Origin of the sequence: Cupriavidus sp. D39 (genome assembly GCF_026627925.1) — a bacterium.
GTDB classification, from domain to species: Bacteria; Pseudomonadota; Gammaproteobacteria; order Burkholderiales; family Burkholderiaceae; genus Cupriavidus; species Cupriavidus ulmosensis.
The window spans coordinates 3085006-3142676 of record NZ_JAPNLE010000009.1; the positions used below are offsets into that span (position 1 = coordinate 3085006).

Annotated in this window: 52 protein-coding genes, 1 tRNA gene and 3 pseudogenes (2 of these 56 only partly in view); 21 read left to right on the forward strand and 35 right to left on the reverse strand. The window is 62.7% G+C overall.

Going from position 1 to position 57671, the window contains the following annotated elements; all coding sequences use genetic code 11:
* Positions 1 to 546, reverse strand: partial view of an HD domain-containing protein gene (locus tag OMK73_RS26565; protein ID WP_267604618.1) — the 5' portion only. Its footprint begins 69 nt before the window's first position; the window shows 546 of its 615 coding nt (coding positions 1-546); its start codon is at positions 544 to 546; the stop codon falls past the left edge of the window.
* Between the two features lie 127 nt (positions 547 to 673).
* On the opposite strand from OMK73_RS26565, the gene OMK73_RS26570 reads away from it, so the two are divergent.
* The 4 genes from OMK73_RS26570 (at position 674) to OMK73_RS26585 (ending at position 4336) form a co-directional block, all read left to right on the forward strand.
* Positions 674 to 1093, forward strand: coding sequence for a GNAT family acetyltransferase (locus tag OMK73_RS26570; RefSeq protein WP_267604619.1), 420 nt, complete (start codon positions 674 to 676; stop codon positions 1091 to 1093).
* A gap of 27 nt (positions 1094 to 1120) precedes the next feature.
* Positions 1121 to 1534, forward strand: coding sequence for a VOC family protein (locus OMK73_RS26575; protein ID WP_267604620.1), 414 nt, complete (start codon positions 1121 to 1123; stop codon positions 1532 to 1534).
* Positions 1535 to 1585: 51 nt separating this feature from the next.
* A complete protein-coding gene (locus tag OMK73_RS26580) occupies positions 1586 to 2938 on the forward strand; it encodes an MFS transporter (protein WP_324291826.1) in 1353 nt (450 codons plus the stop codon).
* Between the two features lie 276 nt (positions 2939 to 3214).
* Positions 3215 to 4336 (forward strand): MFS transporter, encoded by a 1122-nt coding sequence (locus OMK73_RS26585; protein WP_324291827.1) that lies wholly within the window; start codon positions 3215 to 3217, stop codon positions 4334 to 4336.
* A 13-nt stretch (positions 4337 to 4349) separates the two neighbouring features.
* On the opposite strand, the gene OMK73_RS26590 is transcribed toward OMK73_RS26585, so the two are convergent.
* Positions 4350 to 5243, reverse strand: a complete 894-nt coding sequence (locus OMK73_RS26590) for a DODA-type extradiol aromatic ring-opening family dioxygenase (protein ID WP_267604625.1) — start codon at positions 5241 to 5243, stop codon at positions 4350 to 4352.
* Between the two features lie 338 nt (positions 5244 to 5581).
* On the opposite strand from OMK73_RS26590, the gene OMK73_RS26595 reads away from it, so the two are divergent.
* Both OMK73_RS26595 and OMK73_RS26600 read left to right on the forward strand, forming a co-directional pair.
* Positions 5582 to 6040 (forward strand): hypothetical protein, encoded by a 459-nt coding sequence (locus OMK73_RS26595; protein WP_324291767.1) that lies wholly within the window; start codon positions 5582 to 5584, stop codon positions 6038 to 6040.
* A gap of 86 nt (positions 6041 to 6126) precedes the next feature.
* On the forward strand, positions 6127 to 7443 hold the full coding sequence (locus OMK73_RS26600) for an MFS transporter (protein ID WP_267604626.1): 1317 nt from the start codon (positions 6127 to 6129) through the stop codon (positions 7441 to 7443).
* 62 nt (positions 7444 to 7505) lie between these two features.
* Here the strand turns inward: OMK73_RS26600 and OMK73_RS26605 are convergent, their stop codons facing one another.
* The 3 genes and pseudogenes from OMK73_RS26605 to OMK73_RS26615 form a co-directional block, all read right to left on the reverse strand.
* Positions 7506 to 8858 (reverse strand): DUF3999 domain-containing protein, encoded by a 1353-nt coding sequence (locus tag OMK73_RS26605; protein ID WP_267606520.1) that lies wholly within the window; start codon positions 8856 to 8858, stop codon positions 7506 to 7508.
* Positions 8858 to 11674: pseudogene (locus tag OMK73_RS26610) on the reverse strand (DUF2339 domain-containing protein). Before OMK73_RS26610 ends, OMK73_RS26605 begins: the two are co-directional and overlap by 1 nt.
* Before the next feature lie 159 nt (positions 11675 to 11833).
* Positions 11834 to 12187: a DUF2314 domain-containing protein gene (locus tag OMK73_RS26615; RefSeq protein WP_267604627.1), complete on the reverse strand. Its 354-nt coding sequence runs from the start codon at positions 12185 to 12187 to the stop codon at positions 11834 to 11836.
* A 122-nt stretch (positions 12188 to 12309) separates the two neighbouring features.
* Here OMK73_RS26615 and OMK73_RS26620 point away from each other — a divergent pair, with 122 nt between their 5' ends.
* From OMK73_RS26620 to OMK73_RS26630, 3 genes are all read left to right on the forward strand, one after another.
* Complete coding sequence (locus tag OMK73_RS26620) at positions 12310 to 13023, forward strand: DNA-3-methyladenine glycosylase I (RefSeq protein ID WP_267604629.1); 714 nt, start codon at positions 12310 to 12312, stop codon at positions 13021 to 13023.
* Between the two features lie 564 nt (positions 13024 to 13587).
* Entirely contained in the window at positions 13588 to 15282 is a 1695-nt protein-coding gene (locus tag OMK73_RS26625) for an IS1634 family transposase (protein WP_267603879.1), read from the forward strand.
* Between the two features lie 297 nt (positions 15283 to 15579).
* Positions 15580 to 15966, forward strand: a complete 387-nt coding sequence (locus tag OMK73_RS26630) for a hypothetical protein (protein WP_324291768.1) — start codon at positions 15580 to 15582, stop codon at positions 15964 to 15966.
* A gap of 198 nt (positions 15967 to 16164) precedes the next feature.
* On the opposite strand, the gene OMK73_RS26635 is transcribed toward OMK73_RS26630, so the two are convergent.
* The 4 genes and pseudogenes from OMK73_RS26635 to OMK73_RS26650 form a co-directional block, all read right to left on the reverse strand.
* Complete coding sequence (locus OMK73_RS26635; protein ID WP_420715577.1) at positions 16165 to 17478, reverse strand: serine hydrolase domain-containing protein; 1314 nt, start codon at positions 17476 to 17478, stop codon at positions 16165 to 16167.
* Positions 17479 to 17524: 46 nt separating this feature from the next.
* Positions 17525 to 19002: pseudogene (locus OMK73_RS26640) on the reverse strand (M81 family metallopeptidase).
* Between the two features lie 170 nt (positions 19003 to 19172).
* Positions 19173 to 19655, reverse strand: coding sequence for a MarR family winged helix-turn-helix transcriptional regulator (locus OMK73_RS26645; RefSeq protein ID WP_267604631.1), 483 nt, complete (start codon positions 19653 to 19655; stop codon positions 19173 to 19175).
* A gap of 894 nt (positions 19656 to 20549) precedes the next feature.
* A complete protein-coding gene (locus OMK73_RS26650) occupies positions 20550 to 20945 on the reverse strand; it encodes a very short patch repair endonuclease (RefSeq protein ID WP_267604633.1) in 396 nt (131 codons plus the stop codon).
* 131 nt (positions 20946 to 21076) lie between these two features.
* Here OMK73_RS26650 and OMK73_RS26655 point away from each other — a divergent pair, with 131 nt between their 5' ends.
* The 10 genes from OMK73_RS26655 to OMK73_RS26695 all read left to right on the forward strand — a co-directional run bounded on the left by OMK73_RS26655 (position 21077) and on the right by OMK73_RS26695 (position 35708).
* A complete protein-coding gene (locus OMK73_RS26655) occupies positions 21077 to 22255 on the forward strand; it encodes a DNA cytosine methyltransferase (RefSeq protein ID WP_267604634.1) in 1179 nt (392 codons plus the stop codon).
* Positions 22256 to 22486: 231 nt separating this feature from the next.
* Positions 22487 to 24823 (forward strand): hypothetical protein, encoded by a 2337-nt coding sequence (locus OMK73_RS26660; RefSeq protein ID WP_267604636.1) that lies wholly within the window; start codon positions 22487 to 22489, stop codon positions 24821 to 24823.
* Positions 24824 to 24848: 25 nt separating this feature from the next.
* On the forward strand, positions 24849 to 26972 hold the full coding sequence (locus OMK73_RS26665; protein WP_267604638.1) for a hypothetical protein: 2124 nt from the start codon (positions 24849 to 24851) through the stop codon (positions 26970 to 26972).
* Between the two features lie 342 nt (positions 26973 to 27314).
* The gene (locus OMK73_RS39390) at positions 27315 to 27692 is read left to right on the forward strand and encodes a DEAD/DEAH box helicase (protein WP_420715578.1); all 378 of its coding nucleotides are present in this window, start codon (positions 27315 to 27317) and stop codon (positions 27690 to 27692) included.
* An 86-nt stretch (positions 27693 to 27778) separates the two neighbouring features.
* Positions 27779 to 28360 carry a hypothetical protein gene (locus tag OMK73_RS26670; protein ID WP_267604639.1) on the forward strand — a complete coding sequence of 194 codons (582 nt, stop codon included), beginning with the start codon at positions 27779 to 27781 and terminating at the stop codon, positions 28358 to 28360.
* Between the two features lie 41 nt (positions 28361 to 28401).
* Entirely contained in the window at positions 28402 to 32034 is a 3633-nt protein-coding gene (locus OMK73_RS38435) for a helicase-related protein (protein ID WP_324291769.1), read from the forward strand.
* Positions 32035 to 32573: 539 nt separating this feature from the next.
* On the forward strand, positions 32574 to 32834 hold the full coding sequence (locus OMK73_RS26680; RefSeq protein WP_267604641.1) for a hypothetical protein: 261 nt from the start codon (positions 32574 to 32576) through the stop codon (positions 32832 to 32834).
* Positions 32835 to 33095: 261 nt separating this feature from the next.
* A complete protein-coding gene (locus OMK73_RS26685; protein ID WP_267604642.1) occupies positions 33096 to 33698 on the forward strand; it encodes a recombinase family protein in 603 nt (200 codons plus the stop codon).
* On the forward strand, positions 33691 to 34065 hold the full coding sequence (locus OMK73_RS26690; protein ID WP_267604643.1) for a hypothetical protein: 375 nt from the start codon (positions 33691 to 33693) through the stop codon (positions 34063 to 34065). The genes OMK73_RS26685 and OMK73_RS26690 overlap by 8 nt, the downstream gene beginning before the upstream one ends.
* 311 nt (positions 34066 to 34376) lie before the next feature.
* Positions 34377 to 35708, forward strand: coding sequence for a tyrosine-type recombinase/integrase (locus OMK73_RS26695; RefSeq protein WP_267604644.1), 1332 nt, complete (start codon positions 34377 to 34379; stop codon positions 35706 to 35708).
* 17 nt (positions 35709 to 35725) lie between these two features.
* Here the strand turns inward: OMK73_RS26695 and OMK73_RS26700 are convergent, their stop codons facing one another.
* The 4 genes from OMK73_RS26700 to OMK73_RS26715 all read right to left on the reverse strand — a co-directional run bounded on the left by OMK73_RS26700 (position 35726) and on the right by OMK73_RS26715 (position 38215).
* Positions 35726 to 35884, reverse strand: coding sequence for a hypothetical protein (locus tag OMK73_RS26700; protein WP_267604645.1), 159 nt, complete (start codon positions 35882 to 35884; stop codon positions 35726 to 35728).
* 47 nt (positions 35885 to 35931) lie between these two features.
* Entirely contained in the window at positions 35932 to 36459 is a 528-nt protein-coding gene (locus OMK73_RS26705) for a hypothetical protein (protein WP_267604646.1), read from the reverse strand.
* 320 nt (positions 36460 to 36779) lie between these two features.
* On the reverse strand, positions 36780 to 37061 hold the full coding sequence (locus OMK73_RS26710; protein ID WP_267604647.1) for a type II toxin-antitoxin system Phd/YefM family antitoxin: 282 nt from the start codon (positions 37059 to 37061) through the stop codon (positions 36780 to 36782).
* A 962-nt stretch (positions 37062 to 38023) separates the two neighbouring features.
* Entirely contained in the window at positions 38024 to 38215 is a 192-nt protein-coding gene (locus tag OMK73_RS26715) for a hypothetical protein (RefSeq protein WP_267604648.1), read from the reverse strand.
* Positions 38216 to 38360: 145 nt separating this feature from the next.
* On the opposite strand from OMK73_RS26715, the gene OMK73_RS26720 reads away from it, so the two are divergent.
* Positions 38361 to 38492, forward strand: a complete 132-nt coding sequence (locus OMK73_RS26720) for a hypothetical protein (RefSeq protein WP_267604649.1) — start codon at positions 38361 to 38363, stop codon at positions 38490 to 38492.
* Between the two features lie 494 nt (positions 38493 to 38986).
* Here OMK73_RS26720 and OMK73_RS26725 read toward each other — a convergent pair whose 3' ends face one another.
* From OMK73_RS26725 to OMK73_RS26755, 7 genes are all read right to left on the reverse strand, one after another.
* Entirely contained in the window at positions 38987 to 39406 is a 420-nt protein-coding gene (locus OMK73_RS26725) for a type II toxin-antitoxin system VapC family toxin (RefSeq protein ID WP_267604650.1), read from the reverse strand.
* A gap of 2 nt (positions 39407 to 39408) precedes the next feature.
* Positions 39409 to 39996 carry a hypothetical protein gene (locus tag OMK73_RS26730; protein ID WP_267604652.1) on the reverse strand — a complete coding sequence of 196 codons (588 nt, stop codon included), beginning with the start codon at positions 39994 to 39996 and terminating at the stop codon, positions 39409 to 39411.
* Positions 39997 to 40540: 544 nt separating this feature from the next.
* On the reverse strand, positions 40541 to 41101 hold the full coding sequence (locus tag OMK73_RS26735) for a ParB/RepB/Spo0J family partition protein (protein WP_267604653.1): 561 nt from the start codon (positions 41099 to 41101) through the stop codon (positions 40541 to 40543).
* Positions 41102 to 41502: 401 nt separating this feature from the next.
* Positions 41503 to 42093 carry a hypothetical protein gene (locus tag OMK73_RS26740; RefSeq protein WP_267604654.1) on the reverse strand — a complete coding sequence of 197 codons (591 nt, stop codon included), beginning with the start codon at positions 42091 to 42093 and terminating at the stop codon, positions 41503 to 41505.
* Positions 42094 to 42295: 202 nt separating this feature from the next.
* Positions 42296 to 43729 (reverse strand): McrC family protein, encoded by a 1434-nt coding sequence (locus tag OMK73_RS26745; protein ID WP_267604655.1) that lies wholly within the window; start codon positions 43727 to 43729, stop codon positions 42296 to 42298.
* A gap of 16 nt (positions 43730 to 43745) precedes the next feature.
* Entirely contained in the window at positions 43746 to 44675 is a 930-nt protein-coding gene (locus OMK73_RS26750) for an AAA family ATPase (RefSeq protein WP_267604656.1), read from the reverse strand.
* Complete coding sequence (locus OMK73_RS26755; RefSeq protein ID WP_267604657.1) at positions 44657 to 45823, reverse strand: hypothetical protein; 1167 nt, start codon at positions 45821 to 45823, stop codon at positions 44657 to 44659. The genes OMK73_RS26750 and OMK73_RS26755 overlap by 19 nt, the downstream gene beginning before the upstream one ends.
* Positions 45824 to 46175: 352 nt before the next feature.
* Here OMK73_RS26755 and OMK73_RS26760 point away from each other — a divergent pair, with 352 nt between their 5' ends.
* Positions 46176 to 47096, forward strand: coding sequence for a PIN domain-containing protein (locus tag OMK73_RS26760; protein ID WP_267604658.1), 921 nt, complete (start codon positions 46176 to 46178; stop codon positions 47094 to 47096).
* 376 nt (positions 47097 to 47472) lie between these two features.
* Here the strand turns inward: OMK73_RS26760 and OMK73_RS26765 are convergent, their stop codons facing one another.
* From OMK73_RS26765 to soxB, 15 genes and pseudogenes are all read right to left on the reverse strand, one after another.
* Complete coding sequence (locus tag OMK73_RS26765) at positions 47473 to 48765, reverse strand: hypothetical protein (protein WP_267604659.1); 1293 nt, start codon at positions 48763 to 48765, stop codon at positions 47473 to 47475.
* Positions 48766 to 49027: 262 nt separating this feature from the next.
* The gene (locus OMK73_RS26770; protein ID WP_267604661.1) at positions 49028 to 49507 is read right to left on the reverse strand and encodes a hypothetical protein; all 480 of its coding nucleotides are present in this window, start codon (positions 49505 to 49507) and stop codon (positions 49028 to 49030) included.
* A gap of 47 nt (positions 49508 to 49554) precedes the next feature.
* The gene (locus tag OMK73_RS26775; RefSeq protein WP_267604662.1) at positions 49555 to 49797 is read right to left on the reverse strand and encodes a hypothetical protein; all 243 of its coding nucleotides are present in this window, start codon (positions 49795 to 49797) and stop codon (positions 49555 to 49557) included.
* A 223-nt stretch (positions 49798 to 50020) separates the two neighbouring features.
* Positions 50021 to 50257 (reverse strand): helix-turn-helix transcriptional regulator, encoded by a 237-nt coding sequence (locus OMK73_RS39395; protein WP_420715579.1) that lies wholly within the window; start codon positions 50255 to 50257, stop codon positions 50021 to 50023.
* Positions 50226 to 50489 carry a hypothetical protein gene (locus OMK73_RS26780; RefSeq protein WP_267604663.1) on the reverse strand — a complete coding sequence of 88 codons (264 nt, stop codon included), beginning with the start codon at positions 50487 to 50489 and terminating at the stop codon, positions 50226 to 50228. Before OMK73_RS26780 ends, OMK73_RS39395 begins: the two co-directional genes overlap by 32 nt.
* Before the next feature lie 591 nt (positions 50490 to 51080).
* Positions 51081 to 51341: a type II toxin-antitoxin system RelB/DinJ family antitoxin gene (locus OMK73_RS26785; protein ID WP_267604664.1), complete on the reverse strand. Its 261-nt coding sequence runs from the start codon at positions 51339 to 51341 to the stop codon at positions 51081 to 51083.
* Between the two features lie 35 nt (positions 51342 to 51376).
* Complete coding sequence (locus tag OMK73_RS26790) at positions 51377 to 51715, reverse strand: hypothetical protein (RefSeq protein WP_267604665.1); 339 nt, start codon at positions 51713 to 51715, stop codon at positions 51377 to 51379.
* An 87-nt stretch (positions 51716 to 51802) separates the two neighbouring features.
* On the reverse strand, positions 51803 to 52996 hold the full coding sequence (locus OMK73_RS26795) for a DUF1376 domain-containing protein (RefSeq protein WP_267604666.1): 1194 nt from the start codon (positions 52994 to 52996) through the stop codon (positions 51803 to 51805).
* Positions 52993 to 53373, reverse strand: a complete 381-nt coding sequence (locus tag OMK73_RS26800) for a hypothetical protein (protein ID WP_267604667.1) — start codon at positions 53371 to 53373, stop codon at positions 52993 to 52995. Before OMK73_RS26800 ends, OMK73_RS26795 begins: the two co-directional genes overlap by 4 nt.
* A 353-nt stretch (positions 53374 to 53726) precedes the next feature.
* Positions 53727 to 54554: a phage antirepressor KilAC domain-containing protein gene (locus tag OMK73_RS26805; protein ID WP_324291770.1), complete on the reverse strand. Its 828-nt coding sequence runs from the start codon at positions 54552 to 54554 to the stop codon at positions 53727 to 53729.
* Positions 54475 to 54690 (reverse strand): helix-turn-helix transcriptional regulator, encoded by a 216-nt coding sequence (locus tag OMK73_RS26810; protein ID WP_267604669.1) that lies wholly within the window; start codon positions 54688 to 54690, stop codon positions 54475 to 54477. The genes OMK73_RS26805 and OMK73_RS26810 overlap by 80 nt, the downstream gene beginning before the upstream one ends.
* A gap of 318 nt (positions 54691 to 55008) precedes the next feature.
* Positions 55009 to 55815 (reverse strand): hypothetical protein, encoded by an 807-nt coding sequence (locus OMK73_RS26815; protein ID WP_267604670.1) that lies wholly within the window; start codon positions 55813 to 55815, stop codon positions 55009 to 55011.
* Positions 55816 to 55924: 109 nt separating this feature from the next.
* A pseudogene (locus OMK73_RS26820) lies at positions 55925 to 57138 on the reverse strand (tyrosine-type recombinase/integrase).
* 164 nt (positions 57139 to 57302) lie between these two features.
* Positions 57303 to 57378 (reverse strand) — tRNA-Ala (locus OMK73_RS26825).
* A gap of 40 nt (positions 57379 to 57418) precedes the next feature.
* On the reverse strand, positions 57419 to 57671 hold the final stretch of the coding sequence (gene soxB / locus OMK73_RS26830; RefSeq protein ID WP_267604671.1) for a thiosulfohydrolase SoxB. It continues 1469 nt past the right edge of the window; the window shows 253 of its 1722 coding nt (coding positions 1470-1722); its start codon lies off the right edge, out of view — the gene reads right to left on this strand; its stop codon occupies positions 57419 to 57421.

A 57671-nucleotide genomic window follows, 5' to 3' on the forward strand; every position in this document is an offset into this window, starting at 1 on the left:
GCGCCGCACCATCGGCTCGAAGAAGGACAGCGGCAGCGTGTCGTAGTCCTGCATGAAGGCCGCGCCGTCGTACTTGGCGCAGAACTCCGCGGTGCGATCGAACAGCTCGGGCTGGTCGCGGAATTGCTCGCGCAGGTTGCGGTCCAGCCCCAGGTGATGGAAGAAATAGTAGCCTTGGAACACGCCATGCTTCTCCACCATCCACAGGTTCTCAGGACTGACGAAGGGCTTGAGGATGGCGGCGGCGATGTCCGGATGGTTGAAGCTGCCAAGCGTGTCGCCGATATCGTGCAACAGGGCGCACACCACGTACTCCTCGTCGCGCCCGTCGCGGTGGGCGAGCGTGGCGGTCTGCAGGCAGTGGGTCAGGCGGTCGATGGGAAAGCCGCCGCAGTCGCCGTCGAGCAGCCGGAGGTGATCGAGCACGCGGTCTGCCAGCGCCTGCGCGAAGGGCATGAACTCGGCGGATATCGCCGCCCAGTCCTCGCGCGTGCCTTGTTCCATGTGGCTGAATGTGGCGCGGGCGTGCGTGGTCGTTTCGCTCATCGTGGGTCTCCGTGCAGGGTGAGCCTGCTTGTTTTGATGGGGATGAGCGGCGATTCTGGCACAGGTTTCACGGCTACACTGTCAAGGACTTAACATTGCCGCCGCATGCCGCGGCGCATCAATCCGCATGCAGATCCGCCCTTACCTGGCCGCCGACGAGGCCGCCATCATCGACCTCTGGCAAGCCTGCGGCCTGACCCGGCCGTGGAACGACCCGAAGAAAGACATTGCCCGCAAGCTGACCGAGCAGCCCGAGCTGTTCCTGGTGGGCGAAGTGGATGGCCGCCCCGTGGCATCGGCCATGGTCGGCTTTGACGGCCATCGCGGCTGGGTCTACTACCTGGCGGTGCATCCCGAGCACCAGCGCCGCGATCACGGCCGCCGCCTGATGGCGCACGCCGAGCAGTTGCTGATCGAGCGCGGCTGCCCCAAGATCAACCTGCTGGTGCGCACCGGCAACAGTAAGGTCATCGATTTCTACCGCAGCCTCGGGTACGCTCAGGACGAGGTGGTCAGCCTGGGCAAGCGGCTGATTCCGGATATCTGAGCGCTGGAAGCGCTGGGAGTTATGGCCATGTTCCGCATCCTCGGCATCGATCACCTCGTCCTGCGTACCGGCAACGTGACGGCACTCATGCGTTTCTATGTGGACGTGCTTGGCTGCAGCGTCGAACGGGTACAGGCGGAATTCGGCCTGATCCAGTTGCGCGCGGGCAGCGGGCTGATCGACCTGGTAGCGCTGGACGGCCCGCTGGGCCGCGCCGGCGGCGCTGGGCCGGGCAGGGAAGGCCGCAACCTCGATCACTTCTGCCTGCGCCTAGATCCTTTCGATGCCGATGCGATCGGCGCCCACTTGCTCGCGCACGGCGCGGAGCCGGGCCCGGTGGAGATGCGCTTCGGCGCCGAAGGCAAAGGCCCGTCGATCTACGTGCACGACCCGGACGGCAATATGGTGGAGCTGAAAGGGCCGCCCACGGGCAAGGGATAGCGGCCAATATGGATAGCGGCCAAACCATGTGACGCAAGGTGGGCATTCCGCCTGGATGCCCGCTACAATTCCCGCTCAGCCCCTCGCCGCCAATCGCGCCATCCGCCTCCTCACGGCGGCCATTGCGCGGCGGTACATACCGCGTCCAGGCGCGCCATGACACGACAAGACGCCCCACCCGGCCCACGCGCCATCTCGCCACACCAGCTGGTCTGGACCCTTGGCGTCACCGAGACGATTTCCTGGGGCACGCTGTACTTCGCCTTCACCGTGTTCATCGGGCCGATGAGCGCGACGCTGGGCTACTCCAAACCCTTTCTTGCCGGCGGCTATTCGCTCGGGCTGCTGGTCTGGGCGATGTGCTCGTTCGCGGTGGGCCGCCTGCTCGACCGCGTGCCGGCGCGCGTCGTGATGTGCACGGGCTCCGTGCTGGCCGGCTCCGGCCTGCTGCTGTGGGCGTGGAGCCCGAACCAGGCCACTTTCCTGCTGATGTGGATACCGATCGGGCTGGCCATGGCGACCACGTTGTACGAGCCGGCCTTCGTCGTGCTGCGCCAGACCTTTGGCGATGGCTACCAGAAGTCCATCGTCACGGTGACCCTGATGGCGGGCTTTGCCAGCACCATCTTCGTGCCGCTGGCGCAATGGCTGGTGCTGCACCTGGGCTGGCGCGAGACGCTGCTGTGCTTTGCGGCGCTCAACCTTTTCGTTTGCGCGCCCTTGCACGCCCGCCTGCGCTATGTGGCGCATGCCACATACGCGGCCGCGCCGGCGCCAACCCCGCTGGCGGATGCCGCGCAGCCCGGCATCGCCCAGCTCGCCTTGCGCCAGCCGGTGTTCTGGGCGGTGGTGCTGGCCTTCACCGCGCTGGCGGTGATCGCCTCGCTGCTGGGCGCCCACCTGATCCCGATGCTGACCGAAAAGGGCTTGCCGCTGGGCGAGCAACTGGTGGTGGCGGCGCTGATCGGCCCGGCACAGGTGGTCGGCCGCCTGGTGATGATGCGTTTTCCCGTGCGCCATCCGCTGCGGCTGTCGCTGCCGGTGTATGTGGTGATGAGCTTGGGCCTGCTGTGCTTTGCGCTCGGCTATGGCAAATGGCTGATGCTGGCGGCGGTGCTGTACGGCTGCGCCAACGGCATCAACACCATGCTGCGGGCCATGGCCATGCCGGAGCTGATCTCGCGCCACCACTACGCCACCCTCAACGGCCTGATGATGACGCCGGTGCTGTTGATGCAGGCCGCCGCGCCCTGGCTGGGCGCATTGCTGTGGCGCGCCGCGGGCGGCTACTGGCTGATGCTGTGGGTGATGGTGGTGCTGGCGCTGACGGCGCTGGCGGCCTTCGGCTTTGCCCTGCACCGGCGCGGGTTGCTGCGCCCGGCCAGCCACGCCGCGGTGGCGTAGCCGGACTCGCGCGACCGGCCACATCAGTGGCCGGCATGGCCGCCGGTCATGCGCGCGACGCACCGATGTGCGACGATGCCGGGCTCGATTACCCTGCAGCGCCCGCCAGGGCACACCCCGCGCCGCCAGGCGCGGCCGGCCGTGCCCGCCGCCAATATGCCCGATTCCGCCTCCAGCAACCTGACCCAGCCGCCCTCCCCCTCCTCCTCCTCCTCCGCCCCCGCCGCCGCCGCGCCAGTCAGCGCGCGGCGCGTGGAGCACGCCGCGCGCGCCACCATGGCGCTGTTTTTCGTCAACGGCGCCACCTTTGCGACCTGGGGCGTGCACATCCCGACCATCAAGGCGCGCTTCGGATTGTCGGATGCGGTGCTGTCGCTGGCCATGCTGGCGGTGGCCGGGGGCGCCATCGCGGCCATGGGGCCGGTGGGGCGCTGGGTGGGGCGCGTGGGCAGCGCGGCCGCTTGCCGGCACAGCGGGCTGGTCTACGCGCTGGCCACCGTCGCCATCCTGGCCATGCCGCAGTTCGCCTTGCTGATCCCGGCGCTGATCGCCTTCGGCATGGCCAACGCGGCGTTCGACGTAGGCATGAATGCGCAGGCCGCCACGGTGGAGGCCAGCCGCGCACGGCCCATTATGTCCGCTTTGCACGGCATGTTCAGCCTGGGCGGCATGGCAGGCGCGGCGGTTGGCGGCGTGCTGCTGGGCCTGGGCGTGCCGCCGCTGGCGCACGCCTTGGGCATGGCGGTGCTGACCGCGGCGATCACGGCGGGCGTGGCGCCCTGGCTGCTGGATGACCATCCCGTGCAACCGCCCTGCGCCCACCACCGCGCGCATGCGGTGCGCGCGCTCTGGCTGCTGGGCCTGATGGCGTTCCTGGGGCTGGTTGGCGAGGGCGCGATGTATGACTGGTCGAGCGTCTACATGCGCGAGGTGGCGCTGGCGCCGCACGCCTGGATCAGCGCCGGCTATGCCGCCTTCTCCGGTGGCATGGCCTGCGGCCGCTTTGGCGGCGACCGCCTGCGCGCGCGCTGGTCGGACGCGCGCACGCTCGGCGGCAGCGCCTGGGTGGCATTCGCGGGGATCCTGCTGGCACTGTTGTGGCCCGCGCCGGCGGCGACGCTGGTCGGCTTCACGCTGATGGGCCTGGGCGCGGCGAACATGGTGCCGATCTTCTTCGTGGCGGCGTCGCGTCTGCCGGGCGTGGCGCCGGCGGAGGCCATCTCGCGCGTGGCGCGGTTTGCCTATATCGGCTTGCTGATGGGGCCGGTGATGATTGGCGGCGTGGCCCATGCCTCCAGCCTGCAATACGGCCTGGGCGTGGTTGCCCTCACCATGGGCTGGATTGCCGTGGCGGGCGCGCGCTTGGCGCGCCCTTACCTTTCGGCCCGCAAGGCATGACGCCCGGGCCGGCTCAGGCCGCCTCGCTCAATGCCGGGGCATGGTGCGTGCCGCCCCCTTCGAACACGAACGTATCCATCGCCAGCACGCCGTAAGTGACCTCATCGGCCACGCGTGCCACGCGGGCCGGCGCCCGCTCGGTGGGCACGCCTTCGCGCGGACCCAGCGCCGCGCCCAGCGCCACGAAGAACGGCAACAAATGCTCGTCGGCGGGATGGGCGCGGCGCGCGTACGGCGCCTGCGCACGATAGTCCGCGATGCGCGCGGTGTCGCCCGTGGCAAGCGCCTCGTCCAGCGCCTGGATCATCCAGCCACGGAACGCCTCCACATAGGGCTCGACGGCCGAGCCGTGCTGCTCGCGCCGGCCACCGACGCCGAAGACTTCCTGCAGGTTGTGGGTAAAGCTGCCCGAGCCCAGCACCAGCACGCCCTCGTCGCGCAGCGGCGCCAGCGCCCGGCCGATCTCGATCTGCGCCGCCGGCGGCAGATACGGGTTCAAGGCCAGCTGCACCACAGGAACGTCGGCATCCGGGAAGAAATGCCGCATCGGTATCCAGGCGCCGTGGTCCAGCGGGCGCTCATCATCTTGCAGCACCACCGCGGCGCCGGGGACTTGTGCGGCCTCGACCAGCACCTTGACGCGATCGGCCAGCGCCGGCGAGCCCGGGGCGTCGTAGCGCAGTTCGTACAGCGCGCGCGGGAAGCCGCCGAAGTCGTGCCAGGCCTCCTGCCGCTCGCGGGTGCCAACCACCAGGGTGCTATAGATCCAGTGCGCCGAGACGATCAGCACGGCGCGTGGCTTGCGCGCCCGCAGCACTTCGCCAAGCGCGTCGAAGGCGGCGCCGCTCGGGCCCGGTTCGAGGGCAAGCATGGGGGAACCGTGGGAGATGTAGATGGCGGGAAGCATGATGGCGGCCTTCAAATCCTTTTGATAGCGGTGTTCAGTTTGACAAAACTACCCAGCCCCGGCGCCACCCATTTGCGGATACCTCCATCAAAAAACTTGAATTCACGCCACGCCACCACACTTGCCGTCACCGCATGCGTATGCCGCCCGCCGTGCGAGCGTGGGGTGCACCACACAACGCTTTAAAGATTCGGACACACAGCGGGCAATCGGCTTATGATTCCAGCACGGGGTCCAGTCCAGCTTTGCGCGGCGCAATGCGTCGTCCGCGCGGGCCCGGGCAAACCCCGCATGACTGGATACGACGCGCCATGAAGCGTGTCAGGTTGGAGAACACCGTGGTCAAGCGCACAGCCCACAGGCCCTTGCTGCCCCATGCAAACTGGTGGCAGCCAGGCGTGTATGCAAGCGGACCGGCTGTGCTCCTATGGATCGCCGCCCGCCTTCCCGCCCCCTTTCTGGCCGATGCATTCAACGCGCCAGGCGCCCCGGCGCTGCTCGACCATGTCGGCGATTCCGTCTTCGTGGCTGGCTGGGTCGGCAGCGCCCTATGGCTCTGGCTCACACGCCAGCGCCCGGATGCGCCTGAACCGCAACAAGAAGCCGGCACGGACGATACTCCCGACGCCCGCAGCGCGCCCAGCATCACGCCAGCCAGCCCTAGCTTCCCGCTATCGCGCCCCCAGGACGCCGGGCTCGCGCATGGGTGCTTCACGTGGAACATACCGCGGGACGGTGGCCGCCCAGTCGACCATGCGGATCTGACGCCACACGCCGCCATCCTGCTGGCTAGTTAAAGAATCGCTTACTATTCTGCCTTTCAGAGCGCATGCCCGGTTTCGGGGCAGGCCTCCCGTCGATTTCTCACCGCATCAGACGCCACATGCAAGCCAACGCTGCAATACCTCAAGTCCACGAAATATCCCAAGCCCAGCGACGAAAGGCCATCCTCGCCGCCACCATCGGCAACGGCCTGGAGTGGTTCGACTTCACCGTCTACAGCTTCTTCGCGCTGATCATTGCCAAGCTGTTCTTCCCCACCGGCAATGACCTCACGTCCTTCCTGCTGACCGTCGCCACCTTCGGCGTGGGCTTCTTCATGCGCCCGGTCGGCGCCATCGTGCTCGGTGTCTACGCCGACCGCGTCGGCCGCAAGGCGGCGCTGACCCTCACCATCCTGATGATGGCGCTCGGCACCGCCATCATCGGCCTGGCGCCCACTTATTCGTCAATCGGCCTGTGGGCACCGGCGCTGATCGTGGTGGCCCGCCTGATCCAGGGCTTCTCGGCCGGCGGCGAGGTTGGCGGCGCCACCGCCTTCCTGATCGAGCACGCGCCCGACGAGGAGCGCGGCGCCTACGCTAGCTGGCAGCAGGCCAGCCAGGGTATTTCCTTCATGCTGGGCGCCGCCATGGGTGCGCTGGTGATCAACGGCCTGGAGCCGGAGCAGATCGACGCCTGGGGCTGGCGCATCCCGTTCCTGTTCGGCCTGCTGATCGGCCCGGTCGGGATGTATATCCGCTCGCATCTGGAAGAGCCACCCGCCTTTGAAGCCCGCCGCGCCGAACGCGCGGCCAGCAAGGTCAAGTTCTCGCCGCTGACGCAGGTGCTGCGCGACCATCCGCGCGAAGTGCTGGCCGGCCTGGGCGTGACCATCCTGTGGACGGTCTGCACCTATGTGCTGGTGTTCTACATGCCGTCGTACGCCAAGCAGCAGCTCGGCCTGCCGCTGGGCGCCACCTTCCAGTCGACCGCCCTGTGCGGCGCCATCATCCTGGTGTTGTGCCCGCTGATGGGCATGCTGTCCGACCGCGTAGGCCGCAAGCGCATGCTGGGCACCGTGGCGCTGATCATCGGCGTGCTGGCCTATCCGCTGTTCCACTGGCTGAACGTCTCGCCGACCACCCAGACCCTGCTAATGGTCCAGGTGATCCTGGGCATCCTGCTGGCGGCCTTCACCGGCCCGGCGCCGGCCGTGCTGGCCGAGCAGTTCCCCACCGAGGTCCGCTCGACCGGCCTGTCGCTGGCCTACAACTTCGCCGTGACCATCTTCGGCGGCTTTGCCCCGCTGATCGTGACCTGGCTGATCGCCACCAGCGGCAGCAAGCTGGCGCCGGCCTACTACGTGATTGCCGCGGCCGCGATCAGCTTTGTGGCGCTGCTGTTCATGCACGACCGGACCGGCAAACCGCTGCAGTAACACGGCAATACGACGCTTTGGAATGGACAAGGCCAACCGGGAGGTTGGCCTTTGTCTTTACGTCAGTCCGGCGGCGGGGACGGCGCGCCCAGCACCCGCAGCAGCCGCCGGGCCATCAGGCCCAGCACGCCCACCGCCAGCAGCAGCGCGCCCCACAAAATGAAGCGCCGGTTGCGCTGGGCGTCTGAAGGCACGGCGGCCTGCGGCGAGGCCGTCATGCCGGCAATCCGCGCGTCGGCGATCACCGGTGCGGGCCCGGCCAGCAACTCAGCCCGCGCGACCGCCCCGGGCTCCTGCGCCGCACCCGACGGCTCGCCTACCGCCAGCGAGAACGGCGGCGCCCCGCGCGCGATAAAGGTCACCACGGCGGGGCGCCAGCCGAGCGCCAGCACCGGCATGCCAGCGCCAAGCCCGCCGGCGCGGGCATCCACGCTCAGGCGCCACAGGCGATCCGTGTTGCGCCCGATCGCCATCTGCGCGCTTTCCTGCTCGGTGCCTGCCGCGCCGGAAAGACGGTAGAGCTGTCCGCTGCTGACAATGCGCCAGGACGCTTGCGCATCGGGCCGGGACCACAGCGTGGCCTGCACCACCGTGTTGGCCTGCGGCAGGCGAATGCGCACGCGCTCGGCCGGAAAGCGGCCGCCGCTGTCGAACAGGTAATCGCCACCGGGCTGCGCCTGCGTGGCGACGATCCCGTCGTGCCATTGCAGCACCAGCGGCGAAGGCGTGCTGGCCGCCACCGTCTCCACCTGCACGCGCGCCGGCGCGGGCGGCGCGCCCTGCCACTGCAGCCGCAGGTAACGCGCCCGCAAGCGCCCCAGCGCAATGCGGTCCTGGCTCAGCGTGCTGCCCTCGCGGCTCAGCCGCAACAGCTGCGCGCCGCCCGCGGCCTGCCAGTGCTGCAGGTCGTCGCTGCTGGCAACGTCCACCCTGCCCTGGTAATCGCCATCCGGCAGGCCGATCACCACCGCGCTGGCGTCGGCTCGCAACTGGCTCAGGTCGAGCAGCCATGCCCCGGCGGTGCCGGCCGCGGGCGGGGTGCTGGCGGCGCGCAGCGCGCCGTCGGTGCCGATCACCACGCCCATGGGCGCGGCCTGGCGCGACTGCGCGGCCGGCAGCGCGAACCACGGCACATCGCGCAACGAGCGCACCTCGGCCGCCGGCTCGGGCGGCAGGTCCAGCGCGTACGGCAGCAATTCGCCTGTTGCGTTGCGCACGCGCAGATCGCCCAGCCCGGGGCGCGTGCTACGGGTGTAGACATCGGCGTCCAGGGTCACGGTGTAGTACGCCGCGTCGCGTTCGGTGACCAGCGCGAGCCGCTCAGCCCGCGCGGGCAGCGGCAGCAACAGCGATGGCAACAGCGCGGCCACCAGCATCGGGAGCGCCCGCCCGCCCGCGGTTCGGAAAACCGGCATCACGTCGCCTCCTCTTCCTTCGGCGGCAGGGGCGAGAAGTAGCCGATCAAGAGCAGCAGCACGCCCACGCCGATAAACGAGATGATCCGCTCGATGCCCTTGACGAAGGACAGGTCGAACAAGAACAGCTTGACCACCGTCACCCCCAGCAGCGCGCCACCGGCAAACCACAGCGCGCGCGCGCCGCGACGGGTGGCTGCCATCATGGTGATCAGCGCCAGCACGGTCCAGAATACCGACAGCGACGCTTGTACCAGCGTGGAGCCGCCCATGGCCTGCAGCGTGTAGGGCACGCCGGTCCAGTGGTGCAGCGTGCGCAGCAGCACGGCGTTGAACCACAGCAACACCGTGCCCATCGCGGCATACTCGAGCGCGCGCGGGCGCGTGGCCAGGCCCTCGGCGGCAAGCCGGTGCTGCCACAGCGCCACCGCCAGCATGGCAAGCAGCTGGGCGACATCGAGCGGGTTGAGCAGCGGCAGGTAGAAAAGCGGCGCGGCGTCGCCGTCGCTGGCCACGCTGGCAATGCTCCACAGCCACAGCAACGCCACCAGCGGCAGCGCACCCCATAGCAGGTAGGCCTTCGAGAAGCGCGCCACCGGCCAGCGCAGGCGCCAGCCCCAGGCCGAGAGCAGCGCCAGCAGCCCGCCATAGCCATAGGCCCAGGCGCTCCAGCTCCAGGCGCCCTCCGGCACATAGGCGCGCAGGCGCCAGTAAGCCTCGGTGGAGAGCAGTACGCACACGGTCCAGAACAACAGGGCGTGCATGGGCGCCAGCAAGGCATCGCGTTCATCGTCCTGCTGCCGCCACAGCAGCAGGTAGGCCGCGCCAAACACGGCCAGCCAGGCGAGCGCGCCGAAGCCCACCAATGGCGACGCCGACTGCACGATGCTGCTGAGCACGGCCAGGACCGCCAGCAGCGGCGCCATGGCCTGCGCCGGCACGCTGGCCAGCGGCCACGCCAGGACGCGCCGCGCCAGGTGGGCCAGCCATGCGCTCAGCACCACGAACAACGCTAGCATTTCGAGCAGCGCGCGCACCTGCCAGCCCCGCACGCCGTACCAGTGCTGGATCTCGACCACGCCGCCGCCCAGCCACCACAGCAGCCCCCACAACGCCGCGCCCAGGCCGAGCGGCGCGCATGGCGCGGACCAGGCGCGCGCCTCGGGCCGCCCGTGCAGGCGCCAGCCGCTGAAGATGCCGGCCACCGCCAGCAGCAACGTGCCCACGTAGCGGCTGTTCAGCACCGGCCACGCCAGCTGCGTGCCCTCGAACAGGCTGCCAGCGGCAAACGCCACGCCGGCCGCCAGCTGCAGCAGCAGCCCGGTGGCCAGCGCAAGGCGCCGCTGCTGCCGCACCCCCACCCACACCACGGCGGCGCCTTCCACGGCCCATACAGCGCTTGTGGTACGCCCGTCGAACGCCAGCGGCACCGCCAGCGATGCAAAGATGACGCCCAGCGCCAGCACGGCTTCAAACAGCAGCCCCAAGCGATCGCGGCGCGCCGCCAGCCACGCCGCAAGGCCGAGATAGAACGCCGCGAGCGCCACCGCGCTCCATGCCATGGCAATTGGAATATCGCGCACCAGTGCGGCCTGCAGCCCCATGGCCAGCAGCGGCGTGCCGAACACCAGAGTGCCGTCCACGTAGTCCTTCAGGCTGACCTGCCGGCGCAGCGCATAGCGCAGCGCAATGCCCGTACTACATCAAGAAGAACAGGATCAGGAACGGCTCCGTGGTGGCGAGCAGCTCGGGCCGGTAGTTCAGCGCGCCCCAGGCCGTGCCGATGCCGAAGGTAAACGCAAAGCCGAGCAGGTTGAGCTGGCGCCAGGCCCGGAACCAGGCAATGGCAAAGATGCCAGCATTGAGCAGCGCGTAGTAGCTGAACAGCATCACATGGCTGCCGCCGCCTGTTGCGATCAGCACCGGGGCGAGGAAACCGCCGGCGCTGCCGGTAAATGCCAGCACGGGCGCGTTCTGCAGCACCGCGAGGCCGCCGGCGAGCGCGCAGATGGCCACCATCAGCGGGAACGCGGCCGCGGCCGGCAGCAGCCCATAGAGCTTGGTGGCAGCGAAGACGGTGAGATACAGCACGCCCACGCCACCGCCCTGCAGCACCAGCGCATAAGCCGCGCGCCGCTCGCGCAGGCGCCAGCCCGCCAGCAGCAGCAGCACCGCGCTGGCCGCCACGCCCGCCAGCCGGAACTCGACTGGCAGCATGGCATTGTCGGAGGCGTACTTGAGCAGGAACGCCACGCCGAAGAACAGGATCAGGATGCCGACCCGCACCACGCTGTTGCCGCCAAGCAGCCAGCCGCGCGCGGCGGATATCGCGCGCTCGACGAAATCGGGCTCGCGTGGCCCGAGCGCGGACGAAAGCGGGGTTCCACGTAGCGCGCTGGGGCAGGCGCTAGTGCGGGAGCAGGCGTGGAGATGGAGGCTGGCGGCGCCTCGACCGGGATTGGCATCGGGATCGCCGGGGTTGGTTCGGGGACGCTGGCAGCCGGAGCAGATGACGGAAATTCGCCTGCTGCAGCCGTACCCGGCGCTGCGGGGGCCGATGGGATCGCCACGGTCTCGCCGCGCAGACTCGCCATCTCGCGCTTCAGCGTGGACAGCTCCTGCTCGAGCCGCAGCACGCGGGCTTCGAGCGGATCCACCGGGGCGCCCTGCGCCTCGCCGTCGCCGGGAGGCCGGGTGGGCCGGTCGCTGACCATCCAGCCAAAACCGAAACCCAGGACCGCGCCCGTCAGCGCACCGCCAAACCCGGCCACCACCATGCCGAGCACCAAGCCAATCACCCCGAATATCCAGCGCATCAGATGAGGTTTCGCCTAAGAAGGTTGGGGAAGGCGGCGGCCGCTGGCGCGGATACTGCGTTCGCCGGCACCGGTGGCCGCCTGCATCATGCGCGCCCAGTGTAACGCCAGGCCGACATTTTCAGGCGATACGCGCCGATCAGGCGCTCAACCGGGTGGTTATTCTTCGTCGCCCTCTTTATGGATATTGATCACATGCCGCGCTTCGAACCAGAGCGGCATGCCGGGCGCCATTTCCTCCGTGCAATAGGGCTGGTTGTCGAGCTCGCCGCTGTAGAGATCGCCCTCGCGTCCGGTCACGATCACCCACATGCGTTCCACGTGCTGCTCCTCGCGATCCTGCTCGTCGGCGGTGACGATGCGAAAGATCAGCTTCACCAGCTGGCCGGCCTGCAGCGCCTGCCGCTGCGCCAGCGCCGGCACCCAGAACGTCTCGGGGTGCGCCTCGCCGATGACCTCGCCGTCGTCGAGCTGCCAGCCGTCTTCTTCGATGGTCGCCAGTCGTTTGTCCATGTCAGTCCTCTTGGAAATTCGTCCTTCACGGGCGGCATCGTAGCAAATGCGTCATGAGGCCGCGCGGGCGGGACATGCCGCGCGAGTCGCTTTAAGATGGCAGATCGAAGGAGAACACACCCATGGCAGCAGACAGCAAAGCCGCGAAAGAGGCCGCAAACGAAACCGCGAAGAAGGTAGCGAAAAAGGTCTCGCCCAAAGCGGCACAGCCCGTGGCGAACACGGTGGCAGACACGGAACGCGAGCGCTGCAGCTGGTGCGGCACGCTGGAAGACTACTGCCACTACCACGACAACGAATGGGGCTTTCCCGTCGGCGACGACCGGCGCCTGTTCGAAAAGCTATGCCTGGAGGGATTCCAGGCCGGCTTGAGCTGGCTCACCATCCTGCGCAAGCGCGAGGCGTTTCGCCGCGCCTTTGCCAACTTCGAGATTGAAAAGGTGGCCCGCTTTGGCGAGCGCGATATCCAGCGGCTGCTGGGCGACGCCGGCATCGTGCGGCACCGCGGCAAGATCGAGGCGGCCATCAACAATGCGCAGCGCGCCCGCGAACTGCTGGAGACGGAGCCATCGCTGGCCGCGTACTTTTGGCGCTTCGAGCCCGATCCGGCCAGCCGGCCCACGCTGCTGACGCCGGAAGCGCTGCGCACCATGGCCATCTCGCCGGAATCCATCGCGCTGTCCAAGGACCTGAAGAAGCGCGGCTGGCGCTTTGTCGGCCCCACCACGATGTACGCGCTGATGCAGGCGATGGGCCTGGTCAACGATCACCGGGAGGGCTGCGCGACGCGCGAGGAGGCCTTGCTGGCAAGGAAAGCATTCAAGGTGCCGCGCTGAGGTGAGTAAACGTCGGGCGAGCGGTATACGCGGCGGCCGGGACGCCAGCGCAGGATTGCGTGCGAAGCGCTGCGCCAAATGCAGGCAACGCGTATACGTCTGCCGCAATGGTGGCCTTATGTCTTTCTTTATTGTTTACGTATACCAATATAGTAGTAGTAGGTAAACGCCCCTTTTCCCGTGGATAAGCCGGTTTTTCCCTTTCGGCTCAACGACTTGCGAACAAGATAAGTCCCAGGGAATATCCTGGTCCCGCGGGATATCTGGTGGACGTATACGTGGCGCGCGAAAACCGCCCCGAAGTTGTTCGTATACGCCCCACAACCCACCCCCAGCCGGGACACAGCTTTCCTGCCTGCTTATCCCCAGGGTTTTGCCAAGTTATCCACAGCACGGCCGGGGCACCCGAGTTCGACAGTTTGAGCCCGATTTTCGCCATTTCTGACCGTCGCCCCTAGCACTGGCGCGGCTTCCCGGGTCGTGAGCGTCAAACTCTTGTAGTGGCACGTTTGTAACGACGAAGCCTATATTTGACAAGGCATTCAATGCCTGTACAGTAACGGCATGTTCGTCAAAGTCACCTCCTCTGGTTCTCGCCGCTACGTGCAGTTGGTCGAGTCCTATCGCGATGACAACGGTCAGCCTAAGCAGCGCACCGTTGCCACCTTGGGCCGTCTTGATCAACTTGGCGACAGCATGGAAGGCGTGATCAATGGGCTGTTGCGAGTCACCGGCCGCCCCACACTTGAGGCAGCCGCCGAGCCCGCGGTGACGTTCGAATCGGCCCGTGCGCTCGGCGACGTGTGGGCGCTCTCCGAACTGTGGCACGAGCTCGGCTTCGACGGCTTGCGCCGCGTGTTCCGACGCACCCGCCATGCCATCGATGTCGAAGCGCTCGTGCGCATCATGGTCTTCAATCGCCTGTGTGACCCGGAATCTAAACTGGGCGTGCTGCGCTGGCTGGAAACGGTTGGCCTGCCAGGGTTATCTATCGAAGCCGTCGACCACCAACATCTGCTGCGTGCAATGGACGCGCTGGTCACGCATCAGGCAGAAGTAGACGCCGTGTTGGCGGGGCTGTTGCGTCCGCTGGTCGATCAAACCTTATCGGTGGTGTTCTACGACATGACGACCATTCGTGCCGAGGGTCTGTCGCAGCAAGAAGATGATGTGCGCCAGTACGGCATGGCCAAGGAAGGCGTCATTGCCCGGCAGTTCATGTTGGGGGTCGTGCAGACGGCAGAAGGATTGCCGCTCTATCACGAGGTGTTTGACGGCAATACCGCGGAAGTCACGACGTTGAAGCCAACCCTCGAGAAGGTGCTGAGCCGGTTCCCCGTCAAGCGCGTCATCGTCGTCGCCGATCGGGGACTGCTCTCGATCGACAACCTGGCAGAGCTGCAGACGATGACCTTGCCAGACGGTGCGCCGCTGGAATTTATCCTGGCGGTGCCGGGCCGTCGCTACAACGATGTGGTCGATTCATTGGAAGGCCTCCACGCACAGCAATGCCTGCCGGCCCGTGAAGAAGTCCTGGGCGAAGTGCCATGGAACGGCTTACGCCTGATCGTGGCGCACGATCCCGTGGTTGCGCAGGAGAAAGGCGCGCAACGCGATGCACAGATTGCGCACCTGGAGCAGCTTGCCGCGCAGTGGGTGGGCAAGCTTGATGCGCAAGACACCGGTCATCGCAGTCGTGGCAAAAAGCTCTCCGATGGCGGTGCCCGTGCACGGTTCTACCATGCGGTTTGCGAGGCCCATCTGGCTCGTATCATCCAAGTCGATCTGAAGAGCGAGCGCTTCTGCTACGCCGTCGATGAGCGAGCCTTGCATCATGCCCGCATGATGGATGGCAAGCTGCTGCTGGTCACCAATGCCGCGGATCTCTCACCACGTGAAGTCGTCGACCGCTACAAGTCATTGGCGGATATCGAACGCGGGTTTCGTGTGCTCAAGTCCGAGATCGAGATTGGTCCGGTCTATCACCGCTTGCCAGACCGTATCCGCGCCCATGCGGCGATCTGCTTCATGGCACTGATTCTGTATCGGGTGATGCGGATGCGCTTGCAGGCCGCCAACAGCGAGTTGTCGCCCGCGCGAGCCCTTACCATGCTCAATCGCATTCAGCACCACCGCATCGTCTTCGACCAAACCAAGTCCGTGGCAGGGCTCTCGACCATCAGTCAGGAGCAGGCCCGGGTTTTCTCCGCATTGAAGGTTCGCAAACCAGTCAAAACGAGCCAACTGACTCTCTTGTAGTGGAGCGTTTTGCAGTCGGCTCCAATCAAATCAAAGACTTACGCTTCTAACTGTCGAACTCGGGGGGCAGTCGCCCCTCGCCTCCATCGATCGCATGTTGCGTGCCGCCCAACCGCGGCCAGCATGCGTGTCTGCAGTTCTCCAACAGGTTTTACCCGGAAAAGTGGCGGCGCATCCGCTATTGGCGGCCCCATGCGGATGGCATGGTCCATGCGATTAAGGGTTCAGAGCCCGGCGCCGATGCTCGTTTTCTTCCCACCTCCCCACCCGGAGCCATCGCTCCATTGGAGAACCGTCATGAAGATCAACCGTTATGAACCACGAGAGAGTCGGCCCCGTTCGCGTTTGCAGGAAGCGATACGCATGCTGCAGCGAGGTGTCCTGTTGATGCGCGTGCTCGCGATGTGCGCGAACAGCATCGCCTATGCCCAACCCGTCGCGCCGGCCCAGTCATTGGTCGCGCCCGAGCAGACGTTCGCGCCGGGCTACCTGGAGGCCGTCTCCACCGGTTATGACAACGGCCAGGCGCTGCAAGGATCAGAGGGCATGGCGCCGGTGCGCTTGCCGCATTCACCCGCCACGCAGATCCGTCCGTCCCCCGCGCCGTCCACACCGGCCCCGGCTGCTGCAAATCCGGCGGTGGTTCCGGTTTCGCAAAAGTCGCGCCGCGAGCAGCCGCAGTGAGCTGTGATCAACGACGAGCGCCCTGCGCGGGCGCACCACGTAGCGTCGGCATGCGCTACAGGCAATGCCGCACCCCCATGGCCGAGCGGTCAATCGTGCCTGCCGAACTGCAGCCAGCCTTGGGCCCTGAGACATGCGGGAAGCCGCCTGCCGTTCCGGCGCAGCGCGGCCTCGTCATCATCACGCTCGGTGGCGTTGCTATCGATTGGCTGCGAGGTGGTCGGCCAATGCCTGGAAGGCTGGATAGCTGGTCGTATTGGACTGCTCGTTTCCGGCCACCGGATGGGAGGCGAACCGAGCGATCACCATCTCGGCTCTGGGGTCGATGTAGATCGCCTGGCCATGAACGCCGCGCGCCGAGAAGGCGCCATCGGCGTTATGGCTGACCCACCACATGTCGCGATAGCTCCCGCCGGGCATTGTCGCATTGCCGGCTTTGGCGAACTTGGCCTTGTCGCCGCCGTTTTGGATGTCGTCGACCACGGACTTGGGCACGATCTGCTGACCATTGAACCGCCCACCCAGGCGCATCATTTCGCCAAAGCGGGCCATGTCGCGCAGGGTCGGGTTGAAGCCGCCCCCGGCGAACTCCGTTCCAACGCTGTCGACCAGCATGTAGGCGTCTTGCTCCACCCCCAGTTTTTGCCAGATGCGCTCGGACAGCACCTCGCCCACTGACTTGCCGCTGACGCGCCGGATCAGCCAGCCTATCACGTCTGTATTCACGGTCTTGTAGGCAAAGGCATCACCATGCTCGCCCTCCTTCTTCAGGGTTTCCAGGAAACCGTAGAACGAGGTTGGGCCGTTGTAGCCAGGCGGGCGTGGGAACACGCCTCCGGCCCGCACGTGTTGCCAGATTTCGGCATTCGGATCTGCGTAGTTCTCCGAATACTTGACGCCGACCGTCATGTCCAGCACCTGGCGGACCGTCGCGTCGCCGTAGGCCGTGTCCTTGAGCTCGGGGATGTATTTGGAGACCAGCGCGTTCTCGTCGAGCTTGCCTTCGGCCACCAGCATCGCCCCCAGCGTGCCGAAGAACGATTTGGTTACCGACATGGCCGTGTGTGGCTGGCGCGAGTTCATGACACCAAAGTAGCGCTCATAGACGATCTGGCCCTTGTGCAGCACGACGATCGCATCGGTGTAGTTGGCCTCGAGCGACTGCGCCCAGGTCATCGTGTCCGTGCGCCCCAGCGGCGTGAACGTGATGCCGTCGATGTCGGTGCGCTCGGCGCGCGGCAATGCCGACGGTGTGCCGTCACCGCGCCTGACGTTGGTGTTGGGCACGAGTTGGCGGAAATTGGCGAACGACCAGCGCGTCTGCGGGAACGCGTAGAGCGTCATGTCCGCTTGCCGGATCAGCTTGTCCGCCGGCGGCGGCGAACCGGTCATCCAGCCCATCTTTACAGGGTCCGAATCCACGGCGCTGAGCGGCGGACGAGCGATTTGCGCCTGCGCGATACTCGTGCTGCACGCAGCAGACAAGACAGCGAGGATGGATTTGAGCTTCATGCTTTGTCTCCTGTTGTGCCTGCATGCCAACCGCGAGCGCGGCGGCCTAGATGTCGTCGAGCGGATAGATCGGCCGCCGTACGTGCTCGAAGGTCAGCTTGCCGAAGTCGGAAGTCGTCACGCCGATGCTGTCGCACTCGAAGACATGCGCCGCCAGGTCGCCAAAGCCAGCGCGCCAGTGAACGCGGCTCTTCATTACCAGGAATTTCTTCCGCGCGGGATCGATGCCAAGGGCATGGAAGCAACTGAGGTCGAAGGGCTCCATATGCGAGGAGACCACGATGACCTGGACGGTATCGGCATCCAGCACCACCGTCTTGCCGGTGCTCACTTCCACGCCCGCGCTCATGGGACCGCTCAGACGGAAGCGCCCATCGCTGATCAGCCGCACGCGTGCGCTCAGCCGCAGGGGTTCATTGCGATCTCCCGTTGCCGGCAAGGCGCAGCGCCCCCCAAGCGCGAGGGAGACCTCATTGCCGATGCCGGCCAGAATGGCTTCTTCGACGGCAATGGGATCGTGGATCGCATAAAAGACGGCGTCCTTGAGTTCCTGCCGCAGAACCTCCCGGAGCACCGCGGTGGTGTCCATGGTGCCGCCCGATGCAACATTGTCGCAGTGGTCCAGTAACACGACCGGACGGCCGTCGGCTGCCTTGGCGCGGGCAACGGTTTCGGCCAGCGGTGCGCCGTGATAGAGAAATTCGGCGCGCTGGTCCCATGCCTGGTCCAGCAGCGCCTGGCAGGCCTCGCGGGCGCCGTCGGCGTCGCCATCGGCGCAGATGACTACGGACAGACCGGCATTGCGGACATCGGCATGCGGAAAAGCAGTGAACAGCGAGGCGGCGAGGATGCTGTCCCCGGCCTGCTCGAGCGCGATGCACGATGCCTGCAAAGACCGGTTGGGCTCGCCATGGGTGCCCTGGCGCATCACATGCGGCAGCATGGGCCGGTTGTCCCATGCCAGCACCGGACGGACTTTCCCTGGATGGCACGGCACAGCAGTTCCGCGGCACGCTTGCCGGCGGCCGCCATGTCGACGTGCGGGTAGGTGTGGTATCCGGTCAGCACGTTGGCGCGGGCGACCATCTCCGGATAGAGGTTGGCATGCATGTCGAGCGCGACGCCGATCAGCGTGTCCGGCTGCACCTCCCGCAGGCGCCGCAGCAGTTCGCCCTCGCCGTCCTCGAAATCGGGCGTCACCATGGCACCGTGCAGATCCAGCAGGATGCCGTCGAACGCCTGGCTGGCCGCCGCCTCCACGATCATCCCGCAGATGCGCTCGTAGGCCTGCGGATCCACCGGCCCGCTTGGCGACGCCTCTGCCACCACCGGCACCACCATCTGGGCGCCATGGCGTTGCGCCACTTCGATGAATCCGCCGAGCGCGGTGCCTGTGCCGCGCCGCGCGGCGATCGCCTCGGCGCCGCTGAGGATCGCGCCTTCGCGGAAAAAGCGCTGGAACGGCGTGGGAACCGGTGAAAAGGTATTGGTCTCGTGTTTGAACGAGGCAAGCAGCAGCCGCATCGTTTCTCCTTCTGTTGAGATGGTTTCAGCGTCAGGCGACGCGCTCAGGCTGGCGCCTGCGGCGGTTGCGGCCAGGATCGTTGTGCTGGACCAGGGCATCCGGCACCAGTGGGAATGGCTGGCGGAACGATGGATGGAACATGGATACCCCCGGCTGGGAATTGACGAATCTATGCGGCCCGCTTCGGCTTGGCGCTGCCGGTGTTCTTTGCGTGGTGTTCGAGCGTGTCCGTCAGCTTGTCGATGCAGCGGTTAAAGGTCTTGAGCTCCGACTCGGTCAGGGTGCCAAGCAAAGCCTCTTCGAGCGTGTTGCCGCGCGCATACGTCCGCTTCACCATGCTTTTTCCCTCGGCGCTCAGGAACAGATTGATCTGCCGGGCATCGAGTTCTCCGATCTCGCGGTACAGGAGCCCTTTCTTGACAAGAGCGCTGACGATCTTTGACACCATCGTCTTTTCGAGCAAGGACAGCTCGATAAGCCGGCTCAGTGTCAGCCCGGGTTCCAAGGCAACCAGCCGCAGCACGCGCAAATCCCGCACCGTGACGCCGAACTCTTCTTCGTAGTACTTCGTTCCCGCCGCTTTGCTCAACTCGCTCAACCGGTCCAACCGGAACGACAGGTACTCGAGGATGGGATGGTCAGAAGACGACATGGAGGAATAAAGGAGTCAGTGGATATCGACAATAGATTCTCCATGCATTAGTTGCTCGGTGCAACTAAGGACAAACACTTAGCGGTGGGGACAGCCTGGCACTTCATTTTTTTCTTGATCGATCTGCATTCTCATTCAAAAACAGCCATACCGATATCATCGGTGTCATCGATTATTGTTGAAATAAATCCCTGATTCCTGGACTCTCTTTTTCTCTCACGCAGTCGATACCGAACTTGGTGAGTCCCTGGGCCCTTGAAATGGGATAGTGCCAGTGCCAGGGAAATAGGTCGAATTCTCCGAACGCGGGCCTCTTGACCCCCTGTATGGCCGCTTGGGCCAGAAGGCGTGTGGCATGTAGTCCACCTCCGGATTCAGTTTTTAGCTGCCTTTGCGCTGTAAAAATGAAAAAGCCGACTCAAGGTCGGCTTTTTCATCAGGCAAGCATATCCTTGCACCCGGCGCAAAAATATCGTGCCGGTCTCAAGTGCGTTGTTGTACAGCGAAACTGGTGGACCGAAGGACTACCAAACAAGTGCCGTAAACCCGCATAAACAGGGCATTTATAATTTCCAGGTTCCGTAGATGCCCCCAAAGTTGCCCCCGAAACTTCTCGCGGTGGTATTGGCCCAAGAAACCTAAGCATTCCGGGAAGCAGCAGCAATAGGCATCCCACCCAGGGCCTGACGGTGACCGAGCACGAGCGGACGGGCCCGTCCGCGGGCACAAATGCGCTTAGTGGTGGCTTGGCAGCTAGCAGGGTTTTCCTAAGGCTACATCGCGCCGGCATTGGGGTGCCGTACAATACACTTAGCGGAGCCCCATCCTGACCACGGGGCCGGCTTTCATTTGCGACGTGCTCGATCCCAAGCAGAGTGGGCACTGAGCCCAATCCTATTCAGAGGCCTCTAGAAAGCTGCGTAGGCGGCGCTCAAGTTTGTCTCGGTCTTTGAGTTCGCATTCCCACACGATATGAATTTGCCAGCCGATTGCAGTCAAGCGTTCGATGGCGGCCGCATCCCTTTCACGATTGCGAGCGATCTTGGCAAGCCAGTAGGTCGAGTTTGTTTTAGGCACACGTGCTCCTCGAGGGCAATCGTGCCCATGCCAAAAGCAACCATGGACAAATATCGCTTTGCGGCGCCCGATGAACGCGAGGTCGGGCGAACCGGGCAAATCTTGACGGTGCAACCGAAAACGGAAACCGAGTGAATGCACGATTCGCCGCACGATAAGTTCGGGGCCCGTGTTCTTTGACTTGACTGCTCGCATGATCGTCGCGCGATCCACACGTCAACCTCCTACTAAGCGGTTACATACAAAAGAAGAGACTGAAGCAATCCTTTGGCTTAGAATATGTTACAAAAAGTTGGCGAAGTGATTAGCGTGGCACATGGCAGGGGTCGAACATATGGCGAAAAATGAAACATAAATTCAGTTTTTACGAGTTTTTCGCTGGTGGAGGTATGGCCCGCGCAGGTCTGGGCAATGCCTGGGAGTGCCTCTTCGCTAACGACTTGGATCCTGTCAAAGCCTCAGCCTACGCCGAAAACTGGGGGAAGGACCACTTCGATGGCCGAGACATCAGCAAAGTGGCCGTGTCAGATCTCGGCGGTGAAGTTGATTTGGCTTGGGCATCGTTTCCCTGCCAAGATCTTTCTGTCGCTGGGAATGGCCTAGGAATTGGCAACGCGGATGCCAGAGCATCAACTCGATCGGGCGCGCTTTGGCCATGCCTAGAGCTTATTGAGAAACTACGGCAGCAAGGGCGCCAGCCGCCCTTGGTTGTGCTGGAGAATGTCGCGGGGCTCCTAACTTTGGATGGCGGGCGCGATTTTGCCGCGATCTGTACTAGGCTAGGCAAGCTCGGTTACCGTTACGGTGCAATCATCGTAGACGCCAAGCATTTTGTGCCACAGTCTCGGCCACGGGTATTCATAGTGGCTGTGCGCCGCGACATGCATGTACCGCGCCACCTCGACAATGGAATGGCTACGGCGAATTGGCACACTCCGCCTCTGCTTAGAGCATTTGCGAGCCTTGGCGCGAAGGCTCATAAGGACTGGATCTGGTGGGATCTAGGAATCGCTCCCAAGCTGCCGAAGAACGCCTTGATAAAGTCGATTGATAGGCGGCGCGCAGCATGGAATACGCCCGAGGAGACTGAACGACTCATTGGCATGATGGCGCCGAACCATCTCGCTCGGCTCGAGCAGGCTAAACACGCGGGATCTGCTCAGATTGGCAGTCTCTATCTCCGCATGCGTCGTGAAGGTGAGGTGAACAAGCAACGCGTAGAAATCGCGTTCGACCCAACTTTGGGATGCCTAAGGACCCCACGTGGCGGCGCTTCGCGCCCACGAATTATCCTGGTTGATGGCAATCATGTCAGAACGCGACTCCTATCGATTGAGGAAGCGGCGAGGCTGATGGGATTGGATGCAGACTATGCCTTACCTGATGTTTATCATCACGCCTTCAAAATCATCGGAGATGGGGTAGTTGTGCCGGTAGTTCGATTCCTTGCGGAGCGCCTGCTGGAGCCGCTGGCACTAACGGCGCGCCGAGAAGCGCTGCAGGATAAGATCTGTGTGGCGTGATCGCGAATAGACAAATCGAATCGCAATGACTTGGAGGCCACCGTCCACTCTTGCCGCTTGGGAACCACTATTGGTTAGGCATTTTTTAGCAATAGGTTCAGACGGTGACGCGAGCGATATTCGGTCATTCGAAGTGACGGCGAGCACGCTATCACTAGCATGCGGCGCCCCTCCTGGCGAAGAAGAGGCTGTAGAGAGGGGTTTCGGCGAGCATTTCTCGCCGACCCATTTTTGATTGATTCTCTGCGATTTGGCTCGCAGCGCTATTCAACTCACGGCGTGCCAAACTTCTTCGCGTATCTCGCGGTGACGCTGTTTATCGATAGCCTGCTCGAGGGCAACTATGCATCGTCTGGCGCCTTCCGAACGAAGCTCGCGAAATGGCTCGACGTTGACAACAGCTTCCAGCAACTCAAAGGAGTTGCCTGCATGTGGGAGGAGCTGGTTGGTTGGCTCGACGGGCGCATCAAAGCTGGTGAGCCATTCCGGCGTCTAGTTCTTCCGGAACAACATAGCTGGACACATATCGGCTATACGCGGCGTCTGTCGTTTCCGAATCGAACGGACATCCGGCTCATTGAGCGTTTTCTCTCAGAGCATCCTGGGGCCCTTAGCGAACCTCATATTGTACTGACCGAGTTCTGGAGAACGCTGCTCGATAGACGTGCATCCTGGGGACTGACAGTTGCTTTCGAGGAGTTTAGGCAATCTTACCTTCGCCGACGCCGCGCACTGGCCGATCATCGTTTTTGGCGCCTACTCACTCGAGTTCGGGCGAGCCACGGTAGGTCTGAACGAAGCAATACCATTATCGAGATGATCTTCGATGAGGATGGCGACAGGTCCTACTGCGGGCTTTCCGAATACGATGACGACCGGCGTTCCTACCGAAGTTTGGACGATGCTCTCCTGCAAGAGGCGGCGGCACGCAGCGGTAACCTCGGTGCCGCCGTCGCTCGTGGTGTGCTGTTTTTTCGGCAGTGCGGGATAGGCCGATGGATAGCAGATGCTGAACTAGGAAACTCAGCGAACGGTGTGCATGTGGGGCTCCACGCGCGGCATTTAACTTTAGTGGGAGCTCAACTGGGTCGCCTTCTTTCCAGTTCGGGATGGTCGATTACACAGGAGCCACAGGCAATAAGAAGAGCCGAAGAGGCACTCATACGTGCACGCTTGTTAATCACCTCCGGCGAGCAAATTTTTCGGGCATCAGTGTCAAATGGCATTCGAGTCAAGGGAGCTTGGCTTGGTCGGCCAAACTTTCTTCCTACAGTTGAAGCCGATACTACTGATTTCACCGTTTCGGACAAGATGGGTGTGTCGGGTGTCCAAGCACTTCACGTCACAGAAGGCGGCCAACTAATCACTGCCTCTCCTTTAGCTGGTTCGTATGTCGTCGAACCGGCGCTTCTGGATGGCGAAGAGCGCCCACAGTGGAGTCTTCGATTACAGTTCGCGAAAGACGCGCTCCCGCACCTTGCCATCGACGGTGCCCGTCATCGTCTGCCGCGACTCAATGACTGGTCTGGGGCTTGCTCCTCGCCGATCGTGTCTAAAAACCAAGACCCTCTCAAATGGGAAAGTGGACGAGTAGCAAGCGAAGATTTGCTCGAGGCCGTTTACGCCGATGGCGTGTCCGGTTGGGAGGAAGCTGAGCTCGTCGGTCTTATCCGTCGCGCTGGCCTTGACGTCCACCCGTGGTCGATGCTTCGCTGCCTCGGTGATGCCGGCCTTATAGAGCCGCGGCTCCGCGAAGGATGGCGGGGCCGGAGCTGGACGTTAGTCGCACCTCGTATCGTCAGGCTCCACATGGATGCCAACGAGCTTGTCTTGGTCGAAGGTGCGCTGTGTACACGGCTTGTCGAAGACTTTCAGTTGGCAGTTGATGGCTTGGGTGGAACTTGCTTCCGGCGTCTTGGAATAAGTGAGCTGTCGCCACCAACCATTGGCGCCAAAAATGTACCGGCCGAAGCACTTGCGCAGCGATTGAGCTGGCCACTAGTCAGCAACGCACGCGTAGCCGGCATTTCACCTCTCGCATTGGAGACTGCGAACCGTCATGCTGAACTCTACCAACTGGCTTCAATTTGGGACTGGGATCAGCGCCGCTTCAAGGATCATGCCACGGGACATAGCCCCGTCCGACTCACACGGCGTATCCATCCGGGTGGTAGGGACCATGACATATTTCGGGTCGAGCATCATGGTCAATCGATAAATTATTTGTCGCGTACTGCGGCGATATGTGCAGCACATGCAGCTGCGTCGGTCCCCTTGTTCGAGATACGCGAGAATAGGTTAGTTCGTCTCGCGCACGATGGCGGCGTACCAGACGCTCTCGCGACCGACTTGCGGCGTCGACGAATTAGGACGGCGGGACCGATTGACGATGCGTACGCCTACCCAGCAACGGAAAGCGATGCTAAATGGCTTGCCTCATTGCTCCCTGGATGTGTGGCAGGCATATTGTCCGCTCCCAAATACGATGCAGGTCAGGTTATCTCTACGGCGCGTAGGTCTGCCGGACGATTGCGACCCCTGTGGCGTGGGGGACGACTCCTTTTATGATTTGCGATAGTTGAGGTATGGATCGATGACGGGAAGCATTCCTTGGTACGCGGGCCGATGCGTGCGACGCCACGATGTAATCGCACATATCGAGATCATCTCCCGCCGAACGGAAGATGGCTGGGCATTGGTCGAAAATGCGCAAAAACTATTTCCCCGGTCAGGCGAGGTCGAGGTGCGCGGGGTGGACACCAGATCGCTTCGCTCGGGTGAATGGGTTGCTCTGCAGATTGCCTCCAGGGAGCGAATGGGGCGCGGTCTATGGAAAGCCGCACGCCACCGACGGCTTGCCCATTTTGCAGACTTATCGCATCTCGGATCCCTTGATGATGCGCGCAAAGTACTGGCTATTGACGGCCTGCAAACCTCCGAACCTTCGGGCGCATGGATTATTCGGATTCGTGATAGTGAAGTCGTTCAAATGGACCTCGTTCGCTATGGCGAGGGCGGGCTCATTGCGTCGAGCACATCGAAAGTACTTGCCTATGTTTTTGATCCGACAGCTGTCGTTCAAATGCCAAATGGCGTGGCTCGTGTCGCGCTGTACGACCTTGGGCAGGATGCTTCGCCTAGTACCGCCTACGACTGGTCGCCAGAGGATAACTATGTTGCCCGCATCGTCCGCTCGCTCGCCGGAGCGCATGATCCGCGGATCGCTGACGTCATAGCCTGGCTCGAGCGGCACGCTGACGAAGTTACTGGTCGCTTGTCACTTAACGGAGCTGACCTTGCCGCCGCATATGAGGCCTTGCGCTCTGGCGAGCTTGCCAAACGACTGGCCGCTGATCAAGAGCTGCTGCGCGCGTTTGCTATTGCTCTCGGGTCAGCGCCGAAGATTAAAGGCTTGATCGAGGCGGAAATAGCCATGATCGCTGCGGAGGAGCGCGGAGCGATCCGAGCGTGCGCGCAGTTGGAGCTTGCAGAGGAGATTCAAGACAGCCGACGCGAGCGACTGTCTGCCCTCGACGCCGAGCTTCGAACACGCGAGGATGAAGCGCGTACGGAGTTAGAGAGGCTTCTAGCTGCACAATTGGCAGCTGTCGATGAGACATTGGCTGAGCGGAGGGAAAAAGGCAGCGCCGAGATTAATCGAAGCATTGGGCTTCAAAGGGCAGCTCTTGATAGCACGGTGGCTGAGCTAACCCAAGTGCGGGACACGCTCGCCGAAGAGGTCCGGGAGCTCGAGCCTATGGTAAGGGAGCTCAGTACCGAGCTCGCGTCGCTACGAGAGAGTGAAGCTGAGGCTGCAGTCAACCTGGATCGCCTGCTGGCCGCAGCTACAACGACGGGGGCGCTGCCGAAGGGCAACTCAGCCGAATCCCTAGTACCGATTCCGGCCCCCTCTCGTAGTCGAATTGTCGCCGCAAGTGATATGTGGCAGGCCATTCGGCGCTGCGCGCTGCTTACCGACGCCGGCAGAACACTTATGGAGCAGTTCCTCGCCCTTACACTTGCCGGCGACGTGCCAATTCTCACCGGCCCGGAAGTTGCGGACTTTCTACTAATCGCCGAATCGATGCTTTCCTCCGGAGCGTCGGCGCGGCTTGTCGCTGACCCCACAGTCCTATCATTTGAGGATCTCTGGATGCGGGCGGGGCTCGGGGTTCTAACTCCACTGGGGCAGGCACTCAAGCTCACCGGTGGCGACAACCCCGTGACTCTGGTCGCGGTAATAGAAAAGGCTGAGCAATCTGGCTCACGCTTCTGGTTTCCGGCGCTTGCCGACCGTGCGCGTCGCGGCGGGCTACCCCGGCGGCTACTCATTTGCACGACGGTCGAGGACGAGACCTGTGAAGAAGCTAAGGTCCTTCTATCTCAAGGAGTGTCACTCGATATGAGGTCCGTAATCAACGAAGGCGCGGCGGCTATCGCCGCACTGGCGCTAAGCGAAAGTGAACATCGTGAGTTTGATCCCGGTGAGTGGATGACTGACGTAACCGAGGGTATGCGAGCGACAGCGACGATCGCTGATCGGCTCGACATAGCAAGGGGAATCCGTGCTGCGCGAGCGGCCGCTGAGGCATCCAGGTTGGCTCCCGTCGATGAATCACAGGCACACAGTCTCGCAATAGCAAATCTCTTCGTAAAAAAATCGGCCGGAGACAGACCGGCACTTTCGATCCTACAACAGGGAAAATCCAGTGCTTGATCCGATTGGCGGCTTCAGCCGTATCAAAGATTTCTTCATCTCGTACGTGGAGACAAACTTCCGGATCTCAGATTCTGCCGCAGCCAAGGCACGCTTTGAGCTTCTGAATACTCTCAATGTGCTCGCAACCGAACCATTTGTCGAACCGGTATTGCGATATGAATCGCACGACAAGACGCTAGAGGAACTCGCGGCGCAAGCGAAGGGGCCGCTCGAACCTCTTTCCCCGAAGGGCCGCCGAGCATTCGTTGAGCTCGCATTGTCGGGCCTATTCGATGGTGAGTCGAGTGAGGGGAAATCCGGCGTAGGTCACTGTACGCGCCCTATCGGCATCAGATCTCAATGCTTGAGCGGGGGCTCAGACCAGGCCATCCAGGGATCGTGGCGTCCGGGACAGGTTCGGGCAAGACTGAGAGCTTCATGCTTCCCGTACTGGCCGCAATCGCGAATGAAGCGGTGACCTGGCCAGAACCGCCGAAAGACTATCTACAGAACGACTGGTGGGCGGAAGCCGGTTCAAGGTGGATCCCTCACCGTCACGGGGAAGCGAGGCCATCTGCTGTGAGAGCATTGGTCCTATACCCGATGAATGCGCTCGTCGAAGACCAGATGGTTCGCTTACGCAAGACGCTTGACTCCGATGAAGCGCACGCCACGATGGACGATCGGTTCGCCCGAAATCGAATTTTTTCGGCCAATACACGAGTTCGACGCCAGTAACAGGCTATGAGCGCCATCCTCGTTTGGCCGACGACTTAAAGGAGAAGGCACGGCGTGCGCGACGCGTCAAACGGCTCCGCAACGCCATGCAAGCCACTAAGGCTAACCAGGACGCCGCACGGGTTCACGATGAACAAGCATCGAAGGAAGCTACCGAGCGTGGAATGCAGACGCCCGACAAGACCAGATTCATCTTTCCCTCAGTAGGCGGTGGGGAGATGACGTCCCGCTGGGACATGCACGACGCACCACCTGATGTCTTGGTTACTAACGCTTCGATGCTGGGCGCGATGCTTTCGCGCGAGGTCGAGGATCCAATATTTGACCAGACGCGGGAGTGGCTTCTGTCAAATGAGGATGCGTACTTCTACCTCATCTTTGACGAGCTGCACCTTATCCGTGGTTCGGCGGGTACTGAAGTCGGCTTTCTTATGAAGTCGTTGCTAGATCGGTTGGGCCTGAGCCGACCCGAGCATCGCCACAAGCTGCGCATACTGGCATCATCAGCTTCGCTGCCAATGGAGGGGGACGGAGGCATTCAGTCGCGGACCTACCTTCGCGATTTTTTGCGCCATATGGTACCAGTGCAACCCGAGGTGACCCAGGGTCGACCAGTCCAGATTTTTGGAACGATTGTGTTATCAAGGGCGTGCCTAAGATACCGTTAGCGCTCGGAGGAGCCATCGATCCAGCACCGTTCGTTCGCCTGATGCTTGCGGCACTCAAGGAACAGAACGGGTTCGTCGCTAAGCTGAGGAAGACTCCGGAAATTAGCGCCGCGATCCATGAGGCAGCGAGCGCACTGTGCGTCGCTGGTCAGAATGATGACGATCTGATCAAGAAGCTCGCTGAGGCTGCGGCCGCCGTTTTGACCAATGCGTGCAAAGATGGCGAAGGAGTGCGAGCAACCGCCGCTAGCGAAATAGCCCGCCGGATTTTCCGCTCCAATGAAGAAGATCCAGATATGGCGCTGCGAGGGTTTATGCTTGCTCGTGCCCTACCAGAGTCCGGCGAATGGCAAGCGAAGGTTGCAATTGAGACGCCTGCATTTCGCGTTCACACATTTATTCGCAATATCGAGGGCCTATTCGCCGCTCCTCAGCTACGCGACGGAGTCGTTACCTTCAGAGATTTCACGGTCGAGCGTGGGACATCGCATGCAGCGCCGGGCCTAGGGGAAAAGCGAGGCCTTCGGCTTTTCGAACTGCTCTACTGTGAAGCATGCGGCGACCTTTTTGTCGGCGGTCAGCGTGGACAGAAAAGCACTACAAGCAGGGCCACCGAACTTCTACCGTCGACCGCGGATCTTGAGGGGCTGCCCGAGCGCGCTTCGTCGGAGTACTACGACTCTATGAAGCTCGATGAGTTCGCTGTGTTCTGGCCACGGCGCGATGAATGGGCCGGTTCAGAGAAAGATTACGATCGTTGGGAGCCAGCGTACCTCAATCCGGAGACAGGTGTCGCAACTATCCATGAAGATGTGCCGGATGGTCGCATTGGAGGGTATCTTTACTATCAAGAAGACGCAGCCGTTAGAGGCCCGAAAGGCAAGATCACTGGGAGCAAATCTGCTCAGCCTTTTTGCTGTCCGAAGTGCGGGACCGATTATTCAAATCGACCGGCGGCAAATCGTTCACGTTCCCCAATTCGCGCGTTTCGCACCGGCGTCACAAAGGCGTCTCAACTTGTAGCAACAGAGCTCTTCGAGCTGCTCCACGCAATCGGTGCTGCGCCTAAGGGCATCGTTTTCTCCGATAGTCGCCAGGACGCAGCCAATCAGGCACTAGAGATCGAGCGCCTACATCTGCGTGACCTTCGACGAGAAGTCCTCGTCGCCGCGGCACGGAGCTACGTTACGAGGGCGGCGAACGAGTGGATGTCTCACGATGATTTTCTGGCCCGCTTCTCGGAACTGCAGGAAGCTGGACGTGAGGAGGAGCGTGCGGCGTTGCTAGATCGCTATTCCAAGCAGAGTCGGGATGCGGCGGGCGGCGCTGGAGGTCGCAAAGTCAAGCTCGACCGTTTGTTGCAGCATAACGTCAGCGACGGGTCAATTGGAGACCTGGTAGCAGAGTTTGTCCGGATAGGCACTCACCCGTTTGATGAGGCGGGGCTGCAGACCTTCGAGCAAAGGCCTTGGTATCAGCTCTTTGATAAGAAGGGAGACGCGATCGACTACACGCAGACGCTCTCGCAGGCTTCGCGCGCCAAACTCAATGGCATCATCCTGGAGCGACAGTACGAGCTTATCGATGACGTCATCTTCGCAAACACATTCTTCGCTCTCGAAGAGACGGGACTAGCTTATCCTTCGGCGTCGAAGGGGATCGATGCTAAGGCGGACGAGTTGGACGCCTGGTTACGAGTATTTGCTAAAGCCACGCGTGTTCGCGACAATAAGTTTGCCGATGACAGTCGCATGACTGAATGGGTGTCTGGAGCCGACGTGTTTCACAAGCGGACGACTCGCTTTGCAAAAATGGTATTCGGTGACAATGGCCATGTTGAGGGGTTGACGGGAGTCCTCAATAGATTTGCCGATCTCGGACATAAGAGTGGCATGTTTGAGATAGGGAATCTTTATCTTAAGGTGGCTGAGGCAAGCGATCCATATTGGCGTTGCGGCAATTGCGAACGCGTCCACATGCATCTCGGTGTCATGCGATGCACAAGATGTGGCGAGGGGCTCCAGAAGGAGCCTACCGGTAAGGTTGAGGCGCTGTGGCGGAGCAATTTTCTTGGCCGTCGCATTATGCGAAGCCACGACGACGGAGTAAGTCGTTTTCGTCTGCGAGTCGAAGAGCTCACTGGCCAGACTGATGATTTTTCGGAGCGATTGCGTAAATTCAAGGGAATTTTTGTTGACGGCGAAAGTGAAATTCAGAAGCTCTCTGCTGAGATAGACATGCTGTCCGTAACAACCACCATGGAGGTGGGAATCGACATTGGCGCACTTCAGAGCGTATATCAGGCGAATATGCCTCCGCAGCGGTTCAACTATCAACAGCGAGTCGGTCGTGCTGGACGTCGTGGACAAGCATTTTCCTTTGTGGTGACCTTTTGTCGTGGGCGGAGCCATGATGCATACTATTTTGCGCATCCGGAAGCGATTACTGGTGATCAGCCGCCACCTCCTTTTCTTGCTGTTAGCCACGATCCCATTCCGCTCCGGCTGCTGCGCAAGGCGTGGCTCCGTGAGGCGTTCAAGCTACTGCGCGACGAATGCAAGGCGAAAGGTCAAATCTATCCCGGTGACATACTTGTACCGCCAGATGTGCACGGTGAGTATGTAACGACTCGCGATTATTTTTTTGACTCGGAGGCCGCATGGAAAGACCGGCTTCGTCGGGCTCTTGAGTTGACCATACAAAAGCGAGATGATTATGCTCACGCGGCGACTTTCAATGAAGCGCAGCGCGATCGCTTGCTAGCGAGGGCTACGGTGGATGAACTTTTGTCCGATATTGACGAGCTCGGTACGCTCGCCCCTAACGCCGGATTCGGGCTCGCTCGCTTTCTAGCCGAAGGTGGCCTACTGCCGATGTACGGTATGCCAACTCGAGTGCGCGAGCTCTACCTCGGCCTTCGCTCCGACAAGGATAGCGCCTCTCCTGAGTACGAATGGTCCACAATGGATCGAGACCTTGATCTCGCGGTTTTTGAGTTCGCTCCCGGTGCGATCTTAGTAAAGGATAAGCAAAAGCACCGCGTAATAGGCTTCACCGGTGACCTAGCGGAGCCTCAGCGCCGTGGTTCTGATGTTGAGATACGGGCTGTTTCGAACTGGCTCGAGTCCAAGACTTATGTCGCTCTGTGTCCGAGCTGCGGCTCGGCGAAACACGATGAAAGCGAGCCTGCCACAGTATTGAACTGTGATGATTGTCACGAAGAGATTCCGCCGGAGGAGTTTCATCTTTACGTAACACCTACCGCGTTTCGCACTGACTTTCAACCGAGGACCAACCTGGATGAGGTTGGTCGAATGGCGTTTCGAACGGTAGCGACGGTGCTTCGCGAAGGGGAGCGAGTGGCGTACGGGAAAATGGCAGTTCGTCGTGGTGCGGATGTCACTGTTATGCAACTTAATGATGGCGTTTCAGGAGACGAAGGTGAGGGCAACCGATTTGTCATCAATCTCGCCCAGGATCAGGGAGTACCGGTGCCATTGCGGTCGAAGCCGCTCACAATCGACGGACCCCAGGCAATTGAATCTTCTTTCTTGGAAAAGGAGCGCGGTAGTCGCTGGGCGGCTAAGCAAGATTCTCAGATGACCTTCGGCCTCATTGCTAGCAAGAAGACTGATGCCCTCTACTTAGAGTTGACAACTTTGATCCTCGACTAAACCTCGACATGGTTACACGGCGTGGCTCAAATTCAAACCTGCCGACGCGCGCCGCGGCTATCAGCGCAACTCAGATACTTATCCAGAAGGCAGCACTTGAGCTCGACGTCTCGTCGGATGAATTCGAAGCACTCGAGCCGCGTCTGAGGTCCGGACTTCCGATGCTCCAGATCGCTGATGCTTTGATCAATGGATCGGGACTCTGTAGACGACTTGGAGAGTCCATAGGTTGCGGCCGACCGCCACAAATCGTGGAAATGATTCACTCAATTCTCGAAAACCAGGAGGAATGGCCTCTTCAGGACTTTGTGAGTGTCAATCACGAAGGGGCTCACTTGGAGCGTTGTTGGACCTCATGCTATCGATGCATTCAGCGGTATGGTAATAGGCGCTATCACGGTATTCTCGACTGGCGTTTGGGTCTCTCATATTTGCGCGCGATGGTATCGCCCGATTACACGTGTGGACTTACGCGCAGCGATGAGGGCTTGCCCGAGATATTTGGATGGCGCAGGCGAGCACACGAGCTCGCCGAGACCGTGGCTGAAATGCGCCGGGGCACTCTTAAATACAAGTCGTTGGAGTATTCTGGTCTTCCTTGTCTCATCGAACGCACGCTCGACGGTGTGGAAGTCGGGCGCACCGTCGTAGTTCATCCGCTTTGGCGGCATACCGATCCGGGAGTAATGGCTGAGCTTCTGGGGCCGGAATGGTCGACCAACCTTCGTTTTGTCGACACGTTCAACCTTGAACGGCGTCCTCTACGCGCGCTTGCGGAACTCAATGATGCGCCTATATAGGAGGCGCGATCAGTCGCGTATGCGCCGCTTTGCGGCCTCGAAAGACGAGAGGTGACATCACGGGGCGAACTGGCGACCTAGCGGTGGTGTTCGGCGCGAATTGCTGTGGCTCCTCTCTCAGCAGTCGGGCTTGCGTTAGACGTGTACGAAATCGACCGTCTACGTACTGGGGCCGCAGGTATGTACGTAAATTAGTCTTTACTTATTTCGTACTACCCACATAATGCGTACACCCTCAACGTACAGATCAGGAACGCAGCCATGTCCCGAACCTTCGCCTACGCCCGGGTTTCCACCGCGGACCAGACGACCGACAACCAGGTACTCGAGATCCAGACGGCCGGCTTCGCTGTCGAGCCGCACCGCATTGTCGTTGAGAACATCTCCGGATCCGTCGCCGCCGGCGAGCGCCCTGGGTTCGCCAAGCTGCTGCACAAGCTGGAGGCGGGTGACGTGCTGATCGTCACGAAGCTGGACCGGCTTGGGCGGAATGCGATGGACGTGCGCGCCACGGTCGAGCGTCTGGCCGCGATGGGCGTGCCGATCCACTGCCTTGCGCTCGGCGGCGTCGACCTGACCAGCGCGGCCGGCAAGATGACGATGGGCGTGCTAAACGCGGTTGCGGAATTCGAGCGCGACCTGCTGATTGAGCGTACCCAGGCCGGGCTCGCTCGCGCCAAGTCAGAGGGCAAGGCTCTGGGGCGGCCGGCGGCGCTCGCCGAAGCAGAGCAGGCCGAGGCGCTGGCGAAGCTCGCCGCCGGCGTCTCGATCGCCCAGGTCGCCCGCGACTACGGCACGACTAGGCAGAGCATCATGCGCGCCCGGGACAGAGCAGCAAGCCGCCAGGGAGTCAACCATGCATGACGAACAGGGGGAGCTCGCGGCGCTAGTGGAGCCGGCCCGCGAGGATCTGCTCAGGATCGGCAGAGCACTGATCGACGACGAGAGCGTCAAGGTCTCGAATTTGGTAGGCGAGCTCAACGAGATCCAAGAGATGGTCGATGATATCGGCAATCCCTACCTCGGCTTCTGCTCGCAGAGCGGCCGGCTCGGAGGCGTTATGTTCGTGATGGGCGAGATTGGCGCCTCCATCTTCGAGCTGGCCGGCACCGAAGCCGCCAAATCCGACCGGCAGCTGAGGCTCGAGCTCCGAGGCTATACGCCTCGGCCTTATTCGCGTGCGCGTGGGGCGTGCCAGCCTTGGCTATCGGCCTCCGGCGGGGCTATATGAAGCCCAGACCGTGACAACCTGAGTGGAAAACTGTCGCGCGACAACCACGCACTACGCTGATATTGCCCTGCCACTGATCTGGCCGCCTCTATACAAATCTGCGCACCCACTGAAGAGCTCGGGTCACAGTTATTGAGGGCGGCACCCAACCACCTGGGGGAGTGCAACGCACACCACATGGTCAAATGCGAGAACCTGCACTCCATGGACCATGCATGATGTTTGAGAACTTTCGCAAGAATCGGCAATTGCGGCCCCGCATCCGGGGCGCACGCCCAGAATGCGCGCCGGGTTTCAGGCTTAGCACAATCTTGAAGTTGTATCTGCGGCTGAACAGGCATCGACTGCACCCATACTTCACACAGAGCCTTGTGCAGTCGTTTGAGCATTTTTATGCTACCAATGGCGACCTTAGCCTCTCCGAAGTACGAAAGTCACATATCAGGGCGCATATAGCCAGGCGCATTGCTATGGGGCTGAAAACCAACTCTGTGCGCAGAGAGATCGCGCATCTAGCAGCGGCCACCAGTGCGTACCTGCGTGAAAAGGAATTGGATAGCCCGAATCCATTCCACGGCGTGTCAATTCCAAACGAGGGGCTTGATTCGACTCAAAGGCTCCCAATGCCACCGGACGATATCGCAAATCTCAAGGCCAGCTGCTACAACGAGGACGACGAAATTCGCTGGCTGCTAGCGATGCTTATCGACACCGGCGCGCGCATTGCCGAGATTGCCGGCCTGGCCCTATCGGACATTGTTCTCAATCACCGTTACCCGCACATAGATATCCGTGCACATGGCTGGCGAGGGCTAAAGTCAGCGGCCAGTATCCGAAAACTTCCCCTGGTGGGTGTGGCTTTGTGGGCTGCCAGCCGAGTCGTATCGGAAGCGAAGCCTGGGCAGACACACGCCTTTCCACGCTATAACAAGCTCCCTCAAACGAAGCGCAACGGGGCCGCATCGTCCATGGGAGCCTGGATGAAGCAGCGTGACATTCATTGCCAAATTCACGGCCTGCGCCATGCTTTCGTAGATAGATTGCGCCGGGCGGGATGCCCGTTAGATATTCGGGCCACCCTCTGCGGCTGGTCAATTCGATCTATAGAGACTCGATATGGAGTCGGCTTCGGCCTAGCGGAAACCAGCCAATGGATGGCGAAAATCGATGACTCCACGCACCTTGAGGCCGCAAGAGTGCTGCCCTCGGCAGGCTTTGGTAGAGAGCTATGCGCGTACACCTGCGCCTCCAGAATCTTGGCGTTCATTACAGCGAATGGGCCCGCGACGCGGCAGGATATGGTACAGGCGGGGATCATGGACAAGGTGGACGTGCGTCGCGGCCTTGAATACGCAAGGCGGTACAACGCGATTGAGCGGCTGGATATGAGCGCCTTTCCGAGGCGAAAAGACACAAAGTACCGCATGACAGGCAAGATTATGCCTCGCTCGCCAACACCAAAGCGCACCAGACGGCGGTTACCGCCGCTAAAGAACTCAGCAAGTCTGGTTAGGCACCTGCCACCGTTCGTTCGTCTCGCCCCGGCTCAGTGTTTCCAGTCGAAAGCAGTTGAGGAAGACGCGCCTTGGCGGTGGCTGCGAAATGCGCGCTCGCAGAGCAGCGCAAGGAGCGCCATAGATTAGCTGGACTGCCTGGGCGATTAAGGCCACAGCGGATCGTCCATGTCGTCCGGTTCTGCCTTCGTGCGCCCCGCCGCGGCCTTGCGCTTGCGCATCACGTGGTAGGCCGTCAGTACGGCTTGCGCCACCAGGCAACGGCCACAGCAGTAGTGTCCCAACTCCGCGACGGCACGATCCACAAGGCCGGCCACAGGCGACGGATCTAAATGTTAAGCCCGCGGGAGGGTCAGTCCTGATCGAAGAGGCCGGTCTCGAAGCCGAGCAGCGCGCGCGCCATGGTATCGGCCAGGTCGGACAGCGCAGAGTGAGCGGCGGCGCAATCAGAATCAGCAAGGGGTTCCTGCAGCACGCCGTAGACCTTGTGCGCCAGGATGGCGAAGGCCTGCGTGCCGGCGAGCACCGGGTCGCGCAACTGATCGCCGGCCACCATGCCCTCGAGTTGGCCAGCCAGGAAGTGTGCCAGCCCACCGCCGTCGTTCCACTCACCCATCGATTCATAGGCGGCATCGTGGCCGGCGAAAATCCGGCCCATGCGGCTGCACTCCGTCCCATCGGCGGCCGCGGCCTCCCACGGCGTCGAGCGCCCTTGGCAGACCGCCACGTAGCGATCTGCAATGCCGGCGATGAAGTCGCGCACCACGGCGCCAATGGCCGTCAGGTCGCCCAGGTAGGGGCGCGGGCCGGACGCGCGCTCGAGCGCAAGCTGCCAGCCGGACGAACCGGGGTTGCTGGTGATATCGGACGTCTGGTCCATGTTTGCGCCTTGATGTTTTGGCGATACTAGCATTCGGCCCAAGCCATATGCAGCAAGGGCTGGCGGGGCACTTGACTGCAAAGTGTTAGGCTCTAACCCCCCGGGGCCGGGCCATCCAGTGTGGAACTTCGACGCTTTCTGGGCAGAAACGATGCCTGCGCAAGGCCGGCCTTTCCACCATTGCGCTCGACGGCAAATCGATCATCGCTCCGAAGTGAGCAACCCGAACTGGTGCACACAGGGCGCCATCCCGTCGCGCAGTCAGCGCCTGGAGTGTGACATTCGATGCGGCGTCGCATAGACCAACTCCAGCAGCAACGTCAATTCTGCCCATCCCCCTCAAACATACGCTGGATCTCCGCATTGTCTTTATCGATGTCATCCGGGATTTTGCGTTTCCCCGCTGCGATGCCAATTAGCCGCTTCCCGCTTGCAGTGGGAGCAATGCATAGCGCCGCGGTCGGTTGAGCGAGCGGAACCAGCTTAGCTGCTGGCCTCCCGTCTGCGCCAAGAATAATAATCTCCTGCTCGGCGCCATTGCGGACGGCTTCGATCAACCTTCCCAGTGAAGATTGGGCCTCCGCGAGATTGACTGTTGACATAGAACCCCCAAGTGCTTGCGCTTCGACTATAGGAGGGCAAAATAGGCGGCGCAACCGCAACACAAAGAGGCCGCCGCCGCACGCCCCTCCAGCTCCTGCCAGCGATCGACCAGGCGCGCAGTGAACTCGGGGAAGAGCTAGGCGACGATCACCTAGCTGTCGCGCTTGCTGACGCGATACTCGGCGATAGTCTTCGGGCCAGGGCCGTCATTCGACACTCCCCCATTGGGGGGAGTGTGATCACCCCGCGTGAGACAAGGCGCTCGATGGACTGCTTCACCTTATCGTGGCGCGAATCGACCAGATCCGTAATCTCGCGTGACGACTGGTGGCGGTTTCATCTTGGCGCAGGTCAGCACCGACAGCAGTGCTGCGGAAAAGTGTCAGAGCCTGACATTTTTCCGCAATGTGAAATGACGTCAAGGACTGACACCCGACACTTCCAGGAACCGAGTCCACAACTGTCGAATTTCGACACTTTTCGGTGAGCGACATGATCAGTGTCGGAGACTGACAATGCTGCATGGCCCATCGAGTGTCAAGGTTTGACACTTTCAAGGCAGCCCGACCCGGTCGCGTGGGTATCAACCGTTGACGCTCGACAGGATCCCACCGAGCCGGCGTCACTAAGCGACATCTTTTTTGTGAAAGGGCCAAGGCTCTGTCACAGTGTGACACTCTGCGCGCTGGGCATTCCTGCCGCGCCCCGGTACCGCCCCCGTCCTGACCGTCAACGACGGCCGAGATAAATACGGGAAATTCCCGTATTCGCCCCGTCGAGACCAAGCGCACCTACGCAACTACTGGGTATTCGGTAGATTTGAGGAGACGCCGCGCGCGGCAAGGCACGCAGAGCAACCATAGGTTGCATCAAGAGCCTTCGCGAACGACCACGACATTTACCGGCCCCTCGTCGCCCGAATCCAGCCCCAGGCCCTGGCGCTCCCCATCCTGAATAGTCTTCACCGCCTCCGCAGCAGTGCCTCCAAGCTCTTCGACTTGATCGCGGCATAGGCTAGGTTCCGCACGGCGCGCCACTCACGGCGATGGCGGGTCAGCAACTCGGCGGGCTCGTCGACGGCAGCATCCGCGGCAACCTGCCGTGCCTGCGCCAGGGGTGGCGTTGGCAGGAATCGTCGTGCGTGACAACCCATCGGAAACTGAACCTGAATCGACAACCGGCGCCATGACCATCCTAATTTTGCCTAGCCGACGAGGTCAGCAGGCGCTCGGCGGCGGCGACGGACTACCTGGAAGAACGGTCGGAAGCCTGATGGTTGCTGGCCGAGGGCCCAAAAGATGGCCGCCGCCTACGAAGCGGCGCTGGCCGCCCATTCGTTCCCACACAAGATCAACCGATCGGACGCGTCGATTACCGACAGTTCGGATTCGGTCGATTCCATCGGTCATTGTTCCCGCCTGGGCCGGTAGAGCAACCACCGCCTGGTCCAGTGGAAAGGCCGCCGCCGGGGCCGGTGGACATCCCACCACCAGGGCCAGTGGAGAGCCCGCCGCCGGGGCCGGTGGAAAGGCCGCCGCCAGGGCCAGTGGACATCCCACCACCGGGGCCAGTCGAAAGGCCACCACCGGGGCCAGTGGACATCCCACCGCCAGGGCCAGTGGACATCCCACCACCGGGGCCGGTCGAAAGGCCACCACCAGGGCCGGTGGAGCAAGGCCCACCGGGGCCAGTCGAGCCCACGCAGTTCGCGAAAGCAGTTGCCGATGCAAACAGCAGACTGAAAAAGAATAGTAGTTTGGCTCGTGGGGTCATGTCTCTTTCCTTGGGCGTCAGGCGGGCACGCGCACCAGTTCGGACCGTCGTCCCTAGGCCACCTCGTGCTCGGCGACGGTGATCTCGGTTTGCTTGCTGACGCCCATGGCGCGGGTTTCCGGTGGTTGGAGTGGGGTGGGGCCGTCTGTCGTCAGACGGCGATGATGCACTGCTGGGCCAGGTGCTTCTGGTACTTGGGGATCTCGCTGTCGTGGGTCACCAGCACCAGGTGGCCGGACATGGCCTGGGCGATCAGCATGCGGTCGAAGGGGTCGCTGTTACTGGCGCCGACGGCGGCGGCCGGAGGCAGCCGGGTGAGTGCGATCGCGTCCGCCGCGGTCACGGGCAGGAGCTGACAGCCGGCGGCTTGCGCCAGCCCGACGACCTCATCGGGTGGATAGTTGAAGTCGCCCCGCTGCAAGGCGTGCTTGATGGCGATCTCCCACACGGTGGCTGCGCTGACGAAGTATTCGTGCTCTGGGTTGTCCAGCAGCGCTGCCGCGGCGGCCGGCAGTTTGCTGCTGTCCTCCGCGTACATAGCCCAAAGGAGGATGTGCGTGTCGAGCAGCAAGTTCAATTCCCCGTCCCCTCGAACATGCGCTGGATCTCCGGATTGGCCACGTCGATTTCGGCGGGCACCGGCCGCTGGCCGGCGGCGATGCCAATCAGCCGGCGCCGGCTGGCGTGCGGGGGCGGAAACATCGGGCGCGCTTCCTTCAGCGCCTGGTTCGGGTCAAACAAGGATGGGCCCAGCACGTCGGCGAAGGTGCGTTCCAGCGTGTAGAACGCGGCAGCCATCTCGCGCTGTGCGTCGGCATCCATCGCGGCAGTCATATCGCGCTGTTTGGCGGTGGCCTCGCGCTGTGCATCTGTGGCCGCGATGGCCGGCACCATGGACTGATGCACGCGCCACTTGAGCCGGGCGCGCGCTTCGGCGCGCGGATCGCTCGCCGCCACGACGTGCGCCCAAAGGCGTTCCAGCCGGCGCAGGCGCTCGCGCAGCTCGTTCACCTCGTTATGCACATCATCGAGCGACACCAGCTTGGCAGCGGGCCGGCCGGTGCGGTCACGGATCACCACCTCGCGCTCGCTACCGGCCTGCACGGCTTCAACCAGTTGGTCTAGCTGCTGCTGTGCCTGTTGGAGGTCAAGGGTGGACATAGCTGGCTCCTGCAGTTGGCACTATGGCCTCATTGTGCTTCGTAGTGGGTAACTTGCGCAAAGAGTCCCGAGAACTCGTGCTGGCAACGCTCGCAGGGATCGTCATGGCGCCGACGGCGCAGGCGCCCAGCGTTATCTCCGTCGACTCGCAGGCCAGGCACAGCGTGATGCCTTCGGCGATCACGCGTGTTTTCCATTCGTCCGGATCCAGTATGCTGCGGTCCTCCGCGATTTAATATAGCAAATCCTCATAAAAGTGACGCAAATGGCGCTTTTATGAGGATTTGACGGACTGCTACGACCCCGAAAGCGCCGATTCCGCCGCGGCTACAAAATATCGGTAGTACCCTTTCCCCTGCATTTTCGGCCGGATGTCCAATGCCGAAAGCTATCACTAAATGCGTGGGGATCGCCCACGTCGGGAACTGGTACGGGAATGTGAGTTGCAGTCGAACTGGCCGAACTGCAGGAAGCCCACGCGGATCTGGCGGTGCCGGCTATTTATGCCTCCAGTCGGAAGCCCGTATTAGTCAACTTAGTCCTTCTAGTCACGCTGCAACGCCAGCAGATTGGCATCGATAATCGCGCGGAGTTTATCGAAGTTGATATCGCCGGTGATCTTTGCCTCGCCGTCGAGCAGGGTCATCTTGACCACGCGCCCCTCACGCTGAATGGTGACCTCGTTCTCATTTGACATGGGCCGAGATAGGGCGTTATCCGCAGTGAGCGCGCGCGCCGCCTCGGCGTCGGAGAGCGGCCGGATAATACCAGGGATAGTGGCGCGCCCCATACGGCGAAAAGCCTCAGTGCGGTAGTGGCCAGCCACTAACTCGAAAGTGGTATTGTCTGACGTTTGTTCCAGGGAGCCACGAGTGTCGGCGACCGTCATCCTGCGTACGACAATCGGCGTGATTAGGCCAATTTCACTTATCGAGGACATCAGTTTCTTGATGTGTGCCTCATCGTTGCCCACCCGACAGCGGTATGGCGACGATCGGATCATGTTGACCGGGATATTGATTGATCCTTCCGGTTGCCGCATCAAATCCTCGAACAATAAAGCCATCTCCCTCTCCAACACTTCCGGCGGCCTGCGCGTGTTCATTGCTTTTTCCAACGCCTTATCTAACTTAGACATTGTCCTTGCCCCTATCTTCTCGTTCCAAATGGGCCGTCGCCACAATTCGCTGCGACATCGCCTCACCTTTGTGCGCAGCAGAATGTTATCGTCCATATGGCGACACTCGACAGCTGACAGAGTTTGACATTTTTTGCTCCCAGCTGGGAGCATGCACGCGCCAGCCTCCCCGACGAACGCTCCAAGCTACCGTGTTTGACACATCGGTCTCTGCCTATCACCGGCAACGTCGTCACGTGGCAGCCCACCTTGGTAATTGCCAAGGCCTTTTACCATGTGTTGCCAAATCAGGGGCGGCGTTCCGGCCATGCCTTCTGCCATTCTAGCTGTTGTGTTACCTCAAATCTGGCGTCAGGATGACATCCGCATCACTCGCCGCCCCGCACTACCGTGACCTTCACCGGCCCCTCGTCGCCCGAATCTAGTCCCCAGGCCTTGCGCTCACCGTCCTGGATGGTCTTCACAGCCTCCGCGGCGGTCTTGGCCGTGCGCGCCTTATCCAGATCCTTCGACTTGATCGAGTCGTAGGCCAGGTTGCGCACGGCGCCCCATTCCCGGCGATGGCGAGTGAGCAGCTCGGCGCGTGCATCGACCGCAGCATCCGTAGTGATCTGGCGGGCTTGCTCATGGGACGCGTCGGCGGGAAGAGCGGGGCGCGACAACCCTGCAAAAAACATGCTCGGAGCGACAACCTGCCGCGCCTCTGCCTGGCTCCCACCCGCATCCTGCTCGATAGTCCGCACGGTCTGTTCATCCGCTTTCGCATGAGCCTTGGCAACGAGGGTCGGCATGTCCAAGTGCTTATGCCAGCCGCATCTCTTCGCGTGCTTCGAGACTGCTTGCTTTGAAACTCCTACCAAAACGGCCACGTCCGAGAACGTCATCTGAGGCTCGGCCTCCCAGCGCGCGCGCGCCAATACCCACTGCTGGCCTTCTTTCCTGACTTCCGCCATCGCCATTGCTCCAGATTGTCCATGAACAAAGTCGAGGATGGCGTCACGACAACCGACAACCCTTTTGAGATTGTCCCCCGCGGTCGATCGTGATCAGACATTCCCAGCACGAAACAAGGGGATAGACATGGAATTCACGGAAGTCAGTTACGACAAACTGCCGGGCTTTCCCGGCCCAGCAGGTGGGGCGCGCTCGTCGAGCTGGAGGTCAAGCGTCGATGGGCACCAGCTCCACGTCGATGGTAGCCACCACCCCGCCCGGGAGGTCAATCTCGAAGCTCGGCGGGCCCTGCGACGGCAACCCGGCGGCCGAGAGCGTGGGGTAGGCCAGCCGAGCGGCCAGGCAGCGATAGCGCGTGAGGTAAGCCACCAACTGGTGCGCGTCCTTCTCGTCGACGCCCCAGTCCTTCTTGGAGGGGTCCAAGCTCTTCCACTTTGCGTCGACGATGGCGGCGGGCGCCCCTTCCTCCCTGTCCACGCCGTCAGGCCATAGGAGTACGTCCGGCATGAGGCGGAAGGCGGTTTTCACGCGGCCGGCAGCGCGTTTCTGGGGCGCGCTCCCCGCGCCGCCTGCGCCGTCGCCACCGGCCGCCGCGGCGGGCCTGCGGTGGGCGACGGTGGAGAGGTAGCGCGGCGAGCCTTTGAGGCGGACCTCGATCCCCTCCGGCGCGCGCCGGCGCTCGTGGCGGGCGACCCAGCTCTCGAAGATGGGCTCCATGTTGAAGAGCAGCGCGGGCGCTTCGGAGGCACCGGCCGCAAGCGAGGGCGAGAGCAGGCCCAGGAGCAGCTCGGCCCAACGCAAGGCCTCCTCGTAGCGGGCCGTCTCGCGGCCGCGCTTGAGCCCCGCCACGCGCTTGGCATCCGTCCGGACCAAGGAGACGCCCCCGAAGAAGGCCCTCGCCTCCACCCAGAGCCGCTCGGTGGCGGCCTGGCGGACGTGGGGGCGGCAGCGCTCAATGGCGGCCAGCAGGGCCTGGTTGTAGGCGTTGTCGGGCGTGAGCTCGTCGTGCGAGCAGCGGACCAATCCCGGGCGGGTCGCCGCCAGGCGCTCGGATTCCACCAGGAGCATCCTGCCGCGCAGCACCGGCAGATCGTCCTCGGACTCGACGTAGCGGGTGAGCAGCCCGCCCTTCGCTACCTTGAGCGCCTCGCGCAGGTAGGAGCGGATGAAAAGGTCCAGCAGCGTTGCGCGGGCGGCCGCCTGTGGCGCCATGTCCAGCTCGGCGATGGAAAGTCCGCTGGCCAGGGCGAGCATTCGCAGCAGCGCACGTCTGGCCCTCCCCGCCCCCTCGGCTCGCTCGGCCGCGTCGGCCTCGGCGGCTCCGCCGTGGCCATCCCAGATCTTCGGTAGAACCTCCAGGACCACACCTCGGCCCGCCCCGCCGGCGCCGAGCCGGACTAGACCGCAATGCTTGGAAAGCGCGATCCCCTTGAGCGTCCGCGAGCAGAAGTCGGAGCGGGTGGCGTTGACGCGCTCGAGCACCTCGGCCTCGGCGTGCGTCAGGGCGAGGCGCCCCGCGTCGTCGCGGCCGTCGGCGGGGAGTCCATCGGCGCGCGCGCGCTGGCGCAGCGCCGCCACGTCGCCGTCGGGCGCCACCCGGATGGTTTCGCGCTCAAAGGCGAACAGGGCAAGGGTCGGCATGTGCGCGTCCCTGGGATCAGACGCCCGCGCCGGTGGCCGGCGCGGCCTCAGGGTCGTTGGCGGCGGGAGGCTCGGCTTGGGCGCCAACCAAGGGCTGGGTGGCAGGACCACCTTCGTCAGCCCCACCCTCGTCCGCGCCGGACGGCCCAGCGCCGGGCGCGGCTTCCTCTGCAAGTTCGTCGATGTCCTCGAACTCGGCTTCGACCCCCTCTTCGTCCGAGGGATTGATGGGAGCCAGTGCCGCGATGGCCGCCTCTGCGTCGTCATCACGCAGGTAGAGCCGGATGAAGTCGGCCGCGGTCCACGTGGCAAGGTCATCCGACGGCCGGATGGAGACCCGCGGATCGAGCCCGTCGAGATCCGCGGACTGGTCGAAGAGCTTGGAGGGCTCCAAGGGCCGCTCCTCGAAGAAGGCCGAGGGCTTCGAGGATCCCGTCAGCGCGAGCTTGGCCTTGCCCAGGTCCTCGAAGAAATACTCTTGGAGCAGCGGGATCACGCGGCGGGAGAAGGCCCGCCGCAGGTCCCAGAGGTTGCCCACGCCCATGAGCAGCGCGTGGCCCAGAGCGTGGTCGCCGTCGATGAGGAACTCGATGCGATCGTTGATGGCCGCCAGCAGCGCCCGCAAGTCGACGCCGCCCACCTTCGCGGCGGGCAGCAAGCGGGGATCGGCGGGAGTCTCGGTGAACTCGAAGCGCCGGCGCAGCGCACGGTCGATGGACTGTACCGAGCGGTCTGCCGTGTTCATGCTCGCGATGATGTCGAGGTTCGCCGGCACCGCCAGCTCGTCGCCACTGTATTGGAGGCGGACCGCCGTGCGTGCGCCGGAGAAGTCGAGCTTCGGGTTGGGCGCGCAGCGCTTGCTCGGCTCAAGGATGGTGATGAGCTCGCCGAAGACCTTGGCTACGTTGGCGCGGTTGATCTCGTCGATCAAGAGCGTGTGCCGCACCTCGGGATGCTCGTGTGCGGACTGGCAGATTCGTCGGAAAGGCCCGGGGACCGGCGTGTCGCCCAAGCGCCCGCCCTGCCCCTCGCCGGGCGATACCCCTCGACGAAGTCCTCGTAGGAATACGACGGGTGGAAGGAGACGAACTCGACCGTCTCGCCGGCCGCGTGGCGCTTCTTTCGGATCGTCTCGAGCGCGTGCGTCTTGCCCGATCCCGGCGGACCGAAGAATATACGGTTGCGCGGGTTCCAGACCCCGCCCGGCGCACCTGCGCCATCCTCGTCGTCGTCCTCATCGAGGCCCGCCACTACCGATTCGGCCGTAATGGCCGGCATCGAGATCTCCAGACCCTGGGCCTTCGCCTTCGGCGGCTTCTTGAGCAACGGAGGGTCGATGTAGTAGTCGATGTCGTGGCCAATCTCGCGCTCGATCATCTGGCGCGCGTCGAGCAGCGCAGCATCGCGGACGTGCCGCGGGGCGCGCTGCGAAGGGATGATGCCCAGGCGCTCGTGGCGAGCCAGCAAGGCCTTCCCCTGCTCGGCGAAGATGCGCTCGAAATAATCGGGGAAGAGAGCGTGCGAGAGGATATGGTAGAACTGTCGGCCCTTGGCTTCGCGTGCCATGTCGAGCCACTTGGCGAACGCCCAGGGTTGGAGGCTGCCGGCCTCGGCCGCGCCAGCGTGGTCGCTCGCGCCATCGGCTCCGGAGAGCGGCGGCGCGCTCAGCAGCTCCGTCCGCCTGGTCTCGGGCATTTCCGCAAGATCCTTGAAGACACGGATCGCGTATGCAAGCTCCATCCATAGCAGCAGACTGTAGGCGGCGCCGGTGTTGCCCACGCCTTCAAGGGCCGTCGGCTGCAGGTAAGGCGAATCGTCAGAGATGCTTGGCAGCGGCGAGTTGGCCATCCCCCAGATCTCCCGGATCCGCTTGAGCTTGGAGTCGACCTTTAGCTTGCTCGATGCGAGCGTTAGGATCCAGTAGATCTCCGCGCAGAGCGCGACGCTCTCGGCCGGGCACTTGGAGAGCTGCTTGCGGAGCTTGTCCCAGAAGTTCTTCTCGTCCTCCGCATCGTTCTCCGGGATCGGCGCCTCGACGTAGTGCCGGATCAGGGGCTCGAAGTTCTCGGGGACCCAAAGGGTCTTGCCGGGCATGAATAGGGAGCGCCCCCGATCAATGCCTCATTCTTGAACTGTTCAGCGATGCGGTAGGTCTCGGCGCTGTTCTGGTGCTTGGGGATGTGGCGGCTCATGCTGGGGTCGCGATGGTGGTTGCCAGGCCGCGCGCTGCCTCAGGCGCGGCGAAACTGCCATCTTAGCGCGCCCGGCGCGCCCCATGTGACCGTCACTTGTTCCTTTCCCCGCCCCTCCCCAGTGGCGAGGAAGGCCCTCCAGCCTTTAGACTCGGCCTTGGCCAAAGAGCCGTGGGGTGAGAAACAAGTTGCCCCCGCCCGCCTCCCGGATTTCCCGGTTCGCGCGGCGCGGGCTTTCGGATGGGGAGCATGGCATGGGCAGCGGCGTGGTGGTCCTGGTGGATTTCGAGAATGTGCAGGCGATCGACTTCGCCCGGCTCAGGCCGGCGGCGCGCTTGGCGGTCTTCGCCGGTGAAGGCCAGAGGAAGGTCCCCATCGAGGTCGCCATGGGCCTGCAGGCCATGGGCGAGCGCGCGCGCTGGGTGAAGGCGAGTGGCGCGGGGCCCAACGCCCTCGACTTCCACATAGCCTTCGAGCTTGGGCGCATGGTCCAGGCCGGCGAGCGCGGCCCCGTCGTCGTCCTATCTAAGGACAAGGGTTTCGACCCCCTCCTCGCCTGGCTCTCGGCCGAGACGGGAATTCGGGCGAGCCGCGCCTCCTCGATCGAGAACGCCTTCTGGGGCACCTCCCCTGCCGATGGGGCGCCGATCGCCATCGATCCCGGGACCGTCCAGGCAATCTGCGTGGCCGCAAGCGACGCGACGCGGGACGGGGATGAGGCCGGCGCGCCAGCGGCGCCCCCGCTTCCGGCCTTCCCGAGCGTCGCCGCCCTGGCCCCTGAAGCCCCTGCCGCTGCACCCGCGAGCCGGGCAGCCAGCGCGATAGTCGCAACGCAGGCCAATGGCGCTCCGCGCGAGCGGCTGGGGGCGGCCACCGCCGAGGCCGCACGCCCACACGCGCCCGCGCCCGTCGCGAGCCCCGCCGGGGCGCCCAAAGCCAGTGCGCCCGCAGGCGCGCGGGCTGCGCCGACAAAGCCCAAGCCCGCCGCCGAGGCGGCCTCTGGGGCCGAGTCGGATGCAGAGAAGGCGAAGGAGATCCTCGGGCGGTCGAGCAAGGTCGCCCGTCCTCGCCGGCGGACCACCCTGGCCACTCACATCAAGTCTATGCTTCGCCCGCGCGAGCTGCGCGACGCCGAGGTCGAGGCGATCATCGCCAGGCTAGTGTCCAAGCGGTGAATCGTCGACAGTAAGGGCGCGATCACATACAACTTTTGATCGCGCGCGCGGAAGCTCCAGGGAAGTGCCACCGTCATGCAGGCATGCAAGAAAACGGGACAAATTGGACCCGCCTGGCTCGCAGAATGCTCCAACCATCCCCGTGGACGGCGACCAACGAGCGAGAGGGCACCCGCAGCCGCACCCGCGGCCGCAGCCTTCATCATGCTCCTGTCATCGAAGCTCCGCTGCCCAGCAAGGGCTGGGCAGCGCATTCGAGCGGAAAGTGTCAACGGTTGACACTCACAGGAACTGAGCCCGCGACCGTCGACGCTTTTGGGTGGCGCTGGCCCCGTTCGCGACCACGTCATTGGTCACCGCAACCGGACTCCTGCGCTCATTGGGATTTCCTCACTATCTCAGCCCAATACGGCGAACTCATCTTCGCCGAGCGGGTGGTGCGATCGATGAATCCGGTACCACGCTCAAACGCCACCGTGGTGAAGTAGTTCCCGAACGGCGCGAAGTCGTGCGTCACCGACACGACATAGTAGAGGTGCCGCATATCGCCGCTGTTGAGCCGCACATAGGTGCCGGCCCTGATGGCTTCGTTGCCTTTCAGGTGCAGCGAACCTGTCTCGAAAACAACGTTGTCCCGGTTCTGAGCGATCAGTTGCTCGCGGCGTAACGTAATCCAATCCAGCTGCCCCAGCTTGCTCTGTTCAAGTGCCGAACCGTTCAAGCCGTTGCCGTTGTATTGCTCGTCCGGGCCGGCCATCTGTGTGGCCTCCTCCATCTTGCGTGTCCCATAGAGCGCCGGATTCACGTTGCCATAGTCATCCACGTAGACGGTTTTCGGACCGCCTTTGGCGCTCGATTGGAACGCTACGGCGAGCGCAACGGAGCCATGCACGATTGAGAACCGCGGCGAGCCAACCCAGTAATAATTCCCGACAGTCGCGTCCGAGCGCTCGCAGGTCATCGTGACGACGTCGGCACGCGTAACGTCGGTGATCGCCGGCGCGGCCGCGCCAGGCAGAATGAGGCTCGCTGTCGCCGCGTCCCTGAACGGGTTCGGACGATACACTGCATAGGGCGCATCTTCGCGGTCCTCGATAAAGAACTCATTCCACGGGCCGATATCGCAGAACTGAGTGATCAGGCCTTGCATCGTGCCATGGCTCCAGCCGCCGACTCCGAACGGCGACACCTGCTCGCCATTCGACTGGATATCGGTCTTGATCGGCAGCAGCGGCGCCGTGCTCGCGGTGGTGCCATCCGGGTTCTCACGCATCGTCGCGAGGTACGGATTCACCACCTTGTCGAATACGGTGCCGATAAACACCTCCGCCGTCATGGGCCGCGACTCGAAGCCAAATCGCGCGAAGAACGGAAAGCTGGTGACCGTACTAGCGACATCCTGACCAAACGGCATATTGAAGATTTGCAGGATCTGCATGATCTTGCCGTAGTCTTGACCGCTCACAACGATCATGCGCGACGGTTTGCCGTCGGCGCTCATGCCCTCCATGCGCTGCACACTCGATACAAAGCCACGCATCATGATCGGCGGCCCACTGGGTGCCTTCTTGTACGCCGAGCCGGCCATATAAATCTCGATCGCGTCCATCGGCTCAATCAGTGCGTAGAGCGTGTCCTGAATGTCGAGATCGATCTTGTCGGCGAGCACGACTGAGAACGAACCGGCTGGCCCGCGGACGGACTTTGTGACTCTCACTGAACCGCGTTCGCCAAGGTATGGCGTCAGGTCGATGTCGCGAGCGGTATTCGTATAGCGGGCCGACAGCGGCGCGCTGCCGGCAACTGTGGTGCGCCCGACGTTTTTTTCAGGGTCACCGTAATAGCCGGCTTCCGGATATCGATTTTCATGTTTCTCAGTCCGTTTGTGTAGATATCGGCAGAGCCATCGCTCGCCGCCTGCGACGGAGCGCTCAGGCCGACGGCGGCAGCATGTCGATCACCGCGCGCCGCAGCGCCTCGGTCGGCTGCCAGACCCGGAACAGAGAGCCGCCGCGGGAGCCACTCATCTCGATGAAGACCTGATAGCGCGCGGCGAGCGCCTCACACAGCTTCCCCTCGATGTGCTTAACCTGGTCATCGAGAACGACGGCAGTCAGCCGCAGCTCCTCGAGCGCCACCGCGCGCTCCGCTGCCTGGACATCCTGCGCGGCCTTTTGCTGGGCGCGCTCGGCGATTTCGAGCGACGGCCGCACCTCGGTGATCATCGACTCAAGGTCCGCGGCGTCGGCCGTTGCAGCAGCCATCCGCGCGGCGGCAAGGGTCTCGTCCAGCTTGCCAGCTCGCATAGCGGCAAGGGAATCGGTGTAGCGTGCTCGCGCGCCATACAGGCGCTGCTGCAGGGCATCGATATTCGCTTGAACGCCAACTGCAGCTTCCGATGCCGAGGCCAACGTGAGGCGCGCAACGGCCAGCGCGTGTGCTTGGTATTCCATGTGTGTTAGCCCTCCAGGTTATATCTTTCAACGGTTTTCGCTACCCGTTCGCGTACCGCCATGGCGATGCCGGCGGCGTCCTCGCAAATAGCAGCATCACGTGCGGCTGCGGCCTCTTGATCGCCATGATCGACTGGCAGATCAGCGTGCAGGCGACGCAATTGTTCGCGCAGCTTGGTCGTATCAAGTCCAGACGCCAGCGCGTCGCGCAGACGTTGCTCGACGGCTTCGATCTTTTCGGTTTTCATTGGACTATCCATCCTTTCAGGGTCCTGACCAGGCGCTCAAACGCGCCTTCATACGAGCGTCGCGGGGCACCGAAGTCCAGCTCCCCTTGTCCAACATCGGGGCATCCGAAGCTCCTACAACGCGCCGGCTCGCCTGGCTATCCGCCTTCGTGAGTGGTGCCAGTGTCTCTGCCGGCATCGACTTCGGGAGTTCCCCGGGCGCTTTGCAAGGAACAGGATTGGCCTATTTTTCAACGGGAACCTCCACAGTCAATTTGGGGCGCGAATCGATCCAATGATTGACGTCCGTTTCTCGCCAACCGAGCAAGGAATCGGTCAATCGATATGGCGCCGGGAATTCGTTCGCTTTCACAAGTCGGAATAGCGTCCTTCTCGACAGGCCTGTCCGGGTGGACACTTCTGCCGAGCGGACGATCCGCTCCTGGGATTCATGAGACACGTTGTCGCTCCTTGGCGCCACCTGGCGCCGTTTGGCACAGGTCTATCGTGTCGTCACGACTATGTTCCGTACCGTGCGGTCGTGACCAGACCATGGTCGGATGGAAATCCGATATCACGAATCCGAGTCTTTTCAGGGCGTTTGGCTGTTTCGGTGCGAGCGGCTGCACGCCGATCTGACGCCGGCTGCCTGCGCTAAAAATCACACCTTCGCGAGCTCCATTCAGTGCTCGAAATGCGAGGTCGGCGAACATCACTCAGAAGGCGCGGAGACAGGACGGCCACCGGCTTATGCTGACGGTCGAACGGCCGCAGGGTGGCGACCGGCCCTCGATTGCGTTAGATGTGGCCGGCGCGGGATGCGCCTCGTGCGCGCCCGCACGATCTGCGTGTCCTGCTACAACCGCGAGCGCGAGGTGCTGCACGGCGCGAACGCGAAGGGCGCGCCACCAAAGAAGTGGTGCATATTGCGCGACACGCTGGTTCGGATCAAACGGGAGGGGAAGACGCGACTCGTTGAACTGGGCTTGTGTTCCGGCCGAGCAGAGGCCGAGCGAGTCGTCCAGCGCCGGTGGCCAGACGCACTCTTGGCGGACTACGAAACCCAGCCACCCGAGGCCAGAGCCATCATGCAGATAGCGGGAAATGCTTGCAGACTAGGCGAGTCCGGCCGATGCGTCCCGTTGGGGACGGAATGGAGAAACGCCAAGTAAGCGCTTCGCAGGTAGGCATTTGCTGATGGCGGTCGCCCAGCGCCACCCTAAGTGGGGAAAAAGTGCAGGAGGCCGGCGAGCTGACGCGCGATGCGCCGCTTGGCGGCCAGCCGTGCTACTGATCAGGTTTGCTCAACCTTCTGCATCGATCTCCGCCTGCAACTGGTCGAGCGTCACGGGCTCCAGCTTGCCGGCACGAGCTTCCAGCATAGCGGCAACAGTCGCGGGGTTGGGGGTGAGTAGCTCGACAGGCAGCGCCCTCTCCCGCGCCACGCGGGTCAGCAGCATACGCAGCGCATCGGACACGGACAGGCCCATGGCGGCCAGCACGGCGGCGGCTTCGACCTTGATATCGTGGTCGACCCGGGCGCGGACAACATCAGACTTGGACATGACGAGCTCCTTCGGTGTACTGGGCACATCGTAAATCATGTCAGAAGACCCTCAACGAAAACCCGAGCCGCCTGTGCCGCGCGCAAGCACGCCGCAGTTTCCCTGAAAAAGCTCAAGTTCTCCGCGATGGCGTGAAGCGGCTCGTGGACCGCGTGATCCAGGACGGCGGCCGGACACCCCTCGCCCAGGAGCGCCGCAACCTCCCCGATCAGCGCCACCAGCTCTGCGCGGAGCTGTCGCTCGGTCTCCCAACCAATCGCAACGCCGCTGAGCGGAACCAAGCCGATAGAAAAGGCCTTGTCCGCGACCCGCAGCGCGGCCGCGATTTCTGGCTCGTAGCCGGCACCCGCGGACAGGAAGTTCGCGCACGGCATCAATCGGCGCGGAGACGCTCATCTGATCGCCGTCAAGCCAAAGGTTCGCGCCGGCTTCTCGTGCCCGGCAAAGCACTGCCGCTGCGCTCATGCTGCCGCCTGTCCCGGCAACACGCCGTAGAGGTATCGATGCACCAGCTCGTACTCGTTCAGGTTCATACGCTCGGCCTCGCTGACCGCGCGCTCGATCAGGCGCTGGTCCCCCGAAGCCTTGATGACCCGCCGGCGGAACCAGATCCAGTCCTCGCTGCCCTGCCGTGGTGGGATTCCGAGCTCCTCAGCCTTGGCGAGCACGCCCTCGGTCGTCTCGTCCCAGCTTTTGCCCGAGGGCCTTCCTGCGCCGCGATGCTCGGCCAGTGCCTCATCGACGAAGGCAGCCAAGAAGCCTGGGTTGACCGGCGAGTCATCGCCTTGCTGCGCCCTTCGCGCGCACGCGAGGCCGTGAGCATGGAGTAACACGGGCAGGGTGATGCCGCGCTTGGCAATCTTGAGCAGATCTTCGCTCACGCGCGCAGGCAGCCGCAAGGCCTTGTCCCGCTCGGCTTCCAGCTGCACTAGGTGTTTTCCGATTTCATCGGCAGAAAGCAGCGGCGGCGCTTCCGAGTTATCCACAGGGCCCACCACGTTCAAACTACCGACGCCGCCGCTATAGCTTTTGTTTTTAATTTCTCTCTTTCTCTCTCCCTCTCTCTTGCGATCGCCTGAGGAATCAGGGCCCGAATCGGGGGGCGATGTTTTATCTTGTCGGATGGGAATACGATTACCATCGGGGAGCGATCCCGATACGATCGATACAACCTGCTTCTTTTTGAGTGACTTTGATTGGGGGGCGATCGAGCGCAGGAGCGCTGCGGCCTCAACAACGCGCCTCGAAATAGCATTGATGTCGACCTCAATGCCCCAGCGCTTGGCATTACCAGTCGATCCGGAAAGCCTATTCAGCAGCTTCTCGATCCAGGCCTCGAGCGATTTCTCCGCGACAACCGGGTGATATAGACGCCCGTCCGAGCATTTCACCCAGCCGCGCAATGCGTGCTCTTTCACACGCTTCCAAGCCTTCGACTGCGAGAGGTGAACGAGCATTCGGTCATTGTCCGGCAGGCTTGCCGCGGGCACTTGGTGCCAGCTCTCAAGCCACAGCGCGATTGCGGCCGCTCGCTCGTCGCCTGTGCCAAGGATCCACGTCTCGGACCCGAGCAGCCGCTTTATCTCAAGCTGCATGAACGGGAAATCCCGTAGGTCGCAGTCGGGCGGTGTGAGTGGTGGGCGTTCGGAATTCATGCCGCCCCCGCAATCGCCCGAAGCGGACGATCTGCCGCAGCAAGTACTTCGACACCAGCTTGCTGCCAGGTTTCGGCGTCGGCTTCCGACAAGTCGCCAGCCTCGGACGCGCAGCGCGTCGCGGCCAGGATGCGATGGAGCCCACGAGCATCGATCTCATCCGCACGGGCAAGCGTCTCGGCCAAGGTCAGACTCACGACGCGGCCGATCTGGTCTACGAAATTGATCCTGGCTGCCTGACTGGCATCAAGACCGATGCCGTCACCGATCCAACGGAGTTGTGCATGGTCTGCGCGTTTTGCAGAAAAGCGGGCGCCCTTGAGGCTGAAAAGGAAAGGGGATTGCGTTTGCTCAGAGTGAGCGAGGGCTTTAGGCATTGCGGCCTCCGTGTGTGTGGTGGAGGCCCGCCGACCGGTTCCAATCGGTGGTGGCGGGCCAGACGGCGAGGTTGGAACTACCGGCACACACGGCAACCGGCCAGCCTTGCGGCTGCCTCACCCGGCCCGCCATAGAAAAAGGCGCGCGCAAGCGCAGACGAACAGAAAAAAGCCGCTTCGGGCGGCTGTTCGCCGTGTGTTGTTCGGGGTTCCAATCCCGGCCCATGCTGTTTCATGGACCGCCTGAGTATAGCTCGGAGCCGGGGGATTGCAAGTGCGTTCCAGGTGGCTTGCGACGAGTACAGGGCCAACTTCGATCGAAGGGGGCTGCAAGTGCGCCGGGCAAAGGGGGATCATGCGGTCCCTCCGTTCGTCTGGCCCAGGCCCATGACGTGCCGCTGAATGTAGGTCAGCCCCTTCCCTGTGACTAAGGTGCGGCAGTAGACGCACGTTTCGCCGTGCCGGTTGTTGAATTTCCGCTCGACCACCCGGAAGCGCCCAGCATCGAGGTGCTCCTGATATGGCACATTGTTCCGCATCAACAGCCCGCGGTCGCGCAGGATCGTGAACAGCCGGTTCGGGCCGGTGCCCAATATCTTTGCGACCTCCTGAACGGTTTGGCAGTTGACGGCCTCGGTCACAGAGTCGTGAAACTCCACTTTCGGAGCCTGCTCGGCCACCTTGGCTGTGAGCTGGCTATTCTGTTCCGCCAGATCGGCGGCCAGGCGCAGCGCTTCCGGCAGAGATTGAGGGACAGCAAAGGCAGGGGCGCTCCGGTCCGACGCCATCGCGTCATAGGCGCGGATAACCTTCAGGTGGAAGGAGGCACTGATCCACATGGCGTAGGCGTAAACAAGCTCCTTACAGACGTAAGTGCCGCCGCCGTTACCGCGCTTGGCCTCGAGTGGGGTAATACGGGAATTTCCCGTATTTGAAATTTCGGAGATCAGCTCGCACGTTTCGGGGCGGCGCATGAACTCGTGTACCTCGACGGTGCGGCTGTTCATGCCGGCGGTGGCGGCGCGCTGCAGGTCGTTGAGGCAGTAGCGGCCGGCGGCATCCATACGAATGTCAACGCCCTGAATTGCTAACCCCCGGCGCTCATGCTGCCACCTCGGCGCGGTAGCCGGCAGGGTTCGCCAGGAACGCGTCGATCTGGCCACGGCGCCACCCGACAGCACGCGGCCCGAGTTGGACGGCAGCGGGGAACGTCTTATCTTTGATGCGCTGGTAGATGGTGGAGCGCGAGAGCCCAGTTTCGGACTCGACTTGCCGTCGGCGCAGGATCGTCTGCGCGGACTGTGTATGTTCGGCCATTTTTAACCCTTTGAGGATTGCCTCGGAACAATTCCGTAGCAGTGGCCGAATTGAATATGTAATGTGGATGCACGTTTGCCAGCTGGCAAACGTTGTTGCCACGTGGAAATTGTCAGGCTTTCAGGTAGGTAAGGCCTGCGCGGATGCTTTCCCCAATACTGGCTCTGCTCAGCCCGCTCCCCTCCGCCATCGGAAGGGCGTCGACAAGGCCCGCAACAGCGCTGGCGATCTGGGAGGCATTAGGTTTTTCACCGCGCCGGTAGAGACTCGACTTCTCTGAGAGCAATAGGGCCAAAGCGGCAATCTGTTTTTGCAGAGTTACGCGCTCGCCCTCGCCGAGCGGCGGGGGGCGTCTGAGCTCTCCATCTGGTCGTTCTCGCTCACCAGTCGCTCAAAATCTCGGATCGCATCGCTTCGTACCACTAACACGCTATCTTCCGGCAAGCCCGCAGCTGGATAGTAGTCAGCCTCACGGTCGTCTTGGCGACGCTCAAGGTACTGTTTTCGCTTTTCCGTATGCTGTTTCAACAACTCCTCTGCGGCTTCGCCATCGATATCCTTGCTTGCGATATCCCGCAGCATCTCTTCCAGTAGAGCCGTCGAACCATCTATGTCTGGGTTGCTATCAAAACTCTCCTGAAGCTGGCAAACGGTGCCGTCACTCCTTTCGAGAAACGCACCGCTTAAACACTGCAAGCTCACTGCAGGCCCATCGGTCATCTGTTGATAAGCGTGTTCAACGTCCAACCGCTCACCGCCGAACATGGGTAGATCCCACAGCCCCTCAATAGTTGACACCGTCGTGTCCAAATTGAGGTATCGAGTTTCGTCAATAACGAGGCTCTTCATTGCTCGTATCGGCTTCCCTTTGGCTTCTTCTGGGAGGCCGGGAATTAGCTTACTCATGGCTGGAGGATATGTCCGCCATTCAGTGTCTTCGTAGCCGACTACTTTGCCAAGTCGCGCCTGAGCATGATTGACGAGATGCACAGAGAGTTTTAGATGCCCCTCCAGAGCGAACTGCAGGACATCGGCTGTCCCAACCTCTTCACCAAAAGCAATGGAGAGATGGCGGGCGGTATCTGCTATGGAAAGCCACTTTTTCAAACGATACAGCTTGCTCATTGCACACTTGGAGTCCCCATTGATAGGAAGCTGCGCCAACCGGATGGGATACCGGTTCTCGGTGATCGGCCTAGGCGCGGCTTAAGTGATTATCGTTGACGTGTCGCGGTCAGGCGGCAGGACCGGAGAACGCCAATACCTTGGCTCCCAGCTTCAACTCGTCTAGGTAGTCTGCCCAGCGCTGCATCATCTCGCGCCGCTCCCTCATGAATTTCGTTCGGTTATACGCCGTGCCCAACGCATCCGGCACTTTGTGGGCGAGCTGGTGCTCAATTACCTCGGGCTTGATATGCAATTCCTCATGCAAGATCGTCCGTGCCATCGCCCGAAACCCGTGGCCGGTGATCTCGGTTTTCGTGTCGTACCCCATGCGCCGAAGGGCGGCGTTTACCGCGGCTTCGCTCATGGCCTTCTGTGGGTCACGCCCCGGAAAGACGTAGCGCCCGTGGCCCGTTAGTGCGGCCAGCTCGCGGAGGATGACGACCGCCTGCGTGGCCAGCGGTACCGTGTGTTCTGTTTTGGTCTTCGTCACGAAGTAGCGCCACTCCGCCTTATCCAGATCGAACCCGTCCCACTCAGCCTTGCGCAGCTCACCAGGCCGGACGAACAGCAGCGGAGACAGCAGCAGCGCGCACCGGACGACGAACGTGCCCTTGAACGCGTCGATGGCCCGCAACAGCGCGCCCACCTTCACCGGGTCGGTGATGGAAGCAAAATTCTCGTGTCGGGCCGGCTGTAGTGCGCCGCGCAGATCGCCGGACGGGTCACGTTCCGCTCGGCCCGTGGCGACGGCATACCTGAATACCTGCCCGCAGTTCTGATGCGCTCGGTGGGCGGTATCAAGCGCCCCCGCGCCTCTATACGGCGTAACACCGCCAGCAGCTCCGCCGCGCTTATCTCTGCGACGGGCCGTCCGCCCAGCCAGGGGAAGACGTTCTTCTCAAGGCGCTGAATCACCTTGTCCGCATGACTGTCGGCCCAGCCTGGGGACTGCTTGGCAAACCATTCGCGGGCGATGATCTCGAAGCTGTTGGTCGCTCGCTCGAACCTCGCGGCCTTCTGTGCCTTACGATTCTCGCCGGGATCCACGTCATTCGCCAAGAGCTTCCGGGCGGCCTCCCGGCGCTCCCTCGCCTCCTTCAGCCCCACATCCGGGTAGACGCCAAAGCTCAGCCGCTTCTCTTTGCCCGCAAAGCGATACTTCATCCGCCACCACTTGCCCCCGCTGGGAGCGACTTCCAGGTAGAGGCCGCCGCCGTCGAATAATTTCTGGGTCTTGTCGGTCGGCTTGGCGGTGCGGATCGCGGTATCTGTCAGCGGCATTTGGGGGCATCTCCTATGTGGGCCCGGTGAGTTGCCCCCAATGTTGCCCCCAGATGCCCCCGGATTTCAATAGATCACGCAGGAATATCTAGGACGAAAAAAGGCCGGAAGCCCTGAATCTATTTGGCTTACCGGCCTTTCCCGGACTACTTTGGAGCTTATCTTGGTGGACCGAAGGAGGATCGAACTCCCGACCTCTGCATTGCGAACGCAGCGCTCTCCCAGCTGAGCTATCGGCCCGTGACGAATGATTGTAGCTCAGTTTTTCGCGGTTGTTCAATCACGTTGCCATGCCTGCGTTGCCGGCCATGCCGCGCACCGTCGGCAGGTTCAGCGGGCGGGCGGTGACCTCGCCGGAGGCGCGCAGCCATTGGGCCATCAGGTCCCAGATCGGGGGGCTGCCATTCTGGCGGGCTTCTTCCGAGACGGGCGCCCAGCCGGCCACCTTGTAGGTCTTGGCGGCGTCGATGGGCTGGCCCTTGAGGCGCATCTCGGTGATGCGTTTTCCCATCGCCGCGGTGGGGTCGATGGTG

Excerpts from the sequence above, each read along its gene's own strand:
- OMK73_RS26590 (WP_267604625.1), bottom strand. The coding sequence starts at position 5,243 with ATGCTTCCCGCCATCTACATCTCCCACGGTTCCCCCATGCTTGCCCTC.
- OMK73_RS26710 (WP_267604647.1), bottom strand. The coding sequence starts at position 37,061 with ATGTCAACAGTCAATCTCGCGGAGGCCCAATCTTCACTGGGAAGGTTG.
- OMK73_RS26715 (WP_267604648.1), bottom strand. The coding sequence starts at position 38,215 with ATGGGTTGTCACGCACGACGATTCCTGCCAACGCCACCCCTGGCGCAG.
- OMK73_RS26795 (WP_267604666.1), bottom strand. The coding sequence starts at position 52,996 with ATGAATTCCGAACGCCCACCACTCACACCGCCCGACTGCGACCTACGG.
- OMK73_RS26745 (WP_267604655.1), bottom strand. The coding sequence starts at position 43,729 with ATGCCGACCCTTGCCCTGTTCGCCTTTGAGCGCGAAACCATCCGGGTG.
- OMK73_RS26685 (WP_267604642.1), top strand. The coding sequence starts at position 33,096 with ATGTCCCGAACCTTCGCCTACGCCCGGGTTTCCACCGCGGACCAGACG.
- OMK73_RS26755 (WP_267604657.1), bottom strand. The coding sequence starts at position 45,823 with ATGCCCGGCAAGACCCTTTGGGTCCCCGAGAACTTCGAGCCCCTGATC.
- OMK73_RS38435 (WP_324291769.1), top strand. The coding sequence starts at position 28,402 with ATGCTTGCGGCACTCAAGGAACAGAACGGGTTCGTCGCTAAGCTGAGG.
- OMK73_RS26585 (WP_324291827.1), top strand. The coding sequence starts at position 3,215 with ATGGCGCTGTTTTTCGTCAACGGCGCCACCTTTGCGACCTGGGGCGTG.
- OMK73_RS26655 (WP_267604634.1), top strand. The coding sequence starts at position 21,077 with ATGAAACATAAATTCAGTTTTTACGAGTTTTTCGCTGGTGGAGGTATG.
- OMK73_RS26620 (WP_267604629.1), top strand. The coding sequence starts at position 12,310 with ATGGCAGCAGACAGCAAAGCCGCGAAAGAGGCCGCAAACGAAACCGCG.
- OMK73_RS26635 (WP_420715577.1), bottom strand. The coding sequence starts at position 17,478 with ATGAAGCTCAAATCCATCCTCGCTGTCTTGTCTGCTGCGTGCAGCACG.
- OMK73_RS26810 (WP_267604669.1), bottom strand. The coding sequence starts at position 54,690 with ATGGCCGAACATACACAGTCCGCGCAGACGATCCTGCGCCGACGGCAA.
- OMK73_RS26785 (WP_267604664.1), bottom strand. The coding sequence starts at position 51,341 with ATGTCCAAGTCTGATGTTGTCCGCGCCCGGGTCGACCACGATATCAAG.
- OMK73_RS26730 (WP_267604652.1), bottom strand. The coding sequence starts at position 39,996 with ATGTCCACCCTTGACCTCCAACAGGCACAGCAGCAGCTAGACCAACTG.
- OMK73_RS26775 (WP_267604662.1), bottom strand. The coding sequence starts at position 49,797 with ATGAAAACCGAAAAGATCGAAGCCGTCGAGCAACGTCTGCGCGACGCG.
- OMK73_RS26670 (WP_267604639.1), top strand. The coding sequence starts at position 27,779 with ATGCAAGCCACTAAGGCTAACCAGGACGCCGCACGGGTTCACGATGAA.
- OMK73_RS26720 (WP_267604649.1), top strand. The coding sequence starts at position 38,361 with ATGGCCGCCGCCTACGAAGCGGCGCTGGCCGCCCATTCGTTCCCACAC.
- OMK73_RS26690 (WP_267604643.1), top strand. The coding sequence starts at position 33,691 with ATGCATGACGAACAGGGGGAGCTCGCGGCGCTAGTGGAGCCGGCCCGC.
- OMK73_RS26790 (WP_267604665.1), bottom strand. The coding sequence starts at position 51,715 with ATGCCGTGCGCGAACTTCCTGTCCGCGGGTGCCGGCTACGAGCCAGAA.
- OMK73_RS26575 (WP_267604620.1), top strand. The coding sequence starts at position 1,121 with ATGTTCCGCATCCTCGGCATCGATCACCTCGTCCTGCGTACCGGCAAC.
- OMK73_RS26630 (WP_324291768.1), top strand. The coding sequence starts at position 15,580 with ATGAAGATCAACCGTTATGAACCACGAGAGAGTCGGCCCCGTTCGCGT.
- OMK73_RS26600 (WP_267604626.1), top strand. The coding sequence starts at position 6,127 with ATGCAAGCCAACGCTGCAATACCTCAAGTCCACGAAATATCCCAAGCC.
- OMK73_RS26645 (WP_267604631.1), bottom strand. The coding sequence starts at position 19,655 with ATGTCGTCTTCTGACCATCCCATCCTCGAGTACCTGTCGTTCCGGTTG.
- OMK73_RS26605 (WP_267606520.1), bottom strand. The coding sequence starts at position 8,858 with ATGCCGGTTTTCCGAACCGCGGGCGGGCGGGCGCTCCCGATGCTGGTG.
- OMK73_RS26800 (WP_267604667.1), bottom strand. The coding sequence starts at position 53,373 with ATGCCTAAAGCCCTCGCTCACTCTGAGCAAACGCAATCCCCTTTCCTT.
- OMK73_RS26780 (WP_267604663.1), bottom strand. The coding sequence starts at position 50,489 with ATGTTCGCCGACCTCGCATTTCGAGCACTGAATGGAGCTCGCGAAGGT.
- OMK73_RS26705 (WP_267604646.1), bottom strand. The coding sequence starts at position 36,459 with ATGGACCAGACGTCCGATATCACCAGCAACCCCGGTTCGTCCGGCTGG.
- OMK73_RS26665 (WP_267604638.1), top strand. The coding sequence starts at position 24,849 with ATGACGGGAAGCATTCCTTGGTACGCGGGCCGATGCGTGCGACGCCAC.
- OMK73_RS26570 (WP_267604619.1), top strand. The coding sequence starts at position 674 with ATGCAGATCCGCCCTTACCTGGCCGCCGACGAGGCCGCCATCATCGAC.
- OMK73_RS26615 (WP_267604627.1), bottom strand. The coding sequence starts at position 12,187 with ATGGACAAACGACTGGCGACCATCGAAGAAGACGGCTGGCAGCTCGAC.
- OMK73_RS26740 (WP_267604654.1), bottom strand. The coding sequence starts at position 42,093 with ATGGCGATGGCGGAAGTCAGGAAAGAAGGCCAGCAGTGGGTATTGGCG.
- OMK73_RS26815 (WP_267604670.1), bottom strand. The coding sequence starts at position 55,815 with ATGAGCAAGCTGTATCGTTTGAAAAAGTGGCTTTCCATAGCAGATACC.
- OMK73_RS26625 (WP_267603879.1), top strand. The coding sequence starts at position 13,588 with ATGTTCGTCAAAGTCACCTCCTCTGGTTCTCGCCGCTACGTGCAGTTG.
- OMK73_RS26735 (WP_267604653.1), bottom strand. The coding sequence starts at position 41,101 with ATGAACACGCGCAGGCCGCCGGAAGTGTTGGAGAGGGAGATGGCTTTA.
- OMK73_RS39390 (WP_420715578.1), top strand. The coding sequence starts at position 27,315 with ATGCTTGAGCGGGGGCTCAGACCAGGCCATCCAGGGATCGTGGCGTCC.
- OMK73_RS26760 (WP_267604658.1), top strand. The coding sequence starts at position 46,176 with ATGGGCAGCGGCGTGGTGGTCCTGGTGGATTTCGAGAATGTGCAGGCG.